This window comes from Sporosarcina luteola (assembly GCF_023715535.1).
Classification (GTDB): domain Bacteria; phylum Bacillota; class Bacilli; order Bacillales_A; family Planococcaceae; genus Sporosarcina; species Sporosarcina luteola_B.
Genome location: NZ_JAMBOI010000003.1, coordinates 173015 through 229507, shown reverse-complemented (window position 1 = coordinate 229507; position 56493 = coordinate 173015). Strand labels below are relative to the sequence as shown.

The window sequence follows — 56493 nt, the reverse complement described above, 5'->3', positions numbered from 1 at the left end:
ACACCGCGTTCAGCACTTCCCGGCCGACAGGGGGCAGCCCGAAGGAAACGTTGCTGACACCTAGCGTCGTCAAGCAACGAGGCATCTTCTCCTTAATCAGCCGGATGCCTTCGATTGTTTCAACTGCCGATCCGATGTATTGCGCATCACCTGTTCCGACAGGGAATACGAGCGGATCGAAAATGATGTCTTCAGGAGCGATTCCCCATTTGTTCACAAGCAGATCATAGGAGCGTTCCGCGACTTCGAGCTTCCGTTCGCGCGACACCGCCATTCCGATTTCATCGATCGTCCCGACGACGACAGCCGCACCAAACTTTTTCACAAGAGGGAGAACCGCATCGAAGCGTTCTTCGCCGTCCTCCAAGTTGATGGAGTTGATGATTGCTTTTCCTTGGGAGAATTTCAACGCCTCTTCAATGACATTTTCATCCGTCGAGTCGATGACGAGCGGCACTTTCACCTTCTTAACGACTTCCTGCATGAACTTCTTCATGTCTTCAAGCTCATCCCGATCCGGATTTGCAAGGCAGATATCTAGCACATGGGCTCCGCCGCGCACTTGCGCACGTGCAACCTCCGCAGCCTCTTCGAATTTTTCTTCGACGATCAACCGTTTGAACTTCCTAGACCCGATAACGTTCGTCCGCTCGCCGATCAATAGCGGGCGCATAGATGGTTCATACAATAACGGTTCGATGCCAGAAACGGCGTGCTCGTGTCCAGTCTCAGGTTTCTGGCGCGGAGCGAGGCCGTCCACCGCTTCACGAAGCGCACGGATATGTTCGGGCGTTGTTCCGCAACAGCCGCCGACCATATTCAGCCAACCCTTTTCCGCAAATCCTTTCAACTTCATTGATAAAGATTCAGGTGATTCATGGTAATGGCCTTCCTCGTCCGGCAATCCAGCGTTCGGATAGCATGTGACAAAGCTTGTCGCCAAATCGGAAAGAGATCGCAGATGATCGGTCATGAATTCCGGTCCCGTCGCACAGTTCAATCCGACTGACAGCGGCTTGATATGCTCGATTGAAATATAGAAAGCTTCGATGCTTTGACCGGCCAACGTCGTTCCCATCGGCTCGATCGTACCCGAAATCATGACAGGCAGCTCGATGCCAGTTTCGTCAAACGCCCGCTTGATCCCAATCGTTCCCGCTTTCACATTGAGCATGTCTTGGCTCGTTTCCATCAATAAAAGATCGGAGCCTCCTTCGATCAATGCTTTCGCTTGGACGTAGAAGTCGTCGGAAAGCTTATCGAAAGTAATGCCCCCTGTGACGGACAGCGTCTTCGTTGTCGGACCGATTGCACCGGCGACGAAACGCGGCCACTCTGGTGTCGAGAAATCGGCTGCACACTTTTTCGCGATTTCCACAGCCTTTTTGTTTATTTCAGAAGCCTGATGGCCGAGGCTGAATTCGTCCAATACGAGAGGGGTGCCCCCGAACGTGTTCGTGCAGATGATATCCGCTCCCGCCTCCAAGTAGGACCTGTGGATCCGGTCCAGAATATCTGGCCGTAAAATGTTCAAGTATTCGTTGCAGCCGTCATATTCCTCTCCACCGAAATCGTCTTCTGAGAGGTCTTCCGCTTGCAGCATTGTGCCCATCGCTCCGTCTATGATGAGGATTCTATTTTTCAGTTGTTGTTCGATTGGATGTTTAGGCATGGACAAACTTCCTCTCCTTCTCCGCGTCTAGCTCTTTAATATGGGTGATCAGTTCCAGTGACATGTCATAGCGCAGGAACGGTGTAATGATGTAGATGCCGTTGAAAAGCTCAGCTGCCGTGTCGATCAGTTCCTTCGCAATTTTGATGCCTTCAGCGGTCGCTTTTTCGCGGTCTTCGCCGCAGGCAGCCATCCGTTCCAGCACCTCTTCGGATAGCTTGATGCCCGGCACTTCGTGGTGCAGGAATTCAGCGTTCCGGATACCCGTAAGCGGCATGATGCCGATGAAGAGCGGCGTATCCAGGTGCTTCGTTGCCTCGTATATATCAACAATTTTCTCTTTCGTATAGACCGGCTGTGTAATAAAATAATCCGCCCCGCATTCGATTTTCTTCTCGAGCCGCTGTACAGCGCGGTCGAGGACGCGGACGTTCGGATTGAAAGCTGCGGCGACCGAGAACTTCGCTTTTTTGCGCAGTGGCTTTCCTGTGAAGGAAATCCCTTCGTTCAATTGTTTGATGAGCTGCAGCAACTCCATGCTGGAGACGTCATAGACGCTAGTCGCTCCAGGGAAATCGCCGACTTTTGTCGGGTCGCCAGTGACAGCGAGGATATCATGGATTCCGAGCGCGTCGAGCCCCATCAGATGGGATTGCAGGCCGATCAAGTTATGGTCGCGGCACGTCAAGTGGACGAGCGGGCGAACGTGATGCTCATGCTTCAACATGGACCCCATCGCCATATTGCTGATGCGCGGGGAGGCGAGGGAATTGTCCGCCAATGTGACGGCATCCACGCCGGCTGCATGTAATTCGTTCGCGCCTATGAAATACTGTTCCGTCTCCAAATGGCGTGGCGTATCAAGCTCCACGATAATTGTCCGTTCCGTTTTCGCTTTGATGTGAAGCGGTTCGTGTTTTGCGGGCTCCGCTTCACGGATGATGATCGGCTTCTGCGGCGTGACGGTTTTTTCAATCACGGGCTTCAGTCCAACCAATTGCTTTTTTGCAGCGGCGATATGCTTCGGCGTCGTTCCGCAGCACCCGCCGATCAGACGGACGCCTTCATCCCGAAGGAGCGCGGCTGCGCGGCCGAAATAATCAGCTTCGGACGCATAAACGATCCGACCATCCTCCACATCTAGCAAACTTGCATTCGGTGCGGCGGACAAAAATGCACGGTCCGGTATCGTCACTTTTTCAAATGCCTGGATTGTATGGAAGGGACCTAGTCGGCAATTGACGCCGACGATATCCGCTCCTAACGTCTCCAGCTGATGAAGCGCGTCATTCAGATGCATCCCATTTTGCAGAACTCCCGGCTCATCCATTGCGACTTGCGCAATGAGTGGTAGATCCGTCAGTTTTCGCAACTCGGTGACGACCGTCGACAACTCTTCGAAATCATAATATGTTTCCAGCAACAGTCCATCGGGATCGCCTGATAGCAAAGCGTCTGCCTGCTCACGTACCATCGTCAGCACTTCGGTAAGCGATGCATCGCTTTTCCGGATTCCGCGCAGCCCGCCGATCGTCCCAAGCACATATTGATTGCCGGGTGCCGCGGCGCGCTTCGCAATCCGGATCGCCGCCTCGTTGAGTTCCTTCACCCGGCTCTCCATTCCGTAACGGGCAAGCTTCAAGGAATTGGCTCCATATGTATTCGTCTGGATGACATCCGCTCCTGCGTCGATATATTCGCGGTGGATCTTCTCAATGATTTCAGGCTTCTCAACGTTCAATTCCTCATAACTGAAGTCGATGCCATATGAATAAAGCAGCGTCCCCATCGCACCATCCGCCACCAGTACGTTATCTTTCAACTGATCAAGCAATCTCATAAGAAATCATCCTTTCTTCATTCGATATCCTGAACGTGCACCCGCCACGCCTGTAAAAACGCATAAATCGCAAAACTGACGCATAAATCTATACAGATCCGCATAAACGCGAGCAGATGCGCATAAATCCATAAATCTACGCATAAACGTCTCCAGAAACGCATAAATCCATAATCTCATCTTTTCAAGACGAAAAATTTAGACTGCAATGAAAAATAAAAAAGCCTTCGCTAAAAAAGAAGGCTTTCAAGCGAATGCTCGCTCCTTCTCATCTGCCAAGCCGAAACCGGCCTGCTGGAATTAGCACCTGACCGAAATCGGCTGGTTGCTGAAGCTTCGACGGGCCAGTCCCTCAGCTTCTCTTGATAAGAAATAAATATGCAGTTGTTTGAATAATTTAAAACATCATATCGTTAAATGTTTGATACGTCAATAGCCGAATTATGATAGAATCGGCATATGAACTTAAAATAGAAGGTGAATACGTTGAGGATTTTCAAATTTTCCATTCCGATCGCACTTCTTGTTGCCGGGATTTCCTGGTGGATGCTCCATAAAAACTTTCAGGAAGTTCCAGGGACTTCCAGAGTGTGGATAACAGTAGGCGCAGCTATATTAAGTGGAATCATTGCCCATTTTTTATTTCCGAAAAGTGAAGACGAAGAACGATAAGTCATTATGGACTGCCACCAAAAGTAGAAATACTACTTTTGGTGGCAGTTTTTTTAAATTAAGGAAACCCCGCGTCCAAAGCAAGCCGTCTAGTTTCGTTGGTTAACTAAAAATAAAAATAGGTTGACACAATTTGAGTTAACTTTTATTCTATTTACGATAACTTAAATTGTGAGGTGGATTATGACAACAGCTACAGTGAAAACAAAAAGCGGGATGAGCGCGCTTAGTCTCGTCTATTGCGGGATGTTTGCGGCATTGATGATGATCGGGGCGAATATTACATTTTTTGTGCCGTTCCTCGTTGTTGGTGGGGTTCCGATAACACTGCAAACCTTCTTCGCCGTCTTGGCGGGTCTCCTTCTCGGAAGCCGGCTCGGTGCAATTTCCATGACGGTTTACATGGCGCTCGGCTTGGTAGGCGCGCCAGTTTTTGCAAAATTCCATGGGGGCTTCGGAGCAATTCTCCTTCCGACATTCGGCTTCATCGTCTCATTCATCCTTGTCGCGTTCGTAGTAGGAAAAATTGTCGAAAAGAACGGTAGTTTGCGAAGTTATGTCATCGCGGCTCTTGTAGGACTCGTCGTAAATTACGTCATCGGCACGAACTGGATGTACTTTGCATACAAGCTATGGGCCGCTGCGCCGGACGTATTCACGTATAAGGTGGCCTGGCTCTGGATGGTGCCACCGCTTCCAAAAGATATTCTGCTGTCCGTTCTAGCGGGTATTTTCGGTCACAGGATGTACAAGGTTCTAAGAGTAAGGCGTACACTTTAATATGGCGCAAAACTGGCTATCTGCAATGTGGGGCTTCCACAGATGCAGATAGTTTTTTTATGGAATCCCCAATAAAACGAATCGTTTGGCATTCTCATCCGTATAGTAGAGGAGGATTAATTTCAAAAGAAGAGAGTGTTCATATGATAAATTTATTGCTGTTTTCATTGGTCGTTGGCATCATTGCCGCAATGATCATCACGCCATTAACATCCACCACTAAAGAAGGGCATCCCGCCTTTAATCGGATCGGAGCGCTTTCTGCAACAGTCGCAGCCGTGACAGTGCTCACATTCATCCTTTATTACGTCACGAATCTGGACAGGAATTGGACGTCGGTGTGGGCGCTGGCTCTCATCGCTACTCTAGCGGGCGCCGTGCTTTCAACCGGGAGGGAAAGAAGTGCAAAGGTAATCCTGTTTTTAGCGGCATTGGCGGGAAGTGCGTTCATCTTAAGTGCGCCACTTTTCAATGCGAATGAAAAATACAAAGCAGTCGAAATGGATCAGCAAGTGGAAATCAAGGCGTTCGACGAAACGAAGACGCCGGCAAGCGTTCCACCAAAATTCGCCCGGAATAAAATGAAGAAGGCGTTCGGTCAAGTGCCGAATACAAGCTATTATGAGCTAGGCAATTTGCAGATCCAGAAGGTTGATGGGAAGTTCGTCTATATCGCGCCTGTCGAATTCTCGGGCTTCTTCAAATGGATAAACGGAAAGACGACTCCAGGATATTTCACGATGAGCGCGACCGATTCGGCGGACAATCCCAAGTTCGTCAAGACGGAAATGTCGTATACGCCTTCATCCTTCTTCCATAAACAAGTGGAACGCCATATGCGGATGGCGATGCCTGATCTCATCTTTTATGGGGATGTGCAGCTAGAAATCGATGACGAAGGAAAGCCGCATTATATCCGTTCCTATGGACATTTTATTACAGCAAGAAATGGATTTGATGTACAAGGGATCGTCATGGTCGATCCTGCTTCCGGCGAAGTGAGCCAATATCCGCTTTCGAAAGTCCCTGCTTTCATCGATGGAGCGGTTTCACCTGAAGCGGTCAGCCTTCAAAACAGTTACTTCGGTAAATACGTCCACGGATTCTGGAATTCGATCGTCGGGAAGAAAGATGTGAAGCTTCCTTCGGACGAAGGGACGGAATCTAATGTCAGCCCGGTCTTCGACGAGAATGGGCATATGTATTATTTCACTGACTTCACAAGCCCGAAAGAAGGAGTCGACTCGATGCTCGGCTATGCATTGACAGATGGCCGCACGGGCGAAGCGACATACTATACGGGCAATCTCGAAGAGTCGTATATGGATTCACAAGGAGCCCTTCAGATTATCGAGAAGAAGTTCATCGAGAAGAAATGGACCGGGGAAATGCCGGTGCTCTACAACTTTTACGGAGAAGCAAGCTGGTTGACGCCGGTGCTCGACTCGAACGGGTTCCTGCAAAACTACTTCATCGTCTCGGCAGCAAATCCGGAAATCTCCGTCTTTGCCAATTCGCCGAATGAAGCACTAAGACTGTATAAAACAGCGTTACAACGTGGCGGTAGCACAGTCGACGGCAGTTCGAATGCCGAAGAAGGAAAAGCGTCTGTCAACGTTGTCCGGGTCTATAAGGAACGCGCCGGCGACTTCACAATCGTGTCGATCCTTGCCGACGACGGCCGGAACTATATCGTCTCCACCGAAGCTGTTCCATTGTCAATCTACATTCAGGAAGGCGACCACCTCGCCATTACGTATTACGAAACAGGCGAGCTCTTCCTGCCAGTCAAGGAACTCAAGAACGCTACAATTGAATAAAATAAAGGCAGCCTCCGGATTTTCGGAAGCTGCCTTTTATGCGTTTTTGTGAGCGTTTATGAGTATTTTCTGCGATTTATGCGTCGTTTATAGCATTTATGCGCGTCTGCTACGCTTTATGGACTTTCCCAGCGATTTATGAGCATTTCGAACAATTTATGCGTTTTTGGAAGCTCAATATTGTCCTTACTTTACTTCATACAATAATATTGATACTTTCTCAGCTAAGTCGTATTTATCATAAGTAAATATCCCATCATGGATAAGTAAGAGTTTGTTCAAAAGGACAGACTGCTCGGGGCGAGAAAGACGACTGTTTGCCTCAATCGTTTTCATCTGCCCTTTTAAACAAAACTCCATGAAGAGGAAAAAGAGGTCAAACAAAATCCTCAACTAGTTAATTACCCTATTTTACCTATTCTAAACATCCGTACTGTAATTTGCATATCAATTGCACGCCGAATGTATTTTCATGTACAATTAAGTCAAAGATAGTCAAAGTCAATGACTTATCACCCGTAGAAAAGAGGTGACATCATGCGAAACATTTCCGACATTATTGAAGGATATTTAAAGGCCATTATCGAAAAAGAAGATAGCGGGACGATTGAAATCAAACGGAGTGAAGTGGCAGAAAAATTTCAGTGCGTGCCTTCGCAAATAAATTATGTCATCAACACTCGATTTACCGTGGAACGCGGCTATGCCGTCGAATCGAAGCGAGGCGGCGGAGGCTATATCCGGATTTACCGAGTCCAAACGAATTCGCATAAGGAATTGATCGAACATATTTTAGAAGGAATCCAACAAGGCGCGACATACTCGATGGCCGAAGGAATCATCTACAGGCTGTTGAATGAAGAGGTTGTTTCGGAGAGGGAGGCAAGGATCATCCTTGCAGCAGTGGACAGGACGACTTTGCATTACCCATTGCCGGAACGCGACATGATCCGGGGACGGATTTTGCAGGCAATGCTCCAGACGCTTATCTACCGGCAGCTTGACTAGAATTCTACGAATACGAGGTGGCAGAAAATGCTATGCGACAATTGCAAAGAACGACCGGCTTCCGTAATTTTTACCCAGGAGGGAATGGGCGGGTCGGCGGAACGCCATCTATGCGAGAAATGTGCGTTTCAAACACAAATGTTTCATTTTGATCCGAGTCAGGAACCATTGTCGATCCAGCAATTCCTATCACACTGGTTCAGCGGGAGTGAATCGATACAGCCTCTTCAGCAATCAAGGGACAGCATGCCAGAAGGTCCGACGTGCCCCGACTGCAAATTGACGTTCAGGAAATTCCTCGACATCGGAAAGTTCGGCTGTCCGACGTGCTATGACACGTTCAGGGGGCAATTGCCGCGCGTTTTCAGCAAGCTCCATAACGGGCATACGACACATGTAGGGAAAATTCCGGATTCCTTCAACGAGCGGTTCGCCTTAAAGAAAAAGGTCGAGGAAATCCGTTCGAAAATGCAGGAAGCGATCGAGATGGAACGATTTGAGGAAGCCGCCGCATTGAGGGACGAAGCGAATGCGCTGAAAGAGCGTTTGGCGGAGTGCGGCAATGGAGGTGAAGGCAGCGATGTCAATTAATAAATTCATGAAAGGCGCAGTTGCGGGCTGGATGACGTCGCATGGGGAACATTCGGATATCGTCATGTCGACGAGGATCCGCTTGGCACGGAATTTAAGGGGATTCCGTTTCCCGATCTCGTTCACTGCCGATGAGGCAAAGCAAGTCGACTCGCAAGTTTCCGCTGCCTTGCTTACTTCCGATGAAAAAGGGTATGCCTATATGAAGATGGCAGAACTTCCCGGTCTTGATAGGCAAGTGCTCGTTGAGAAGCATTTGGTCAGTCCTCAATTGACGGACGTGAAACGGCACGGCGCGGTCATCTTGTCCGAAGACGAGACGCTGAGCATCATGTTGAACGAAGAAGATCATATCCGCATCCAGTGCATCTATCCAGGCTTCCAGTTAGAAAATGCCTATGAGCAAGCAGATTCAGTCGACAACTATTTGGAGGATAAACTCCCTTACGCTTTTGACGAGGATTTCGGCTACTTGACGAGCTGTCCGTCAAACACAGGTACAGGCATGCGGGCATCAGTCATGATGCATTTGCCCGCGTTGACAATCACGAAGCAGATCGAGCGCATCATACCGGCAATAGCAAGGTTGGGAATGATTGTCCGGGGAAGCTACGGAGAGGGCAGCGAAGCGCCGGGCAACATTTATCAGGTTTCAAATCAGACGACTTTGGGCAAACCGGAGGAAGAGATCCTTTCCGATTTGAAAAATGTAGCGCTTAAGCTTATCGCACATGAGAGGCGCTCACGAGAAATCCTCCTTTCAAAATCCCGAGTCGCATTGGAAAACAAGTTATTCCGATCGCTCGGCATCATTTCGTATGCAAGACTGCTGCCTTCAGGGGAAGCGGCCCGTTGCCTATCAGATGTACGTCTAGGCATCGATCTGGGCATCATCGAAGATGTGGATATGTCCATCTTGAATGAATTGATGATCTTCATGCAGCCCGGTTTCCTTCAGCAATATGCCGAAGCGGATTTGACAGCGGAGGAAAGAGATATATTCAGAGCCGATCTGTTCAGGGAACGGTTGCGTTCAGAACAACAAATCAATGAAAATAATAAAGAAAACTGAGCAATACTTTTGCAGCGGATTTTTCTTTTTATTATACTTACGTCAAAGATGGTCAAAGTCAATTTAGTGGAATTGGATTGCTTCTTGATCCATAGGAATAGAGTAAAAGGAATTCCTATTCCGCACTTTCGGTAGTGGGGACAGGATGGACGTTACTTATAGAAGGAGTGGAATTGAATATGATGTTCAATCGTTTTACACAGCGGGCACAAAAAGTCCTGCAGCTTGCACAGGAAGAAGCAATCAGACTGAAACATGAATCCATCGGTACGGAGCATATTTTATTGGGACTCATAAGGGAAGGCGGCGGCATCGCTGCGAAAGCATTGGAAGCGATCGACATCAGTTTCGATACGATTGAAAAAGGGGTGGAAAGCCTCGTCGGTTCCGGATCGAAGGAAGTCGGACCAATCGTCCATTACACGCCAAGAGCGAAAAAGGTCATCGAGCTTTCTGTCGATGAATCAAGGAAACTTGGCCATTCTTATATCGGCACTGAGCATATTTTGCTTGCGCTCATCCGTGAAGGGGAAGGGGTGGCTGCCCGCGTACTGAATAATGCAGGCGTCAGCTTGAACCGCGCAAGGCAACAGGTGCTCCAATTGCTCGGAAGCAATGACAGCTCTGTCGGCAATCAAGGCACTTCATCATCCGCCTCCACGCCAACGCTCGACAGTCTTGCCCGCGATTTGACGGAAGTGGCACGTGAAGGGACGCTTGACCCAGTCATTGGCCGCAGCAAGGAAATCACACGTGTGATTGAAGTATTAGCGCGTCGTACGAAGAACAACCCTGTATTAATCGGGGAGCCGGGTGTCGGTAAAACTGCAATCGCGGAAGGTCTTGCGCTTCAGATCGTCAATAATGAAGTACCAGAAATCCTACGTGATAAACGTGTCATGACACTGGATATGGGGACGGTCGTTGCGGGTACGAAATACCGCGGCGAGTTCGAGGACCGCATGAAGAAAGTGATGGAGGAGATCCGTCAGGCTGGCAATATCATTCTATTCATTGATGAGTTGCATACACTGATTGGGGCTGGTGGAGCTGAAGGGGCGATCGACGCATCCAACATCCTGAAGCCATCACTTGCCCGCGGGGAATTGCAGTGCATCGGGGCGACGACGCTTGATGAATACCGTAAATATATTGAAAAAGACGCGGCGCTTGAAAGACGTTTCCAACCGATTCAAGTCGATGAACCGACTGTCGAAGAAACAATCTTAATTATCAAGGGCTTGCGTGATCGATATGAAGCGCATCACCGTGTGAAAATTACGGATGAAGCGATCGATGCAGCTGCGAAGATGTCTGACCGGTACATTTCAGACCGTTTCCTGCCTGACAAAGCGATCGACTTGATCGATGAAGCAGGATCGAAAGTGCGTCTCCGTTCGTATACGACGCCTCCGAATCTGAAGGAGCTTGAAGCGAAACTTGAAGCGATCCGCCACGAAAAGAATGCCGCGGTGCAAAGCCAAGAATTCGAAAAGGCGGCATCATTCCGCGATAAAGAGCAGAAAATGAAAGAAGAGCTTGAAAAGACGAAGACGGAATGGAAAGAGAAGCAAGGGAAAAAGGAATCAGAAGTGACAGTGAACGACATTGCGGAAGTTGTTGCAATGTGGACGGGAGTTCCGGTAGCGAAAATCGCGGAAACGGAAACTGCCAAGCTGTTGAATATGGAAGAGCTTCTGCATAAGCGTGTCATCGGGCAGAAGGAGGCCGTAACAGCAATTTCACGAGCAATCCGGAGAGCCCGCGCTGGATTGAAGGATCCGAAACGGCCGATCGGTTCATTCATCTTCCTCGGACCTACGGGTGTCGGGAAGACCGAGCTTGCAAGGGCGCTTGCCGAAGCAATGTTCGGGGATGAAGATGCGATGATCCGCATCGATATGTCCGAGTATATGGAGAAGCATGCGACGTCGCGTCTTGTCGGATCGCCTCCAGGGTACGTCGGTTATGACGAAGGCGGCCAATTGACTGAAAAAGTCCGCAGAAAGCCGTATTCGGTCGTCCTGCTTGATGAGATTGAAAAGGCGCATCCTGATGTCTTCAACATTCTACTGCAAGTACTTGAGGATGGAAGATTGACGGATTCCAAAGGCCGCACAGTCGATTTCCGCAATACCGTCGTCATCATGACGTCCAACGTCGGAGCGGAAACATTGAAATCGAACCGTTATGTCGGCTTCAATCTACAAGACGGGGAACGTGATTATGAAGGCATGAAATCGACAATGCTTGAAGCATTGAAAAAAGCGTTCCGTCCGGAGTTCCTGAACCGTGTGGATGAAATGATTGTCTTCCATTCACTCGAAAAAGAACACTTGCGTGAAATCGTGACCCTCATGTCAAACGCGTTGACGAAGCGTCTTGCGGAGCAGGATATTACGCTTGAGTTGACGGATGAAGCGAAACACAAAATCTCCGAAGTGGGATATGATCCGGATTACGGTGCGCGACCGTTGCGCCGGGCTTTGCAGAAACATGTCGAAGACCGTCTCTCGGAAGAGCTGTTGAGCGGAACAGTGCTAACAGGCGGAAAAGTCATCGTCGATGTAGAGGATGGCGAGTTCGTCGTCAAGACGGATCGCGTAGCAGTGACAGAAAAACAATAATAGGATGGCCCTCCCGTAGAGTTCGCTATCTACGGGAAAGGGCTATCCTTTTCGTATATGGAGGTACATATGGCAAAAAGGAAAACGAAATTCATGTGCAGGGACTGCGGGTATGAATCGCCGAAATGGATGGGAAGATGTCCGGGCTGCGGCGAGTGGAATACAATGGACGAGGAAGTCGAAATTGTAAGCAAAGGTCCGCGCGGCGCTTTTAAGCACACGGAAAACATTCAGCAGAAAGCGATGCCGATCAGCGCGATTGAAACAATGGAGGAACCGCGGGTCAAGACGGAGCTTGGAGAACTGAACCGGGTGCTCGGTGGCGGAATCGTCCCAGGTTCGCTCATCTTAATCGGGGGGGATCCGGGCATAGGGAAATCGACGTTGCTGCTGCAAGTTTCTTCACTTCTCGCGAATCAAAAACAGCGCGTCCTTTACATATCCGGCGAGGAATCCATCAGACAGACGAAGCTGCGTGCTGAACGTCTTGGTGTTGCATCGGATGAGCTTTATATTTATGCGGAGACGGATTTGGCGAAAATACATGAAACAATCAATGATGTGCAACCGAAATTTGTCATTGCCGATTCGATCCAGACAATCCACCATCCCGAGGTGACATCCGCTCCAGGCAGTGTTTCGCAAGTCCGTGAGTGCACGGCTGAGCTGATGCGGATCGCAAAGACGCAAAACATCGCCATTTTCATCGTCGGACATGTGACGAAAGACGGACAAATTGCAGGTCCGCGCCTTCTCGAGCATATGGTGGATACTGTCCTCTATTTTGAAGGAGAGCGGCATCATACGTACCGGATCTTGCGTAGTGTGAAGAACCGCTTCGGCTCGACGAATGAAATCGCGATCTTTGAAATGCTGCAATCAGGACTGAAGGAAGTTTTGAATCCATCTGAACTGTTCCTGCGGGAGAGGTCTCAGGGCGGCGCGGGGTCGACCGTCGTCGCCTCGATGGAAGGGACCCGGCCGATCCTCGTCGAAATCCAGGCGCTCATAACTCCGTCAAGCTTCAATTACCCGAAGCGGATGGCGACTGGGATCGATCAGAACCGTGTCTCACTGTTGATGGCTGTTCTGGAAAAACGGATGGGCATGCTATTGCAAGCACAAGATGCCTATATTAAGGTAGCTGGCGGCGTCAAGCTTGATGAGCCTGCGATTGATTTGGCGGTTCTCGTCAGCATCGTTTCGAGCTACCGGGATGCGGCAGCAGGAGCTACCGACTGCTTCATCGGCGAAGTTGGTTTGACGGGCGAAGTGCGCCGTGTTTCCCGCATAGAACAGCGGGTGACGGAGGCGGCGAAACTCGGGTTCGAAAAGGTCGTCATTCCATCATCGAATATCGGAGGATGGGATTTTCCGGAAGGGATTCAAGTCGTTGGCGTCGAAACGATAAGTGAAGCATTAAACATCGCGTTTTCGTAAAAGCTGAAGTAGGGACGGGACTTTTTTATCGGGAGTCCTATTTCCCTAATTTTGCGATGCAAGGAACTTCACGGTATTTTGTGTGTCCTATACATGTCAGGAAAACATTGAGTTTAATGGTTCAAAACGGCGAAGGGCATGGAAAACGTGTATAGTTATCAGTAATGGAATGGAGGTGTTGTACATGTTGAAAAGAGTAGTTCAAATTGGACTGCTGCTGATCGGAGGAACACTCGGCGTATTATTTTTACCGTACTTATTCACTTTATCTTCTTTTACTTCAAAGCCGATGATTGACAATCCTTACGTAGCTGCTGTCCTAGGGGCCATCGTGTTATATCTTCTGAGCCTTTTCATCGCGGATCCGATTGTGAATTTCGTTAAGTGGATGGAAGACCGTCTGTTGAAAGCGCCTATTTTCGATTTACTGTTCGGAACAATTGGTCTGATGGTCGGATTACTTGTTGCCTTTCTAGCAAGTTTCGGATTAAGTGCTTTGGAAATTCCGTTCATCACATCAATCATGCCGATTGTACTTTCTATACTTCTTGGATACCTTGGTTTTCAGGTTGGATCAAAGAAACGTGAGGAATTTTCCCACGCCATTTTTGCAGCTAAGAACAACAATCCTAAGAAGAGGGATGGCGGAGAAGGTGCGCAGGCGGATTCCAAGCATCATAAGATACTTGATACAAGCGTCATTATTGACGGAAGAATTGCGGATATCTCATCAACAGGATTCCTGGAAGGACTTCTCGTCGTGCCGCAATTCGTATTGACGGAGCTTCAGCATATTGCCGATTCTTCCGATTCATTGAAACGTACAAAAGGGCGTCGTGGGCTTGATGTCCTGAAACGTTTGCAGACGGATGACGGACCGAGCATTTTGATTACCGACGAAGATTTCGCGGACGTTGCGGAAGTAGACTTGAAGCTAGTCCGTCTCGCGAAAAGCATGAATGGCCAGGTCGTGACGAATGATTTCAACTTGAATAAAGTGGCGGATCTGCATGGTGTGGCGGTATTGAACATCAATGATCTGGCAAATGCGGTGAAGCCTGTCGTCATCCCTGGTGAGGAGATGCATGTCGTCGTCATCAAGGACGGCAAAGAGCATAATCAGGGTGTTGCCTATTTGGATGACGGTACGATGATCGTCATTGAAGATGGCAGAATGCATATCGGCAATGCGATCGATGTCGTTGTTACGAGCGTACTGCAGACCTCTGCGGGTCGAATGATTTTTGCGAAGCCTAAGAACGGTAAAACTGCAAAGGCGCATTGATGGAGAAAGCTGAGGAAAGATAATGAAGACATATACAGTGATGCTCCCGGCAGCGGGGAGCGGACGGCGTATGGGTGCCGGGTTTAACAAGCTGTTTTTGGAGATGGCAGGCAAGCCGATTCTCATACACACATTGGATGTATTCGAACAGGATCCGGATTGCGCGGGGATGATCCTCTCCGTGAAGGGTGAGGAAAAGTCCCAAATCTCAGAAATGCTCGAGCGTTTCGGTATTACGAAAGTGGTTGCACTCGTTGAAGGCGGAGCGGAGCGGCAGCAAAGCGTTGCGGCTTGCATCGATGCTCATCGAGAGGGAGGGGTCGTCCTCGTGCATGATGCGGCGAGGCCTTTCATCAACCGGGATGTCATCCGCGAGCTTGTAGACGTAGCCCAAGAGCATGGCGCCGCGATAGCCGGTGTCCAAGTGAAAGATACGATGAAGGTTGCGCCTGGCGGAATCGTCGAGGAGACAGTGGACCGCTCGAAGCTCTGGGCGATTCAGACGCCGCAAGCGTTCCGCTATGACCTTTTAAAGGAGGCGTCCGAGAAAGCCGAAGCCGAGGGGTTCCTCGGGACGGATGAATCGATGATCGTCGAACGGCTGGGGCATCCGGTGAGAGTTGTGGAAAGTACGTATGACAATATTAAAATGACGACGAAGGAGGACCTCCTATTTGGCGAGGTCCTCTTGAAACAGAGACGGCAGGAGGATTTCCAATGATTCGGATAGGACAAGGGTTTGATGTACATCAATTTGAGGAAGGCCGACCATTGATCATCGGCGGCATTACCATTCCTTACGAAAGAGGATTGACAGGGCATTCCGATGCGGACGTCCTTTTGCATACAGTGACAGACGCTGCGCTCGGCGCAATCGGGGAGGGGGATATCGGCAGGCATTTCCCCGATACGGATGAGGCATTCAAGGATTCGGATTCGGCGATCCTTCTTCAAAAAGTATGGGAAATCGTAGAGTCGAAGGGCTACCGGCTGGGCAATATCGATTGCACGATCATGGCGCAAAAGCCGAAAATGGCGCCGCATATCGAAACGATCCGCGCACGTATTGCAGAGTTGCTGAAGGCGGATGCAACACAGGTGAACGTCAAGGCGACAACAACCGAAAAACTTGGATTCGTCGGCAGGGAAGAAGGGATCGCCTCGATGGCTACCATCCTTCTCTTGAAAGATTGAGCCCTTTCAAATTGGACGAAGCAGTGATAAAATGACACTTGAATTAATCAAGAACGGAGATGCACTCAAATGACAACAGAAGTACGTGTACGTTATGCGCCGAGTCCGACCGGCCATTTACATATCGGCGGAGCCCGGACGGCATTGTTCAATTATCTATTCGCAAAGCATCATGGCGGGAAATTCATCATCCGCATTGAGGATACCGACACGGAACGGAATATCGAAGCAGGCGAACTATCCCAGCTCGATAATCTGAAATGGTTGGGGATCCATCATGACGAGTCCGTCGATATCGGCGGGGAATATGGCCCTTACCGCCAGATGGAACGTCTTGATCTCTATGCAAAATATGCGCAGGACATGCTCGACGGAGGTCACGCTTACAAATGTTTCTGTACGACGGAGGAGTTGGAGGCGGAGCGAGAAAAGCAGAAGGCTTCCGGAATCGCAGCGCCGATGTATGGCGGGACATGCCGCCATCTGACTGCCGAAGAAGTTGCCGAAAAAGAAGCTGCGGGCATGCCTTACACGATCCGCATGCGGGTGCCTGAAAATGTAACCTATACAGTGGATGATCTCGTCCGTGGCGAAGTGGCGTTCGAATCGAAAGACGTCGGCGACTGGGTGCTTGTGAAAGCGAACGGTATCCCGACATATAACTTTGCGGTGGTCATCGACGACCATCTGATGAAAATCTCACACGTCTTCCGCGGTGAGGAGCATTTGACGAATACACCTAAGCAATTGATGGTGTACGATGTATTCGGTTGGGAGTATCCGCGTTTCGGGCATATGACGTTAATTGTCAATGAAGAACGTAAAAAGCTTTCGAAGCGGGATGAATCGATTATCCAATTCATTTCCCAATACAAGGACCTCGGCTATTTGCCGGAAGCGATGTTCAACTTCTTCGCGTTGCTCGGCTGGTCGCCAGGCGGGGAAGAGGAAATCTTCACGCGTGATGAATTGATCAAGCTTTTCGATGAAAGCCGACTTTCCAAATCGCCTTCAATGTTCGATAAGACGAAGTTGACGTGGATGAACAACCAATACGTGAAGAAGCTCAGCTTGGATGAAGTGATCGAATTGACGCTGCCGCATCTTCAAGCAGCAGGACGTGTAAACGAAGAAATGACGGAAGAAGAGCGCGACTGGGTGCACGATTTAATCGCCCTTTATCAGGCGCAGTTGAGCTACGGTGCTGAAATCGTAGAATTAACCGCCCAATTCTTCAATGACCATTTGGAATATGATGAACAATCCAAGGAAGTCCTTGCCGGAGAACAAGTTCCAGAAGTGATGGCATCCTTCCAGCGCCAGTTGACCGCCCTTGAATCATTTGATCCGGCTTCAATCAAAGCAGCGATCAAAGAGGTGCAAAAGGAAACGGGCCATAAAGGGAAGAATTTATTCATGCCGATCCGTGTTGTAACGACAGGACAGACGCACGGTCCGGAATTGCCAGACTCCATCGCATTGATTGGCAAGGAAAAAGCGATTGAGCGTGTTTCAAAATTCGCTCAGGCGTAATTGATTTAGTTGACTTTAGGCATTTTCTAGGTACAATTAACGTACATTCATTTAAAAGAACGAAAGCTTTGATAAGGAGAAGTACACATCGCATGCTCTTCAGAGAGGGTCATCACCGGCTGTAAGTGACCCGTGCCTCTGCAATGTGGAAATGCCCCTTTGAGCGCCGTGCCGAACGAAGAAGTAGGCCGGACGCATCGCCAGCGTTACAGGCGTCAAGCGGGAAGGGGAGAAACTCCTTCCAAGCGGAGTGGAACCGCGCATTCGATGCGTCTCTGTCTAGTTATGGACAGGGGCGCTTTTTGCGTTCGTGAAAGATTGGAACAGGAGGTCGAAAACAGTGTTTCGTAGGATGAAGGAAGACATCCATTGCATATTTGAACAAGATCCTGCTGCGCGCAGTACGTTCGAGGTGGTACTTACGTATTCCGGCCTCCACGCAGTGTGGGCGCACCGGATTGCACATGCACTCTATAAAAAGAATTTGTTGTTTCTTGCGAGGCTCATCTCACAGATCAGCCGATTTTTCACAGGGATTGAAATCCATCCAGGCGCAACGATCGGCAGGCGTCTATTCATTGACCACGGCATGGGGATCGTCATTGGCGAGACTTGTGAAATCGGCGATGATGTAACGTTGTACCAAGGTGTGACATTGGGGGGGACGGGCAAGGAAAAAGGAAAGCGTCACCCGACTCTTGGCAATAATGTACTTGTAGCTTCGGGGGCGAAAGTTCTCGGCTCCATTACGATAGGTGAAAATAGCAAGATCGGCGCAGGGTCGGTCGTTCTGATCGATGTACCGGAAGATTCGACAGTCGTCGGCATTCCGGGCAAGGTCGTCGTGACAAACGGCGTACGGGTGAAGGATAAACATGACCACCGCAACTTGCCGGACCCAGTCGAGGATACATGCAACCGCTTGGAAGATGAAATTGCATTTCTGAAAAAACGAATTGAAGAACTTGAGAAGAAAGAAGGGAAAACCGATGAGTATTCAAATTTATAATACATTGACACGGAAGAAGGAGCCTTTCAAACCGCTGGAGGAAGGGAAAGTGAAAATGTATGTGTGCGGACCGACCGTCTACAACTACATTCATATCGGGAATGCAAGACCGGTCATCGTGTTTGATACAGTCCGCCGCTATTTGCAGTATCGGGGCTATGACGTCAATTATGTGTCCAACTTCACAGATGTCGACGACAAAATTATCAACACGGCGAATGAACTTGGCGAAGAAGTCGGGGAATTGACCGAGCGCTTCATCAATGCCTATTTCGAGGATGTCGGAGCTCTCGGCTGCGGCAAAGCAGATGCCCATCCACGTGTGACGGAGCATATCGACGACATCGTCGCTTTCATCAAAGTGCTGGTTGAAAAAGGATACGCTTATGAAGCGCAAGGCGATGTCTATTACAGGACGCGCAAGTTCGACGGCTACGGCAAGCTGTCCCATCAGTCGATCGATGAGTTGAGGGTAGGTGCACGCATCGAAGAGAGCGGCATCAAAGAGAATCCTCTCGACTTCGCTTTATGGAAAGCGGCAAAGGAAGGGGAAATCGCTTGGGAGAGCCCATGGGGCACTGGCAGACCAGGTTGGCATATCGAGTGCTCCGTCATGGCGAGGGAGCATTTGGGCGACACGATCGACATCCATGCCGGCGGGCAGGATCTGACATTCCCGCATCATGAAAATGAAATCGCGCAGTCCGAGGCGATGACCGGGAAGCAGTTCGCCCGTTACTGGATGCATAATGGCTATATTAATATCGATAATGAAAAGATGTCAAAGTCGCTCGGGAATTTCATTCTCGTCCACGATATCCGCAAGCAGATCGATCCGAAGGTGCTTCGTTTCTTCATGCTGTCCGTTCATTACCGTCATCCGGTGAACTTCTCGCAGGATCTCGTCGAAAGCGCGGCGAATGGTTTGGATCGCATCCAAACGGCTTACAACAATTTGAAGCATCGTGTTGGCACGTCCGCCGATCTTGGAGACCAACAGGACATTTGGACACATAAGGTGGATGAATCCGTGGGCTTGTTTGAAACTGCGATGGATGACGATTTCAATACGGCGAATGCCATTGCCGCCGTTTTTGAACTCGTTAAAACGGCCAATGTCTATTTATTGGAGAAAAACACGCAAACGGCCGTACTCGAATATTTCATTTCCGCATTCGACAGACTGATGGAAGTTCTAGGCTTGCCGTTCAGCAGTGAGGAACTGTTGGATGATGAAATCGAAGGGCTTATCGAGGAGCGCTTGAATGCGCGCCGTGAACGGAATTTCAGCCGTTCAGACGAAATCAGGGATTTATTGAAGGAAAAAGGTATCATCCTGGAAGATACCGCCCAAGGTACACGGTGGAAGAGAGGATGAGCGGCGTGTATACATTGCGTGACATCGATGTGAAGCAACTGAACGCACTTGCACTCGCCTATATGGGGGACGCGGTTTACGAGCAGGCGGTCCGCGAGCATTTGCTGCGCTCTGGCCGCGTGAAGCCAAACACGCTCCATAAAGAGGCGACACGGTATGTATCCGCAAAAGCGCAAGCGTCCGCTGTCAAGATGATGCAGGAAACAGGCTTCCTGACCGAAGAGGAGGAAGCAGTCCTGCGTCGCGGGAGGAACGCGAAATCCGGGTCGGTCCCGAAAAATACTGATGTCGTGACGTATAACCATAGTTCCGGATTCGAGGCGGTCCTCGGTTATTTATATCTGCTTGGCAGAACTGAACGGGTTGGGGAGATCATCGGAAGTACAATGCAATTCATCGAAAATCCGAACGAGGAGGGCGCATCATGACAAATCAGGAATCGGAATTGATTGGCGGTAAAAACCCGGTTGTAGAAGCACTACGGTCCGGCCGGGAACTGAATAAGATCTGGATTGCCGAAGGGTTGAATAAAAAAAGCATCGGGGAGATTTTGTCCCTCTCGAAACAATCGGGGATCATCGTCCAAGCGGTGCCGAAACAAAAGTTGGACGGCATGCTGGACGTGAATCATCAAGGCATAATCGCCTCGGTTGCCGCCTACTCCTACGCAGAGCTCGATGATTTGTTTGCAGTTGCGAAAAACCGCGGCGAGGATCCTTTTTTCCTCATCCTTGACGAACTGGAAGATCCGCATAATCTCGGCTCGATACTCAGGACGGCGGATGCTGCAGGTGCGCACGGCGTCATCATCCCAAAACGGCGTTCTGTCGGTTTGACAGGAGTCGTCGCGAAAGCTTCGACGGGGGCAATCGAGCATATCCCGGTCGTCCGTGTGAACAATCTCTCCCAGACGGTGGAGGAGTTGAAGAAAGCGGGAGTCTGGATTGCCGGGACGGACGCGCAAGGTTCGCAAGATTACCGTTCGATGGATGCCACACTGCCGCTTGCCGTCATCATAGGCAGTGAGGGTAAAGGGATGTCCCGCATATTGAAAGAGAAATGCGACTTCCTTTATCATCTGCCGATGGTAGGGCATGTGACGTCATTGAATGCCTCTGTCGCAGCGTCCCTGCTCATGTATGAAGTGTTACGCAAACGCAAGCCCCTAACGCCGGGGTCATGAAAAAGGATGTATTGCTCGTCGATGGATATAACATCATCGGGGCATGGCCGGAATTGAGGAAGCTGAAGCTTGTAAGCCTTGCTGAGGCCCGCGACCGGCTTATTGAAAGAATGGCCGAATACAAGGCGCATACAGGCTGGCGAGTCATCATCCTGTTCGATGCGCACTTGATGCGGGGGACCGAAAAGAAGAATTGGAAGCATAATGTCGAAGTTGTTTTCACTAGAGAAAATGAAACTGCCGATGAACGAATCGAAAAGTTGGTATCCGAGCTGAGCGGGCGCCGAGTCCAAATCCATGTGGCTACATCCGATTTGACGGAGCAATGGGTCATCTTCGCACAAGGCGCCCTGCGGAAATCGGCTCGCGAACTAGAAATTGAAATGAATGAAATCGATAAATTGATTACAAAAAAAGTAAAAGAAATCCAGGAGGAAAGGCCGTTCTCCAAGATTCAGTTGTCCGACGAGGTGGCAGAAATATTTGAAAAATGGCGCCGAGGAATGAAATGAACGGTTGACGTTAAAATTTTCCATGCGGTATACTGATTGAAAGGCAATGACGAATCGGGGTGTGGTGATTGGCGGGAAATGTTTACGTTCAAGGGGGACCATCTGATTTCACCGGGCTATCCGATGAAGAGATTTTAGTTCGTATTCATGAAGGCAGCACGGACGCGCTAGATTTCCTTATTACCAAATATCAATCTTTCGTAAAAATGAAAGCACGCTCGTACTTCATGATGGGCGGGGATCGTGAGGATATCATTCAGGAAGGAATGATCGGCCTCTACAAAGCGATCCGCGATTTCAGGACGGATCGGCTTGCTTCATTTCGGGCATTTGCAGAGCTATGTATCACCAGGCAAATCATTACAGCCATCAAGACGGCGACAAGGCAGAAGCACATTCCTCTGAATACATCGGTATCTTTGGACAAGCCCGTATTCGATGAGGAATCTGACCGCACGTTGTTGGACGTCCTAACCGGATCTGTGCTCGATGATCCAGAGGATTTAATAATCCATAAGGAAGATTTCATCCATATGGAAGGGGAAATCAATAAAGTGTTGAGCGGACTCGAAAAGCAGGTCCTATCACTCTATTTGGAAGGTCAGTCCTATCAGGAGATTTCAGACGAATTGAACCGGCAAGTCAAATCTGTGGACAATGCACTCCAGCGCATCAAGCGGAAACTGGAACGTCACATGCAAGTGGATGTCGTGCATTGAAGCATGTCCATGATGAATTGCCAACCCATTTCCATCATGTTGACATCATGAATGTTAGGTGGTACTCTTTAGCAAGGCAATGACTATATACGTAGACTGTCGACAATAGTTGCACGATGGAAGTTCAAGGTGGAAAAATGTCTAAAAAATTGATTTTATGTTGTGATCGTTGCGGATCACGAAACTACGTCATCCCTGCAGGAAATAAGCAGACAACAGTCCGTTTTACGGTGAAGAAGTTTTGCAATCAATGCAATGAACATACAGAGCATAAACAAACAATCTAGTTGCAGTACTATACTTAGTATTCGGAGGTCTACGATTGAATGGGTAAGATAACCGGTTTTTTAAAAGATGTCGTCTCTGAAATGCGGAAGGTCAGCTGGCCGAAGAGAAAAGAATTGACACGCTACACGATCGTTGTTATTACAACAGTTGTATTCATGGCAGTTTATTTCGGTCTCGTCGATTTGGGCATTTCAAAAGCAATGGAATGGTATATTGCGTTATAATAGGACAGCATGAATAATCCTTGTTGAAAAATATCCCGTCTTGTCACATGAACGGGTTTTTTCATTTCTCGGAAATAAATATAGAGTATTTGGCGAATAAATGAGTAATGCATTTTGAAAAGGAGGGACGGACACACAGTCCTACGTAATTATGGAAATGGAGAAAAATTGGTACGTTGTCCACACATATTCAGGATATGAAAATAAGGTGAAAGCCAACCTTGAAAAACGTGTCGAGACGATGGGTATGCAGGATAAAATATTCCGCGTCGTCATCCCTGAAGAGCAGGAAACGGACTTCAAAGACGGCAAGAAACGCACGGTCATGAAAAAGACATTCCCGGGATACGTCCTTGTGGAAATCATCATGACGGATGACTCTTGGTATGTCGTCCGGAACACGCCTGGAGTAACAGGTTTCATCGGGTCTTCCGGTGGTGGCGCAAAACCGACGCCGCTCTTGCCTGAAGAAGTCGATTTCATCCTCAAACAGATGGGCATGAAAGAACGGAAAGCTGAAGCCGACTTCGAAATCGGTGAAATGATCGAGGTGCTTGAAGGACCGTTCGCGCACTTCCAAGGGAAAGTCGAAGAAATCGATCAGGACAAAGGGAAGGTCCGCGTTTCCGTCGACATGTTCGGCAGGGAAACGATAATGGAACTCGACTTTGAACAAGTTGAAAAAATATAAGAGATTACCACTTGCAAGACAAGCATAATAGTGGTATCATTTCAAAGGTCAGACTGTAAACATAACAGGCTGGACGGATTAACCAAATTCTACCGGGCGACCGGCAGGCACATATTGAGTGGGAGGGGCAACCCAATTACCACATCACGGACTTAAGGAGGTGTGTCTCGTGGCTAAAAAAGTAACCAAAATCGTAAAATTGCAAATCCCTGCAGGTAAAGCTAACCCAGCTCCACCGGTTGGACCAGCACTAGGTCAAGCAGGTGTCAACATCATGGGATTCTGTAAAGATTTCAACGCACGTACAGCAGATCAAGCAGGCTTAATCATTCCTGTTGAAATAACTGTATTTGAGGACCGTTCATTCACTTTCATTACAAAAACTCCACCAGCAGCAGTGTTGCTGAAAGTTGCAGCTAATCTTCAAAAAGGTTCAGGCGAACCTAACAAAAAGAAGGTAGCTACTGTAAAACGTGATAAAGTTCGCGAAATTGCAGAACAAAAAATGGAAGACCTTAACGCAGCATCGGTTGAAGCAGCGATGGCAATGGTTGAAGGTACTGCACGCAGTATGGGAATCTCGATCGAAGACTGATCGCGATGAAACCATGTTCTGTTTCTTTGTAGTGGGGGTTGCGCTTGTTCCTCGGAACACGCAACCCTTATTCGTGGGAGGTTCAATCCGTTAAAACCACAATCGAGGAGGAAATTTTAATGGCTAAAAGAGGTAAAAAGTTCACTGAAGCGGCAAAGCTTGTCGATCGCACGCAAGTGTATGACATGAAAGAAGCGATTGAGCTTGCAAAGAAAACAAGCACAGTCAACTTTGACGCAACTGTTGAAGTCGCATTCCGTCTTGGAATCGACACTCGTAAAAATGACCAGCAAATCCGTGGGGCAGTTGTGCTTCCGAACGGTACTGGGAAAACTCAACGCGTTCTAGTTTTCGCAAAAGGCGAAAAATTGAAAGAAGCGGAAGCTGCTGGTGCAGACTATGCAGGCGATGCAGAGTTCATCACTAAAATCCAACAAGGCTGGTTCGATTTCGACGTTATCGTTGCAACTCCGGACATGATGGGCGAAGTTGGTAAAATTGGTCGCGTATTGGGACCAAAAGGCTTAATGCCGAACCCTAAAACAGGCACAGTAACATTTGATGTTGCTAAAGCTGTTGCGGAAATCAAAGCAGGTAAAGTTGAATACCGTGCGGACAAAGCTGGTATTATCCACGCTCCGATCGGAAAAGCTTCTTTCGACAACGAAAAGCTTGAAGAAAACTTCAAAACTGTTTTTGAGACAATCCAAAAGGCTAAACCAGCTGCAGCTAAAGGAACTTACATGAAGTCAGTGAACATCACGACTACTATGGGTCCTGCGGTCAAAGTTGATCCGTCAACTGTAGTTGTTAAATAAAAACATTGACAAGCTTGAAATCTTGTAGTAAGATTTCGTTTGTTGTAAACTATATCATTTGTACCGTAGACAGCAGGTGCGTTCAATCGCTTAATCATCCTGCCGAGGACAAGACGCTCATTACTATTTAATGATGACGACTTTTCAGCCCTCGTGGTCTACTTTGTGGATCGCGAGGGCTTTTCATATCGGTATAAATGACCCTAATTTTCATAGGAGGTGTCAAGATGAGCAAAGTATTAGAAGCTAAACAAGCGGTTGTTGATGAAATCTCAGGCAAGTTGAAATCATCGGTTTCAGTTGTCGTAGTCGACTATCGTGGTCTTAACGTGAGCCAAGTAACAGAACTTCGTAAACAGCTTCGTGAAGCAGGCATCGACTTCAAAGTTTATAAAAACTCAATGTCACGCCGTGCTGCTGAAGCGGCTGGACTTGAAGGGTTGAATGAGCATTTGGTAGGACCAAACGCAATCGCATTCTCGACTGAAGATGTTGTTGCTCCTGCTAAAATCCTTAACGACTTCGCTAAGAAGAACGACAAACTTGAAATCAAAGCAGGCGTGATCGAAGGAAACGTCGCTTCTGTTGAAGATGTCAAGGCGTTGGCGGAACTTCCATCACGCGAAGGACTTCTTTCCATGCTACTCAGCGTTCTACAAGCTCCAATGCGCAACTTCGCGCTTGCAACAAAAGCTGTTGCAGAGCAAAAAGAGGAACAAGGCGCTTAAGTTTACTCAAGTTGCCTGAACGACAAAAATATGCGGGGTAATTCCCGACAAAACAAAACCATTTAGGAGGAAAATATAATGACTAATCAACAAATCCTTGACGCGATTAAAGAAATGACAGTTCTTGAATTGAACGACCTTGTAAAAGCTATCGAAGAAGAATTCGGCGTAACTGCTGCAGCTCCAGTTGCAATGATGGGCGGAGCAGGTGCTGGTGAAGCAGCTGCTGAGCAAACTGAATTCGACGTAGTTCTTGCATCTGCAGGAGACCAAAAAATCAAGGTTATCAAAGTTGTTCGTGAAATCACAGGCCTAGGCTTGAAAGAAGCGAAAGAAGTAGTTGATAACGCTCCTAAAGCAATCAAAGAAGGCGTATCTAAAGAAGACGCTGAAGAAATCAAAGCGAAACTTGAAGAAGTTGGCGCTGGCGTAGAAGTTAAGTAATCATTGAATAATGAAGAAAGGCTCGTCAATCTGGACGGGCTTTTCTTCGTTTTTTTATCTACAAGGAAAAATGGGCAACCTTTCGGGAGGAAGGAGAATCAATATGGCTGAACATTACTACTCTAAAAATCCAATAGTGAAAAGTGATCCGAAGGAATGGCAAGCGATATTGCGCAATAACCGGCTGCGGTTCAAGACGGACGCGGGAGTATTCAGCAAAGGGGAAGTGGATTTCGGTTCACGACTGCTAGCGGAATCATTCGAGATGCCTGATGTTGCGGGTGCTGTGCTGGATGTTGGCTGCGGATACGGACCAATCGGATTATCGATCGCCGCATCTTTTCCGGACCGGAGCGTCCATATGGTCGATGTCAATGAAAGGGCAATGGCGCTCGCCAATGAAAACGCCAAACTGAACGACATAAGGAATGTGTCAATTTACCCGAGTGATGCATTATCGGCTGTAGAGGCAGAGGGTTTCGCTGCGATATTGACGAATCCGCCGATCCGGGCAGGAAAAGAGACGGTATTCAAAATTTACGACGGAGCTTTTTCCAAATTGGCTGCTGGAGGAGAATTGTGGGTCGTCATTCAAAAGAAGCAAGGGGCTCCTTCGACAATGGAGCATTTGACGCAGGTTTTCGGAAGTGTGGAAACCGTGGGGAAGAAAAAAGGATATTTTATACTTAAGGCCCAAAAAACCTTGACCTGAGTGTTTTCTTGTGCTAGTATTGTAAAATGCATAAATAATATAATGCGGTCGTGTGCCCTTTTGCATAAGATTTGGAAATCTAAGGCATACTGGCAATGGATAAAAGATTGTTAAACCGAAAATGAGCTCTTGCCAGAACTCGTTTTCTTTTTGTTTTTTCGATATCATACACTATTTTTATGATTTCGCAAAGGACTAATATTGTTTTGAGGGGTGAAAGAGTTGACAGGTCATTTAGTTCAGTATGGTCAACACCGTCAGCGCAGAAGTTTCGCGCGGATCAATGAAGTTCTCGAGCTGCCGAATTTGATTGAAATCCAGACGGCATCTTATGAGTGGTTCTTGGAAGAAGGATTACGGGAAATGTTCCGTGATATTTCTCCGATCCAGGATTTCACAGGTAATCTTTCGTTGGAATTCATTGATTATCAACTTGGTGAACCGAAATACCCTGTTGATGAGTCGAAAGAGCGTGACGTTACGTATGCAGCACCGCTGCGCGTAAAAGTGCGATTGCATAACAAGGAAACGGAAGAAGTGAAAGAACAGGACGTTTTCATGGGTGACTTCCCGCTTATGACGGAAAACGGAACGTTCATCATCAACGGTGCGGAAAGGGTCATCGTCTCCCAGCTTGTAAGGTCCCCGAGTGTCTACTTCAATGATAAGACGGATAAGAATGGTAAGCGCGGATTTGCTGCGACTGTCATTCCGAACCGCGGTGCTTGGCTCGAGTACGAGACTGACGCGAAAGATGTAGTCCACGTCCGAATTGACCGTACCCGTAAATTGCCGATAACAGTCCTTCTTCGAGCGCTTGGATTTTCGACGGATCAAGAAATCATTGATTTGATTGGAGATAATGAGTACTTGCGCAACACGCTTGAAAAGGATAATACGGAAACTTCGGAGAAAGCCTTGCTTGAAATCTACGAGCGTCTCCGTCCAGGTGAACCTCCGACGTTGGATAGCGCACGAAGCCTGCTGTACTCCCGCTTCTTCGACCCGAAAAGGTATGACTTGGCGAATGTCGGCCGTTATAAAATGAACAAGAAGCTCCATCTGCAAAACCGTCTGTTCAATCAAACAGTTGCAGAAACACTTGCAGACCCTGAAACAGGTGAAATTCTAGTTGAGAAAGATCAGCTGCTAGACCGTCGGACATTGGATCGTCTATTGCCTCATCTTGAAAAAGGTGTCGGCATCCAGGAAATAACGCATGTTGGCGGTGTTCTGGAAGAAGACATCACAATCCAGACAATCAAGATCTATGCTCCGAAGAGTGAAGAGAAGCAAGAGATCAATGTCATCTCGAATGCGAGTATCGATGAGTCGGTGAAGCACGTGACGCCCGCGGACATTGTGGCTTCTATCAGCTATTTCTTCAACTTGCTCCATGGAGTTGGAAATACGGATGATATCGACCATCTTGGTAACCGTCGTCTGCGTTCAGTCGGTGAGTTGCTTCAAAACCAATTCCGAATTGGATTATCCCGTATGGAACGTGTCGTTAAAGAGCGTATGTCCATCAATGACACTCAATCAATCGTGCCTCAGCAGTTGATCAATATAAGACCGGTCATCGCTTCCATTAAAGAATTCTTTGGTAGCTCACAGCTATCCCAATTCATGGACCAGACGAATCCGCTTGCCGAATTGACGCATAAGCGACGTCTGTCAGCGCTAGGACCAGGCGGATTGACAAGGGAGCGCGCGGGCATGGAAGTCCGTGACGTCCACTATTCCCACTACGGACGCATGTGTCCGATTGAAACGCCGGAGGGTCCGAACATCGGATTGATCAACTCCCTTTCAACGTTTGCGAGAGTGAATAAGTTCGGTTTCATTGAAACTCCTTATCGGAAGGTTGACCCTGAAACAGGACGCGTCACTCACCAAATCGACTATTTGACTGCGGATATCGAGGATAACTATGTCGTCGCGCAGGCAAATGCGCCGCTTAACGAAGATGGTTCCTACGTCAACGAAGAAGTTGTCGGCCGTTTCCAAGGGGATAACACAGTATTCAAACGTGAGCAGATCGACTATATGGATGTTTCTCCTAAGCAAGTCGTTTCTGCCGCTACAGCATGTATCCCGTTCCTTGAGAACGACGACTCCAACCGTGCCTTGATGGGTGCGAACATGCAACGTCAAGCTGTACCTTTGTTGAATCCTGAAGCCCCGTTTGTCGGAACTGGTATGGAACACGTATCTGCACGTGACTCTGGAGCTGCAGTAATTGCCAAATACCACGGCATCGTCGAGCACGTCGAGGCAAGGGAAATCCGGATCCGCCGCATTGAAACTGTGGATGGCAAAGAAGTGAAGGGCGACTTGACGATTTATCGACTTGATAATTTCATCCGCTCCAACCAAGGGACTTGCTATAACCAACGTCCGATCGTCAGCGTCGGAGATCGTGTGCAACCGCGCGATATCCTTGCAGACGGACCTTCGATGGATAGCGGGGAGCTCGCTTTGGGCCGAAACGTCCTTACTGCCTTCATGACATGGGACGGTTATAACTATGAAGATGCCATCATCATGAGTGAACGTCTTGTGAAAGATGATGTCTTTACATCGATCCATATCGAAGAATATGAATCGGAAGCTCGGGACACGAAACTTGGACCTGAAGAGATTACGAGGGACATTCCGAACGTCGGGGAAGAAGCCCTTCGCAACTTGGATGACCGCGGCATTATCCGTATTGGTGCAGAAGTTCGCGACGGTGACATCCTCGTCGGAAAAGTGACACCAAAAGGAGTAACTGAACTGACAGCTGAAGAAAGACTTCTTCATGCGATCTTCGGTGAAAAAGCACGAGAAGTACGTGATACTTCATTGCGTGTTCCTCATGGTGCTGGCGGAATCGTTCTTGACGTAAAAGTGTTCAATCGTGAAGATGGGGACGAATTGCCGCCGGGCGTCAACCAGCTCGTCCGTGCATATATCGTACAGAAGCGTAAGATTTCAGTTGGGGATAAGATGGCTGGACGCCATGGTAACAAAGGGGTTATTTCGCGCATCTTGCCTGAATCGGATATGCCATACCTTCCGGACGGCACGCCGATCGACGTCATGTTGAACCCACTTGGTGTACCTTCCCGTATGAATATTGGACAGGTATTGGAAATGCATCTTGGAATGGCTGCTCGAAACCTTGGCATCCATATGGCTTCGCCGGTATTTGACGGAGCGAATGAAGAAGATGTGTGGAGCACCATGGAAGAAGCCGGCATGAACCGGGACGGAAAGACGATCCTTTACGATGGCCGCTCAGGCGAGCCATTTGACAGCCGTGTATCTGTCGGTGTCATGTATTTGATCAAGCTTGCCCATATGGTCGACGACAAGCTTCATGCTCGGTCTACTGGACCTTACTCGCTCGTTACGCAACAACCGCTCGGAGGGAAAGCCCAATTCGGCGGTCAGCGTTTCGGGGAGATGGAAGTGTGGGCGCTTGAAGCTTATGGTGCCGCTTATACACTGCAAGAAATCCTTACTGTCAAGTCAGATGACGTTGTCGGCCGTGTGAAGACGTACGAAGCAATCGTCAAAGGTCAAAGCGTCCCTCAACCGGGTGTCCCTGAATCGTTCAAAGTATTGATCAAAGAACTTCAGAGCCTTGGGTTGGACGTGAAGATGCTGACAGAGGAGTTTGAAGAAATCGAAATGCGCGATCTCGATGATGACGATGATATGCAACCAACAGACGCATTGAATCTCATGGCTGAAGATCAAACGGTTTGATGGAGATATAGTTTGTGCAATTGGATAGGGGAGCTCGGAACGCTCCTCTATCTTACTAATAAAGATGTGAGTCCATCGCGGAGATAAGATAAGAGGGAGGTAGGCTCCTTGATAGATGTAAACAATTTTGAGTATATGAAAATCGGCCTTGCTTCACCGGATAAAATTCGTTCTTGGTCTTACGGTGAAGTGAAAAAGCCCGAAACGATCAACTATCGTACGTTAAAGCCCGAGAAAGACGGTCTGTTCTGTGAAAGGATCTTCGGACCTACGAAAGACTGGGAATGTCATTGCGGGAAATATAAACGCGTCCGTTACAAAGGCGTCGTCTGTGATCGATGCGGCGTTGAAGTGACTAGGCAAAAAGTGCGCCGTGAACGTATGGGGCATATCGAACTTGCAGCACCTGTCACGCACATTTGGTATTTCAAAGGCATCCCGAGCAGAATGGGTCTTATTCTTGATATGACACCGCGTGCGCTGGAAGAAATCATTTATTTCGCATCCTACGTCGTTGTCGATCCGGCGGACACGCCACTTGAACGAAAACAATTGCTTTCCGAGAAGGAATTCAGGCTCTACCGTGAAAAGTATGGTTCTAAATTCCAGGCGCTCATGGGGGCAGAGGCGATTGAGCAACTATTGAGGGCAATTGATTTGGACAAAGAAACGGAAAGTCTGAAGGAAGAGTTGAAGACAGTTCAAGGTCAACGTCGTACACGTGCGATCAGACGCTTGGAAGTCGTCGAATCTTTCCGTAACTCCGGAAACCGTCCTGAATGGATGGTTCTTGAAGTGTTGCCGGTCATCCCTCCTGAATTGCGTCCGATGGTTCAGTTGGATGGCGGCCGTTTTGCCACATCCGATTTGAACGATCTTTACCGGAGAGTCATTAACCGGAATAACCGATTGAAGCGTCTTCTTGACCTTGGCGCACCTGGCATCATCGTGCAGAACGAAAAACGTATGCTCCAGGAAGCTGTCGATGCGCTCGTTGATAATGGGCGACGCGGACGTCCGGTTACAGGACCAGGAAATCGTCCGTTGAAATCCCTCTCCCACATGTTGAAAGGGAAGCAAGGTCGCTTCCGTCAAAACCTATTGGGTAAACGGGTCGATTATTCCGGCCGTTCAGTTATCGTTGTTGGACCGAACTTGAAAATGTATCAATGCGGCCTTCCGAAAGAGATGGCCATTGAATTGTTCAAGCCTTTCGTTATGAAGGAATTGGTCGAACGCGGACTGGCACATAACATCAAGAGTGCGAAACGCAAGATTGAACGTTTGCATTCTGAAGTTTGGGATGTCCTTGAAGACGTCATCAAAGAGCATCCGGTCTTACTGAACCGTGCTCCTACCCTTCATAGACTTGGAATTCAGGCATTCGAACCGTTATTGGTCGAAGGCCGTGCCATTCAGCTTCATCCACTCGTATGTACGGCTTATAACGCCGACTTCGACGGAGACCAAATGGCTGTTCACGTTCCGCTTTCAGCAGAGGCTCAAGCTGAAGCGCGTCTGCTTATGCTTGCAGCGCAAAACATCCTGAACCCGAAAGACGGTAAGCCAGTCGTTACTCCATCACAGGATATGGTGTTGGGCAACTACTACCTTACGTTGGAAAGGGAAGGGTCCATCGGCGAAGGGTCGATTTTCAGCAATATGAACGAGGCTTTGATTGCATATCAAACAGGTCATGTCCATTTGCATACGAGGATCGCCGTCCAAGCTGGTTCTTTGAACAACCCTACATTCACGGAAGAACAGAACCGCAAGCTTTTATTAACAACAATCGGGAAGCTCATTTTCAATGAAATCCTTCCTGAGACGTTCCCATACATCAATGAACCGACGGATCATAATCTACAGATTGAAACGCCGGATAAATACTTCATCGATGGAACAGTTAATATTAGAGAACATATTCAAAACGCGGAGATCGTCCTTCCGTTCCGTAAAAAGATCCTTGGAAACATCATCGCGGAAATCTTCAAGAAGTTCCATATTACGGAAACTTCAAGAATGCTTGATCGGATGAAGAACCTAGGCTTTAAATATTCAACTCGCGCAGGCATCACGGTCGGTATTTCAGATATCGTCGTATTGCCGAACAAAGACGACATCTTGAAAGAAGCTCAAGACAAAGTGGATAAAGTGACGCAGCAATTCCGCCGTGGTCTCATTACGGAGGAAGAGCGTTATGACCGTGTCATCTCCTACTGGAGCAATGCAAAGGACGTCATACAGGATAAACTGATGGACTCTCTTGAAAATACAAACCCTATTTACATGATGAGTGACTCAGGTGCCCGTGGTAACGCGTCCAACTTTACACAGCTCGCGGGAATGCGGGGACTGATGGCCAACCCGGCAGGACGGATCATCGAGTTGCCGATCAAGTCTTCGTTCCGTGAAGGATTGACAGTACTCGAGTACTTCATTTCCACTCACGGTGCCCGTAAAGGTCTTGCGGATACAGCGTTGAAAACTGCCGACTCCGGTTACTTGACACGCCGTCTCGTAGACGTTGCGCAAGATGTCATCGTACGCGAAGACGATTGCGGAACGGACAGAGGTCTGCAAATCAGCGCGCTTACCGAAGGAACAGAAGTCATCGAAACGTTGGAAGAGCGTATTGAAGGCCGTCATACGAAGAAAACGATCCGTCATCCGGAAACGGGCGAAGTGATTGTTCCGAAAGATGGTCTTATCACTGCCGATCTTTCAAATGAAATCATCAGCGCTGGCATCGAAACAATTACAATCCGCTCTGCGTTCACTTGTAATACAAAACACGGTGTTTGTAAAAAATGTTACGGCATCAATCTTGCGACAGGGGAAACGGTTGAAGTTGGTGAAGCGGTCGGAATCATCGCTGCGCAATCAATCGGTGAGCCTGGTACACAGCTGACGATGCGTACATTCCATACAGGTGGAGTTGCCGGCGATGACATCACATCCGGTCTTCCGCGTATCCAGGAGATTTTCGAATCCCGGAATCCGAAAGGGCAAGCGGTCATCTCTGAAATCAAAGGTGAAGTCACCGAGATTGACGAAATCCGTGAAGGCCAGAAGGAAATTACGATTCAAGGGGAAGTCGAGACGCGTAAATATCTCGCTCCATACAATGCCCGCTTGAAAGTGCAAGTCGGCGATTCAATCGATCGCGGGGACAGCATTACTGAAGGTTCCATCGATCCGAAAGAATTGATCGTTGTCAAAGACGTAGCGACTGTACAAGAATACCTTCTAAAAGAAGTTCAAAAAGTATACCGTATGCAAGGTGTTGAAATCGGTGATAAGCACGTTGAAGTGATGGTACGCCAAATGCTTCGCAAAGTGCGCGTCATCGAAGCGGGCGACACGGATCTACTTCCGGGCTCGTTGCTTGACATCCACCAATTCGCCGAAGCGAACGCCAAAGTATTGAAAAGCGGGAAAGTGCCGGCTACATCACGTCCGGTCATTCTCGGTATTACGAAAGCATCGCTTGAAACCGAATCCTTCTTGTCGGCAGCATCCTTCCAAGAAACGACTCGCGTCCTAACAGATGCGGCAATCAAAGGAAAAACGGATGAATTGCTCGGCCTTAAGGAGAACGTCATCATCGGTAAGCTTGTTCCAGCCGGAACGGGCATGCAACGCTATCGCCAGATCAAGATGGAGCAAGAAGAACAGGCGACAGCTGCGGTAATTGAGTAAGTGATATTTGAATGGGGAGAGAAAATTTCCTCTCCCCATTTTTTATTAATTGTTGACATGCATCTTTGTAGATGGTAATATACAAAAGGTTGATAGTTGAATGTCTGTACTTTGGAGGATGTACGAATGTCTTATGAAAAAGTCGAGCAGGCAAAGAAGACAATCATCGGTACAAAGCAAACAGTGAAAGCGATAAAATCTGGCGTGGTGAAGGAAGTCGTCATTGCGAAAGATGTCGAAGAGAAGCTGATCGAACCGGTAATCGGTGAAGCAGCCAAACATGGCATCCAAGTGAGTTATGTCGATTCGAGGGAAAAGCTCGGTCTGGCATGCGGCATTCAAGTCGGTGCGTCCGTCGTCGCCATTACTGTATAATAGTTTTTGTGTGATGAAACACACAAAGACTTTGTTTTTACCCCAAAAATGAACCACCTGGATGTGTGGTCTTACAAAAAGCACAGTGAAAGGAGGAAATCCGATGCCTACAATTAACCAATTGGTCCGTAAACCTCGTAAATCGAAATCGGACAGTTCCAAGGCACCAGCACTCGGAAAAAGCTATAACAGCTTCAAAAAGTCGATGACTAACGTCAACTCGCCACAAAAAAGAGGTGTTTGTACTCGTGTGGGTACAATGACTCCGAAGAAACCAAACTCGGCTCTTCGTAAATATGCGCGTGTACGTTTGACAAACACTTTGGAAGTTAACGCATATATCCCTGGTGAAGGTCACAACCTTCAAGAGCACAGCGTTGTTCTTATCCGCGGAGGACGTGTAAAAGACTTACCGGGTGTTCGTTACCATATCGTTCGTGGTGCACTTGATACTGCTGGTGTAACTGGCCGTATGCAAAGCCGTTCACAATACGGTGCGAAAAAACCTAAAGCAAAGAAAAACTAATAACGGAATGATCATTTCGAAAGGAGGAAAACAATATGCCTCGTAAAGGTCCTGTTGCAAAACGCGACGTATTACCGGATCCAATTTACAATTCCAAGCTTGTCACTCGTCTTATCAACAAAATGATGGTAGACGGTAAAAAAGGTACATCACAAAAAATCCTCTATGGTGCGTTTGAACTTGTTCAAGAACGCTCAGGTAAAGACCCTATAGAAGTATTTGAAGCAGCATTGAACAATGTTATGCCAGTGCTTGAAGTACGTGCTCGCCGTGTCGGTGGTGCGAACTACCAAGTTCCGGTCGAAGTTCGCCCTGAACGCCGTACAACTCTCGGTTTGCGTTACCTTGTGAACTACTCCCGCTCACGTGGTGAGAAAACGATGGAAGAACGTCTTGCGAATGAAATCCTTGATGCTTCCAACAACACAGGTGCTTCCGTGAAACGCCGTGAAGAAATGCACAAGATGGCAGAAGCGAACAAAGCATTCGCTCACTATCGCTGGTAAGATCGGACGGTTTATCTACTATTCGCGCTTATGCGTGATTGATTGACACCTTAATCCGAAACGGAAGGAGTTATACAAAATGGCTAGAGAGTTCTCCTTAGAGAATACTCGTAACATTGGTATCATGGCTCACATCGACGCCGGTAAGACGACGACGACTGAGCGGATCCTTTTTTACACAGGTAAGATCCATAAGATTGGTGAAACGCACGAAGGGGCTTCCCAAATGGACTGGATGGAGCAGGAGCAAGAGCGTGGAATCACGATCACTTCTGCTGCGACAACAGCTGCATGGAAAGGCCACCGTGTTAACATCATCGATACACCAGGACACGTAGACTTCACTGTTGAAGTTGAACGTTCACTTCGTGTATTGGATGGTGCTGTAACGGTACTTGACGCTCAATCGGGCGTTGAACCACAAACGGAAACTGTTTGGCGTCAAGCGACAAACTACAAAGTTCCACGTCTTGTTTTCGTTAACAAGATGGATAAAACAGGTGCGGACTTCCTTTACTCTGTAGGCACTCTTCATGATCGTCTACAAGCAAATGCTGTTCCTATCCAACTTCCAATCGGTGCTGAGGATAATTTCAGCGGCATCATTGACCTTGTTGAAATGAAAGCGACTATGTACGGTAATGACCTGGGAACAGATGTTACCGTTGGTGATATTCCGGCAGAGTACCTTGAGCAAGCTGAAGAGTACCGTGAAAAATTAATCGAAGCGATCGTAGATTTCGATGAAGACCTCATGGAAAAATACCTCGGCGGCGAAGAGTTGACAATCCCTGAGATTAAAAATGCTATCCGTAAAGCGACACTTGCGGTAGAGTTCTACCCAGTTGTGTGCGGTACGGCTTTCAAAAACAAAGGTGTTCAATTAGTCCTCGACGCAGTTGTCGACTACTTGCCATCACCAATCGATATTCCTCCAATGATGGGTACTAACCCGGATACGGAAGCAGAAGAAGAGCGTCATTCAAGCGACGAAGAGCCGTTTTCTGCTCTAGCGTTCAAAGTTATGACAGACCCTTATGTCGGTAAGCTTACATTCTTCCGTGTATATTCTGGAGTTCTTCAGTCAGGTTCATATGTTATGAACTCTTCAAAAGGTAAGCGTGAGCGTGTAGGGCGTATCCTGCAAATGCACGCAAACTCCCGTGAAGAAATCGCTGAAGTACATTCTGGCGAAATTGCAGCGGCAGTCGGTTTGAAAGATACTGGAACAGGTGACACGCTTTGTGACGACAAAGCACCGATCATCCTTGAGTCCATGGATTTCCCAGAACCGGTTATCTCTGTTGCAATCGAACCGAAAACTAAAGGTGACCAAGATAAGATGGGTAACGCCCTTGCGAAATTGCAAGAGGAAGACCCGACTTTCCGTGCGCACACTGACCAAGAAACAGGCGAAGTCATCATCGCTGGTATGGGTGAACTTCACCTCGATATCATCGTTGACCGTCTACGTCGTGAGTTCAAGGTAGATGCAAACGTAGGTGCACCACAAGTTTCTTACCGTGAAACATTCCGTACTGCTGCGGAAGTTGAAGGGAAGTTCGTTCGTCAATCCGGTGGTCGTGGTCAATACGGTCACGTTTGGATCGAGTTCTCGCCAAACGAAGAAGGAAAAGGTTTCGAATTCGTCAACGCTGTCGTCGGTGGTGTTGTTCCTCGTGAATACATCGGATCCGTTGAAGCGGGAGTTCGTGATTCCTTGAACAATGGTGTTCTTGCAGGTTATCCGTTGATCGACGTAAAAGCTCGTCTATTCGATGGCTCTTACCATGACGTCGACTCCAACGAGATGGCGTTCAAGATCGCTGCTTCCATGGCACTTAAAAATGCAGCTGCAAAATGTAACCCAGTTCTTCTTGAGCCGATGATGAAAGTTGAAGTTATCATTCCTGAAGAATACATGGGCGACATCATGGGTGATATCACATCACGCCGTGGTCGCGTGGAAGGTATGGACGCTCGCGGTAACGCACAAGTTGTCCGTGCAATGGTTCCACTTGCAGAGATGTTCGGTTACGCAACTTCACTTCGTTCGAATACACAAGGTCGTGGAGTATTCTCCATGTCATTCGATCACTATGAAGATGTTCCGAAATCAGTTGCAGAAGAAGTCATCAAGAAAAATAAAGGTGAATAATTAATATTCATCCTTGTTTCCATCATTGATTACTTGTAAGATATGGATAGTTGGAGGGAATTGCTTCTCCAGCATCCATGCTTATAAAAACTAAAAAACATTCATATTTTTAAGGAGGAATTCCACAATGGGTAAAGAGAAATTCGATCGCTCCAAGGAGCATGCTAACGTTGGAACAATCGGTCACGTTGACCATGGTAAAACAACTTTGACTGCTGCAATCGCAACAGTTCTTTCGAAAAAAATGGGTGGAACAGCGAAATCATACGCTGACGTTGATAACGCGCCAGAAGAAAAAGAGCGTGGAATCACAATCAATACTTCACACATCGAGTATGAAACAGAAAAGCGCCACTACGCGCACGTTGACTGCCCAGGTCACGCTGACTACGTTAAGAACATGATCACTGGTGCAGCACAAATGGACGGCGGGATCCTAGTTGTTTCTGCAGCTGACGGCCCAATGCCACAAACTCGTGAGCACATCCTTCTTTCACGTCAAGTAGGTGTTCCTTACCTAGTTGTATTCATGAACAAATGTGACATGGTTGACGACGAAGAGCTTCTTGAGCTAGTCGAAATGGAAATCCGTGACCTTCTTTCTGAGTATGAGTTCCCTGGCGACGACATTCCTGTCATCAAAGGTTCTGCTCTTAAAGCACTTGAAGGTGAGCCTGAGTGGGAAGAGAAAATCGTTGAGCTTATGAACGCTGTTGACGAGTACATCCCAACACCACCACGTGACACTGAAAAACCATTCATGATGCCTGTTGAGGACGTATTCTCAATCACAGGCCGTGGTACAGTTGCTACTGGACGTGTTGAGCGTGGAGTAGTTAAAATCGGTGACGTTGTAGACATCATCGGTTTGACTGAAGAGCCAAAATCAACTACTGTAACAGGTGTTGAAATGTTCCGTAAGCTTCTTGACTATGCAGAAGCTGGCGACAACATCGGTGCACTTCTTCGTGGAGTTTCCCGTGAAGACATCGAGCGTGGACAAGTACTTGCTAAACCAGGTACAATCACTCCACATACTAAATTCAAATCAGAAGTATACGTTCTTTCAAAAGAAGAGGGTGGACGTCACACTCCATTCTTCTCTAACTACCGCCCACAGTTCTACTTCCGTACAACTGACGTAACTGGTATCATCCAACTTCCAGAAGGCGTGGAAATGGTTATGCCTGGCGACAACGTTGAAATGACAGTTGAACTTATCGCTCCAATCGCGATTGAAGAAGGTACTAAATTCTCAATCCGTGAAGGTGGACGTACAGTAGGCGCTGGCGTTGTAGCAACAATCGAAAAGTAATAAACGATAAAACCCCGCACTGATCATGCGGGGTTTTTCTTTTGGTGAAACTTTAAATTAGTCGAAGGCATTTGGCGCGACTTTATGTGGGACTGATCATGGAGTGCAGCCGCGGTAAAACGAGCTCAAAGTGAACACTCCTACGCACAAAGTCAGTTGCTTTGCGATCAAAGAGGACACTCCCACGCCCAAAGCGGGCTGCATCGTGCTCAAAGTAATTCGCTCCCGCGTCCAAAGTAAGGCGTTCCGCGCCTAAAGCGAGCTGTTGTACGTCCATAACGAGGTTTTGCACGTCCAAAGTAAGCTGTTCCGCGTCCAAAGAAGCCGCCTGCGCGTCCAAAGTAAGCTGTTCCGCGTCCAAAGAAGCCACCCGCACGTCCAAAGTAAGCTGTTCCGCGTCCAAAGAAGCCGCCCGCACGTCCAAAGCAAGCTGTCCCGCGTCCAAAGAAGCTGCCTGCGCGTCCAAAGCAAACCATCACGCATCCAAACAACTCATTCCTATCTGCTACCAATACAATAAACTAACCTCAACGATCCCTATATTACAAACAAAGCTACGATTCGTTCAAATCCAAGCTATTTTTCACTCAAAATCCTACAAAACAGTTGTATTATGAGTAGCATCCTATTATAATTAAAAAGCTGCGAAAAGAATTTCACCAAAAGGGTTGCGGGATTCTTTTTCATTGTGTATAATGTTGAATGTTGGTCTTTGACTGCGATGAAGCGAGAGGTTGCCGACACACCCGGCCGCTTTGCCATGGCAAGTGTGTGGGAAATTTTCGTGGAGAATGTCTAGAAAATAGGCGAGAAGGAGGGAAAATAATGGCAAAACAGAAGATTCGTATCCGTTTAAAAGCATATGATCACAGAATTCTTGATCAGTCAGCTGAAAAGATTGTAGAAACAGCAAAACGTTCAGGTGCAAGCGTGTCAGGTCCGATTCCACTTCCAACTGAAAGATCTGTTTATACAGTACTTCGTGCGGTACATAAGTACAAAGATTCGCGCGAGCAGTTCGAAATGCGTACGCATAAACGTCTTATCGATATCGTTAACCCGACACCACAAACTGTCGATGCGTTGATGAAACTCGATCTACCATCTGGCGTTGACATTGAAATCAAACTTTAATCGATAAAATAAAACTTACTAAAATCAGGAGGTGTGACAAATGACCAAAGGAATCTTAGGGAGAAAAGTCGGCATGACGCAAATTTTTGCTGAAAACGGCGATCTCATTCCAGTTACTGTGATTGAAGCTGCTCCAAACGTTGTTCTTCAAAAGAAGACGAACGAAACAGACGGCTACGAAGCAATCCAGCTTGGATTCGACGACAAACGTGAAAAGCTTGCAAACAAACCTGAAAAAGGCCACGTTGCAAAAGCTGAAACGGCACCTAAGCGCTTCATTCGCGAATTCCGCGGATTTGATGTAGCTGGGTATGAAGTTGGTCAGGAAGTCAAAGTCGATACATTCGCTGAAGGCGATATCGTCGACATTACAGGAGTATCAAAAGGTAAAGGGTTCCAAGGTGTTATTAAACGCCACGGTTACTCACGCGGACCAATGAGTCACGGTTCCCGATTCCACCGTGCACCAGGTTCACTAGGTGCGGTTGACGGACAACGTGTATTCAAAGGTAAAAAATTACCGGGACGTACTGGTGGAGACACTGTGACGATCCAAAACCTTGAAATCGTACGAGTTGACGCTGAGCGTAACTTGCTACTAATTAAAGGTAATGTTCCAGGAGCACGCAAATCACTGATCACAGTGAAAAGCGCAATCAAAGGGAACTAATTCTTAAAGGAAGGAGGAAACATAATGCCTAAAGTATCCGTACTAAGTCAGACAGGTTCTTCAGTTGGCGATATCGAATTGAACGAAGCGATTTTCGGAATCGAGCCAAATGAAGCTGTCCTATTTGAAGCATTGGTTCAACAACGCGCATCATTGCGCCAAGGGAACCATAAAGTAAAAACTCGCGCGGAAGTTGCTGGCGGTGGCCGTAAACCATGGCGCCAAAAAGGAACTGGACGTGCACGTCAAGGTTCAATCCGTTCACCACAATGGCGTGGAGGCGGTATCGTATTTGGTCCATCTCAAAGAAGCTACAGCTACAAGCTTCCTAAGAAAGTCCGTCGTTTGGCACTCCTTTCAGCACTTTCTACGAAAGTACGCGATGAGGAAATCATCGTATTGGACGCACTTACATTCGACGCACCAAAAACAAAAGAATTTACAAAGGTCCTTACAGATCTTTCTATTGATAGAAAAGCATTGTTCGTAACAGCTGATCTTGACGAAGCGGTGGCATTGTCCGCTCGAAACATCCCTGGAATCAGTGTTGTTACAGCAAACAGCATCAACGTTCTTGACCTTGTTGCTCATGACAAGCTTGTCATCACAAAAGATGCAGTCCAAAAAATTGAGGAGGTGCTTGGTTAATGGAAGCACGTGATGTCCTAAAACGTCCGGTCATTACCGAGCGTTCTTCAGAACAAATGGAATTTAAAAAGTACACTTTCGAAATCGATACTCGCGCTAACAAAACACATGTGAAGCAAGCTATCGAAGAAATCTTCGGAGTAAAAGTTGAGAAAGTCAACGTACAAAACTACAAAGGCAAGTTCAAACGTATGGGCAAGCATGCTGGCTACACAAACAAACGCCGCAAAGCGATCGTAACGTTGACTGCTGATTCAAAAGACATCGAACTATTCGAAATCTAATTGACTCGTAAATAAACAAAGGAGGGAACACCAATGGCGATTAAGAAATACAAACCTACCTCCAACGGACGTCGTAACATGACTAGCTCTGACTTCTCTGCAATCACTACAGATAAGCCTGAAAAATCATTGCTTGAACCGGTAAAACGGAAAGGCGGCCGTAACAACCAAGGTAGGACTACTGTTCGTCACCAAGGTGGAGGCCATAAGCGCCAATACCGTGTCATCGATTTCCAACGTCGGAAAGATGGCATTCCAGGACGCGTTGCTACGATCGAATACGATCCGAACCGTTCTGCTAATATCGCTCTAATCAACTACGTTGATGGAGAAAAACGTTATATCCTTGCTCCAAAAGGTTTGGAAGTGGGCATGACTGTCATGTCAGGACCTGAAGCGGACATCCGCGTAGGGAACGCTCTTCCACTTGAAAACATTCCGATGGGTTCTACAATCCACAACATCGAAATGAAACCAGGTAAAGGTGGACAGTTGGTACGTTCTGCAGGTACATCCGCTCAGCTTCTAGGACGTGAAGGCAAATACGTAATCATCCGTCTGCAATCTGGAGAAGTTCGTATGATCCTATCAACTTGCCGTGCTACAATCGGTCAAGTAGGTAACGAGCAACACGAATTGATCAACATCGGTAAAGCAGGTCGTTCACGCTGGATGGGCAAACGTCCAACTGTACGTGGATCTGTCATGAACCCTAACGATCACCCGCACGGTGGTGGTGAAGGACGTACTCCAATCGGTCGTCCAAGCCCAGTTACACCTTGGGGTAAACCAACTCTTGGTTTCAAAACTCGTAAGAAAAACAACAAATCCGACAAACTTATCGTTCGTCGCCGTAAAAAATAATGTGATGACACTGCGGTTCGATAAGAGGACCGTAGTACACTCATCACGGAGGGAGGTTTTTCCATGGGCCGCAGCTTGAAGAAAGGACCTTTTGCAGATGATCATCTACTAAAAAAGGTCGACGCTCAAAAAGATGCACAAAAGAAACAGGTCATTAAAACTTGGTCTCGCCGTTCCACAATTTTCCCATCCTTCATCGGATTGACTATTGCTGTATATGACGGACGCAAGCACGTACCTGTCTATGTGACTGAAGATATGGTTGGTCACAAACTCGGTGAATTCGTACCAACGCGCACATATAAAGGTCATGGCGCTGACGATAAGAAAACAAGACGTTAATTGAGAGGAGGTTATTCTGATGCAACAAGCAAAAGCTACTGCCCGCACAGTCCGTATTGCTCCTCGCAAAGTCCGTTTGGTCGTTGATCTTATCCGGGGCAAGAAAATCGGTGAAGCTGTCGCGATTCTACGCCTGACGCCTAAAGCGGCATCGCCGGTTGTAGAAAAAGTATTGAAATCAGCAATCGCTAACGCTGAACACAACTATGAGATGGATGTTGAGAACATGATCGTCAGCGAAGTTTTCGTTGATGAAGGTCCAACAATGAAACGTTTCCGTCCACGAGCACAAGGTCGTGCAAGTGCGATCAACAAACGTACTAGCCACATTACAGTAGTGGTATCCGAAAAGAAGGAGGGGTAATTCGTGGGTCAAAAAGTACATCCTAATGGTTTACGGGTTGGCATCATTCGTGACTGGGATTCGAAATGGTATGCAGAGAAAGACTATGCGACTCTTTTACACGAAGACTTGAAAATCCGTGAGTACATCGAAAAACGCCTTGTTGACGCAGCAGTTTCCAAAGTGGAAATCGAACGTGCAGCAAAGCGTGTCAATATTACAATCCACACTGCGAAGCCGGGTATGGTGATCGGTAAAGGCGGTTCTGAAGTCGAAGCACTTCGTAAATCGTTGAATGATATCACTGGCAAGCGTGTACACATCAATATTGTAGAAATCAAACGTGCTGATCTTGACGCGAAATTGGTTGCAGAATCAATCGCACGCCAATTGGAAAGCCGTGTTTCATTCCGTCGTGCTCAAAAACAAGCAATCCAACGTACAATCCGTTCTGGTGCAAAAGGAATTAAAACTCAAGTTTCCGGACGTCTTGGCGGTGCTGACATCGCTCGTGCGGAACACTACAGTGAAGGTACTGTTCCCCTTCATACATTACGTGCAGACATTGACTATGCACACGCAGAAGCTGACACTACATATGGTAAGCTTGGCGTAAAAGTATGGATTTACCGGGGAGAAGTCCTTCCAGTGAAGAAGAACTCTGGGGAAGGAGGCAACTAATTATGTTAATGCCTAAACGCGTTAAATATCGTCGTGTATTCCGTGGTAAAATGCGCGGAACTACAAAAGGCGGAGCATCTGTGCAATTCGGTGAGTTTGGCCTGCAAGCAACTGAGTCAGGTTGGATCACGAACCGCCAAATCGAATCCGCTCGTATCGCAATGACACGTTACATGAAACGTGGCGGTAAAGTATGGATCAACATTTTCCCACACAAGCCATATACGAAAAAGCCTCTTGAAGTCCGGATGGGTTCCGGTAAAGGTGCTGTAGAAGGCTGGGTGGCAGTAGTAAAACCAGGTCGCGTAATGTTTGAAATCGCAGGTGTGTCAGAAGAGGTTGCTCGTGAAGCACTTCGTCTCGCATCTCACAAACTGCCCGTGAAGAGCAAGTTTGTAAAACGTGAAGAAATTGGTGGTGAATCTAATGAAAGCTAAAGAAATCCGTGACTTAACAACTGCAGAAATCGAGCAAAAAGTGAAATCACTGAAAGAAGAGCTTTTCAACCTTCGCTTCCAATTAGCGACAGGACAATTAGAAAACACTGCACGCATCCGTGAAGTACGCAAATCGATTGCGCGCATGAAAACTGTAATACGTCAAAGAGAGATCAGTGCAAATAACTGATGAAGGAGGTTGCAGCCATGACTGAGCGTAACCAGCGCAAAGTATATACAGGCCGTGTAGTATCCGACAAAATGGATAAAACGGTTACCGTAATGGTAGAGACACATAAAAAACATACTTTATACGGAAAACGTGTAAAGTACTCGAAGAAATTCAAGGCCCATGACGAACTGAATGAAGCGAAAATCGGCGATGTAGTTCGCATTATGGAAACTCGTCCACTTTCAGCTACAAAACGTTTCCGCCTTATCGAGATTGTCGAAAAAGCGGTCATCATCTAATATCGTTCGGAAAGTAAATTCCGAGAGGAGGTAGCCTCAATGATTCAACAAGAAAGCCGTATGAAAGTTGCCGATAACTCAGGTGCACGTGAAGTTCTAACAATTAAAGTACTTGGTGGAACAGGTCGTAAAACTGCTAATATCGGGGACATCGTTGTTGTAACAGTGAAAAAAGCAACACCAGGTGGCGTTGTCAAGAAAGGCGACGTTGTCAAAGCTGTTATCGTCCGCACGAAAAGCGGAGTACGTCGTAAAGATGGCTCCTACATTACGTTCGACGAAAACGCATGTGTTATCATCCGTGATGACAAGAGCCCACGTGGAACACGTATTTTCGGACCGGTTGCACGCGAATTGCGCGACAGCAACTTCATGAAAATTATTTCACTAGCTCCAGAAGTTCTTTAATCACATGACAGTGCCAATCAAGGAGGTGCGATGAAATGCACGTTAAAAAAGGCGATAAAGTTATGGTCATCACCGGAAAAGACAAAGGTAAGACCGGAGTAATCTTAGCTGCTTTCCCTAAGAAGGATCGCGTGCTTGTAGAAGGCGTCAACATTGTTAAGAAACATACAAAGCCAAACCAAGCAAATCCTCAAGGCGGAATCGTCAGCCAAGAGGCAGCTATCCATGTATCCAACGTCATGCCAATCGATCCTAAAACAGGCGAGCCTACTCGCGTAGGATACAAAATTGTAGATGGCAAAAAGATTCGTATTGCTAAAAAATCCGGTGAAGCACTGGACAAATGAGTAATGGATGAAAGGAGGTCCAACTGATGAGCCGATTAAAAGAGAAATTTTCGAAAGAAGTCACACCTGCTCTTATGAGCAAGTTTGAATATACTTCAGTAATGCAAGTACCAAAAGTAGATAAAATCGTCATCAACATGGGTGTTGGTGATGCTGTTCAAAATACAAAAGCGCTTGACGCGGCAGTAGAAGATCTAACGATTATTTCCGGTCAAAAACCAGTTGTAACAAAAGCGAAAAAATCAATCGCTGGATTCCGTCTTCGTGAAGGAATGCCGATTGGAGCAAAAGTTACATTGCGCGGTGAACGTATGTATGAATTCCTGGACAAGCTGATCTCAGTTTCACTTCCACGTGTTCGTGACTTCCGAGGCGTTTCGAAAAAATCATTCGACGGTCGCGGCAACTACACACTTGGTGTGAAAGAACAGCTGATTTTCCCTGAAATCGACTACGATAAAGTATCTAAAGTACGAGGAATGGATATCGTCATCGTTACGACTGCTAACTCTGATGAAGAAGCACGCGAGTTGCTAACGCAGTTCGGCATGCCGTTCCAAAAGTAAACTAGAGGGAGGCGAAAACGTGGCTAAGAAATCAATGATCGTTAAACAGAAACGTACGCAAAAGTTCAAGGTTCAAGAATATACACGTTGCGAGCGATGTGGTCGTCCGCACTCCGTATATCGTAAATTTAAACTTTGCCGTATTTGTTTCCGAGAACTCGCATATAAGGGACAAATTCCTGGCGTTAAAAAAGCTAGTTGGTAATCCCCTAACTTGGGAAGGAGGTTAATGGAATGACAATGAGTGATCCTATCGCAGATATGCTTACACGCATCCGTAACGCGAACATGGTTCGTCACGAGAAGCTTGAGGTACCTGCTTCAAATATGAAAAAAGAAATCGCTGAAATCTTGAAACGTGAAGGTTTCGTCCGCGATGTTGAATATGTGGAAGATAGCAAACAAGGCATTATCCGCATTTTCCTTAAATATGGTCAAAACAACGAGCGTGTTATCACTGGTCTTAAACGTATCTCAAAACCTGGTCTTCGTGTTTATGCTAAAACAAATGAAGTACCTAAAGTTTTGAATGGCCTTGGTATCGCCCTTGTATCCACGTCGAACGGTGTCCTTACTGATAAGGAAGCACGCGCGAAACAAGTAGGCGGAGAAGTCGTAGCTTACGTTTGGTAATCTGTAACAATTGAATGGAGGTGCAATAGGATGTCCCGAATTGGTAAACGTCCGATCGAGGTACCTGAAAACGTGACAGTTACTATCTCTGATAACAACGAAGTCACTGTTAAAGGCCCGAAAGGCGAACTTACAAATACATTTAACACTGATATTAAAATCGAACAGGAAGGCAACGTCATCACTTTGACTCGCCCATCTGAATCGAAAGAACACCGTTCCATCCACGGAACTACTCGTTCCCTTCTGGACAATATGGTAACTGGTGTATCAAAAGGTTTTGAACGTACACTTGAACTTGTCGGGGTTGGTTACCGTGCACAGCTTCAAGGCACAAAGCTTGTATTGAACGTAGGTTACTCCCACCCGGTTGAGTTTACACCGGAAGAAGGAGTTACAGTTGAAGTACCTGCTAATACGAAAATCATCGTTCGCGGTATTAACAAAGAGCGCGTCGGTGCATTGGCTTCTAACATTCGTAAAGTACGTCCACCTGAGCCGTATAAAGGTAAAGGTATTAAGTACGAAGGCGAAATTATCCGTCGTAAAGAAGGAAAAACAGGTAAATAATGCCGCGTAAAGGCATTCGGAAGGAGTGACCACGATGATCACGAAACAAGATAAGAACGCTGTCCGCAAAAAACGTCACGCACGTGTGCGTACGAAAATCAGCGGAACTCCAGCGCGTCCACGCTTGAATGTTTATCGTTCAAACAAACATATCTATGCACAACTAATCGACGATATGAATGGCGTTACGATTGCTAGTGCTTCCACTATGGATAAAGGGTTCGATATGGACTCTAAGGCGAATGCTGAAGCAGCAGCTAAAGTCGGCGAGATGATCGCGAAGAAAGCCGTTGAAAAGGATGTCAAATCGGTTGTTTTCGACCGTGGCGGATACCTATTCCACGGCCGTGTGAAAGCTCTTGCAGACGCAGCACGCGAAAATGGACTTGAATTTTAATTAAGAAGGAGGGACATATTTCATGCGTCGTAATGATCAGAATAGAAGTGAATTCGAAGAACGCGTAGTAACGATCAACCGCGTAGCGAAAGTGGTAAAGGGTGGACGTCGTTTCCGCTTCACAGCACTTGTCGTTGTCGGCGATAAAAACGGCCGCGTCGGTTTTGGAACAGGGAAAGCGCAAGAGGTTCCTGATGCTATCCGTAAAGCAATCGAAGATGCGAAGAAGAACTTGATCGAAGTGCCAATGGTTAAAGGAACGACTCCACACGAAATTATTGGACGTTTCGGTGCAGGTCAAATCCTTATCAAACCGGCAGCACCTGGTACAGGAGTAATCGCCGGAGGACCTGTCCGTGCGGTACTTGAACTTGCAGGAATCACGGATATCCTTTCAAAATCCTTGGGGTCAAGCACGCCGATCAACATGGTCCGTGCAACAATTGAAGGATTGAAGAATTTGAAACGCGCTGAAGAGGTTGCTAAATTGCGCGGTAAATCCGTAGAAGAACTGTTAGGTTAAGGGGGGAAACACTATGGCGAACAAACTTGAAATCACCCTTACGAAAAGTGTAATCGGCTCAAAGCCAGCACAACGTAAAACAGTTGAAGCTCTCGGTCTGCGTAAGTTGAACCAGACAGTTGAACATCAAGACAATGTAGCAATCCGTGGCATGATCAGCAAGGTTAGCCACTTAGTCACTGTTAAAGAACAATAATGCACATTTTCGATATAAGGAGGTGCCGATAAGATGAAATTACACGATATGAAGCCAGCTGAAGGCGCACGTAAAGCACGTAAACGCATTGGTCGTGGAATCGGTTCCGGTACAGGTAAAACTTCCGGTAAAGGTCATAAAGGACAAAACGCTCGCTCCGGCGGCGGTGTCCGTCTTGGATTCGAGGGTGGACAAATTCCACTTTTCCAACGACTTCCGAAGCGTGGATTTACGAACATCAATCGTAAAGAATATGCAATCGTGAATTTGGACGTACTGAACCGTTTTGACGAAGGTACCGAAGTTTCGCCTGAATTGCTAATTGAAACTGGAATCGTGAGCAATGAAAAATCAGGAATTAAGATTCTTGGAAATGGGACTCTTGAAAAAAAGATTACTGTCAAAGCTCATAAATTCTCTGCTTCTGCTAAAGAAGCCATCGAGAAAGCGGGCGGGCAAGCAGAGGTGATTTAATGTTTCAGACAATCTCCAACTTTATGCGCGTTAGAGATATTCGGTCTAAAATCATTTTCACACTAGTAGTGCTCATCGTATTCAGACTCGGTGCGTTTGTGCCGGTCCCGAACGTTGATGCAACAGCTTTGCAACAATCAAATAACCAATTCATTGGTTTCCTGAACATATTCGGCGGTGGCGCGTTATCGCAGTTCTCCATTTTTGCAATGGGAATCATGCCGTACATCACCGCTTCCATCATTGTGCAATTATTGCAGATGGATGTTGTTCCGAAATTTACTGAATGGGCGAAGCAAGGGGATGTCGGAAGACGGAAACTTGCTCAATTCACAAGATATTTCACAGTCGTTCTCGCCTTTATTCAAGCGATCGCCATGTCATTCGGCTTTAACCAAATGTTTGGCGGCACGCTTATCCTTGGCGAAGGGATCTCCACATATGTGATGATCGCGATTGTTTTAACTGCCGGTACATCATTCCTGCTTTGGCTTGGTGAGCAGATCACCGCAAAAGGAGTCGGTAATGGTATTTCCATTATCATCTTCGCGGGTATCGTTGCAGCTATTCCAAATGCAGTGAACCAACTCTATGCAACACAAATTCAAGACGCGGGAGACACGTTGTTCATTCGTCTTGCTATGATGGCATTATTGTTGATCGTCATCATTGCGATCATCGTCGGAGTCGTTTATGTACAAGAAGCGCTTCGTAAAATTCCGATTCAGTACGCAAAACGTATGACAGGTCGTCAACAGACGACGGCCGGACAACAAACGCACTTACCGTTGAAATTGAATGCTGCAGGTGTTATTCCGGTAATCTTCGCTGTGGCGTTTTTCATCACTCCTCAGCAATTGAGTGCATTTTTCGGTGATAATAGTGTTACAAAGTTCATTACACGGACGTTTGACTACAATCAACCGGTCGGGATGATCATTTATGTAGCACTAATCCTTGCTTTCACATACTTCTACGCATTCATCCAGGTGAATCCGGAAAATATGGCGGATAATTTGAAAAAGCAAGGTGCGTATATCCCGGGCATCCGTCCAGGACAAAATACGCAAAACTATTTAACGAGCACTTTGTACAGACTGACATTCGTAGGCTCGCTTTTCCTTGCCACAATTGCAGTCATGCCGATTTTCTTCATCAATCTGGCGAACCTTCCACAGTCCGCACAAATTGGAGGAACGAGCTTGCTCATCGTCGTCGGGGTTGCACTCGAAACGATGAAACAGCTTGAATCACAACTCGTGAAAAGGCATTACAAAGGGTTCATGAAATAATATTCCAAATAGGTGTGACCCTTGGTGAACTCCTGTTTTGAATAATTACGGAGGGCAAGACGTATGAATATCGTATTAATGGGTCTGCCGGGTGCCGGTAAAGGTACGCAAGCAGATAAAATTGTCGAAAAGTACGAAATCCCTCATATTTCTACAGGCGATATGTTCCGTGCTGCGATTGCAGAAGGCACGGAACTTGGAGTCAAGGCAAAATCGTTCATGGATCAAGGTGCTCTTGTTCCTGATGAAGTGACAATTGGCATTGTTCGTGAACGACTAAGCAAATCGGATTGTGATAACGGATTCCTACTTGATGGTTTTCCACGTACAGTTCCTCAGGCAGAAGCATTGGATGCACTGCTTGCGGACATGGACAGGAAAATTGAGCATGTTCTCAACATCAAAGTGGAAAAAGATGAACTTATCGCAAGATTGACCGGTCGCAGAATATGTAAAGTTTGCGGCACATCCTACCATTTGCAATTCAACCCGCCAAAGGTTGAAGGCAAATGTGATAAGGATGGCGGAGAACTTTATCAGCGTGCGGACGACAATCCGGATACCGTAACAAACCGTCTGGAAGTAAATATGAATCAAACAGCACCACTATTGGCGTATTATAACGACAAAGGTGTGCTGACAAACATAGATGGACAAAAAGACATCAATGTTGTTTTCAATGATCTGGACGCTATCCTACAAGAGAGTGGCCAGTGATCCTTTCCGGACGCAATTCATGCACGCCATATTGCGGGCAGCATCACACTGTTGCACGGAAAGAGCGTATAATTAACGAGCTGCAAAAGCATATGGTGCCCGGTATAGGAACTGGTGATAATCCATTGGCGGCACAGTTTCGGGACTTTGTAAATGCAAATATCCACCGAGGTGGGTATAATGTAAAAGGTGTCCGGAACCATGTGGCAAGAATGGAACGCACCAACGGCAATCCTGTCGTTTGTGTCTTTTCCGACGCGATTTTCCACAACAAGAGTCGGGGACTGACTTACGGGAAACGAAGTGTGACAGACGTCTTTCGAACATCACTCATGCAATCCGGACATATGTTGAAGGAAGCTTTGAAGGCGACTGCTGCCGCTCGATGGTTAAGAGCTTTATTGGATATAGAAGGGAGACAGGATTGATGGCGAAGGACGACGTAATTGAAGTTGAAGGTACCGTAGTCGAAACGTTGCCGAACGCGATGTTCAAGGTGGAATTGGAAAACGGTCATACGATTCTTGCACATGTTTCAGGCAAGATCCGTATGCACTTTATCCGTATCCTGCCTGGCGACAAAGTGACGATGGAACTCTCACCTTATGATTTAACACGCGGTCGTATCACATACCGTTTTAAATAAAACTTTTGCAACTCCGGACTATTGAAGGAGGTTGGGTAAGATGAAAGTAAGGCCATCTGTAAAACCGATCTGCGAAAAATGTAAAGTTATTCGCAGACGCGGCCGAGTAATGGTAATCTGTGAAAATCCAAAACATAAACAAAGACAAGGCTAATACAAAGGGAGGTGCACAATCTATATGGCACGTATTGCTGGTGTAGACGTACCGCGCGATAAGCGCGTAGTCATTTCATTGACATACATTTTTGGAATTGGGAAAACAACTGCACAGAAGGTCCTAGCTGGGGCTGGCGTTTCTGAAGAAACACGGGTTCGTGATCTTACTGATGCAGAACTAGATAAAATCCGTGAGCAAATCGACGCTTTGAAAGTTGAAGGGGACCTTCGTCGTGAAACTTCCCTTAACATCAAACGTTTGATGGAAATCGGTAGCTTCCGTGGAATCCGTCACCGTCGTGGATTACCTGTTCGTGGACAAAACACGAAAAACAACGCACGTACACGTAAAGGTCCTAAACGGACTGTCGCTAACAAGAAGAAATAATAGGTAAAGGAGGTTTTTCGTAGACATGGCACGTAAACAACAAACTCGTAAACGTCGTGTGAAAAAGAATATTGAAACTGGTATTGCACATATCCGTTCGACGTTCAACAATACAATCGTAACGATCACTGATAGTCATGGGAATGCTCTTTCTTGGTCCAGTGCTGGTGCACTAGGATTCAGAGGATCCCGTAAATCAACTCCGTTTGCTGCACAAATGGCTGCTGAAACTGCTGCCAAAACTGCTATGGAGCATGGCTTAAAGTCTTTGGAGGTTACTGTTAAAGGACCGGGTGCTGGTCGTGAAGCTGCAATCCGTTCACTACAAGCTGCAGGTCTTGAAGTAACTGCAATCAGAGACGTAACACCGGTTCCGCATAACGGATGCCGCCCACCGAAACGTCGTCGTGTATAATGGTTTGTTCTCCAATTGATTGAAAAGCACAATTTTTGGTAAAACTGAATTGTGTGATTGCATTTTGATTTCTTTTGATAATCGATTTCAATATGGAACGGCCTATATACTAGACGTTTTGAAGGAGGGTAAATGAATGATCGAGATTGAAAAACCGAAGATTGAAACAGTTATGATCAGCGAAGATTCCAAGTTCGGTAAATTTATTATTGAACCATTGGAGCGTGGATACGGAAACACTTTAGGGAATTCCTTGCGCCGCGTGCTTCTTTCCTCATTGCCAGGAGCTGCCGTGACATCTATCCAGATCGACGGAGTTCTTCATGAATTCTCTACAATTGAAGGTGTCGTCGAAGACGTTGCAACAATTATTTTGAATGTGAAGAAACTTGCTCTCAAAATCTATTCGGATGATGAGAAAGTGATTGAAATAGATGTAAAAGGCGAAGGAACGGTCACTGCAGCGGATATTACCCATGACAGTGATGTTGAAGTGCTGAATCCAGATCTTCAAATCGCTACACTGGGCAAGAATGGTCATTTGCGTATGCGGATGTATGCTGTTCGGGGCCGAGGGTATGCACCTTCCGATCAAAACAAACGTGAGGATCTTGCGATTGGTGTTATTCCGATCGACTCTATTTACACTCCAGTTTCACGCGTCAATTTCCAAGTAGAGAATACTCGTGTAGGTCAAAGCACTAACTTTGATAAGTTGACGTTTGACATTTGGACAGATGGCAGCATCGGTCCAAAAGAAGCTGTTTCGCTCGGAGCAAAAATCCTGACGGAGCATCTGAATATTTTCGTCGGCATGACTGACGAAGCACAAACTGCTGAAATCATGGTGGAAAAAGAAGAAGACCAGAAAGAGAAAGTTCTTGAGATGACTATCGAAGAGCTTGATCTATCTGTCCGTTCATATAACTGCCTGAAACGTGCAGGCATCAATACAGTACTTGAACTTGCTAACAAGTCCGAGGACGAAATGATGAAAGTGCGCAACCTTGGCCGTAAATCACTTGAAGAAGTGAAGGCGAAATTGGACGAGTTGAACCTCGGGTTACGCTCGGAAGATTAATCAACTAGATTGAAGGAGGGAAACTTCTATGGGTTACAGAAAACTTGGACGTACAAGTTCACAACGTAAAGCAATGCTTCGCGACTTGGCGACAGACCTAATTGTGCATGAGCGCATCCAAACGACAGAAGCGCGTGCGAAAGAATTACGTTCAGTCGTTGAAAAGATGATTACTCTTGGTAAACGCGGTGACTTGCATGCACGTCGTCAAGCAGCACAATTCATTCGTCGTGAGTTGGTAACAACTGCTGATGAAGAAGGCAATGAGAAAGAAATCTATGCAATCCAAAAGCTATTCGATAACGTTGCACCACGTTACGCAGATCGCCAAGGCGGTTATACGCGTATCATGAAAATGGGACCACGTCGCGGAGACGGAGCACCTGTTGTAGTAATTGAATTAGTTTAATTAATAAATACAAACAACCGAGGGTGTGTCTGGCATACGCACAGCCACGCCCTTTTCTTATCTATATGATTTATACGACAATATTAAAAGCTGAGTGTTACGATCGACGGTTCGGCCGATCGGTCTAGCTCTACGCATCTCATCCGCTGATCCGGATTGAGCACCCGGCATCAGAATAGAATGGAGCGCATTTCTTCGGATGAGGTGCGCGCTTTTTTTATTTGTTTAAAGAAAAAATTGTAGAATTCAGTTGTTTCATACATAATCGAAAGAATGCCCGGAGGTGAAAGATGTGAAGGAAATTTTGTCGTTGGATCACGTGTCCTATTCATACGAGTCGGAAGATGGCGTAACGCGGAGGGCGGTTGATGATGTCAATTTCACTGTGAATGACGGTGAATGGATTGCTATCGTCGGTCATAACGGATCAGGCAAATCGACGTTGGCGAAGCTGATGATCGGTCTTTTATTTCCCGAGCAAGGCAAAGTGAAGGTCTTCCTGGAGGAGCTGAACGCGGACAACCTATGGGAAATCCGTTCGGACATCGGAATCGTCTTTCAAAACCCGGATAATCAGTTCGTCGGCTCAACTGTTCAGGACGATGTTGCATTCGCTTTGGAGAACAATGGCATCCCTTTCGAGGAGATGGTGCCACGTGTCCACGAATCACTTGCGCAAGTGAACATGGAAGGATTTCTGGATCATGAGCCCCATCATCTATCCGGCGGACAAAAACAGCGTGTGGCAATCGCAGGAGCGCTTGCCATGCGCCCGAAGCTGCTTATTTTGGACGAGGCGACTTCGATGCTGGATCCACAAGGGCGTGATGAAGTGATCCAAGTCGTCGATGAACTTAAGCGGACAACAGGGCTAACGGTCATTTCCATTACACATGATCTGGAAGAAGTGCTATTGGCTGATAGGGTCATAGTGATGAATGATGGCAAGTTGTTGTTGACAGGCAAGCCGGAGGAGATTTTTGCTCATGGCGATAAGCTGGAGTCGATTGGGTTGGATTTGCCTTTTGCTGCAAGATTGTCCCGCTCCTTACGCCAGGCAGGAGTTGGGATACAAGGGGAACATATGACGGAAGAAGAGTTGGTGAATGAATTATGGACATCTCACTTCAACAAGTAGGCTATTCGTATGCAAAAGGCACGCCTTTTGAAAAGCGGGCCCTTTATGAGGTGAATGCTTCAATACGGACAGGATCGTACACGGCGATCATCGGACATACGGGATCAGGCAAATCGACGTTGCTTCTCCATTTAAACGGTTTATTGAAACCTACTGAAGGTGTCGTGCGCGTCGGAGATGTAAGCATCACCGCTGACACGAAGGCGAAAGAGCTGAAAAAGATCCGTCGGCACGTCGGCATCGTTTTCCAATTTCCTGAACATCAGCTTTTTGAGGAAACAGTGGAAAAGGATATCATGTTCGGTCCGCTGAATTTCGGTATTCCTGAAGAGGAAGCTAGACAGCGTGCTCATGAATTGATCCGTCTGTTGGGCTTGCCGGAAGACGTTGCACAGAAGTCGCCGTTCGATTTATCGGGGGGACAGATGCGACGAGTGGCGATTGCCGGCGTCCTTGCATTCAAGCCGTCAGTCCTCATTTTGGACGAACCGACGGCCGGACTCGATCCGCGTGGACGGAAAGAAATTATGGAGCTGTTTACCAAATTGCATAAAGAGGAAGGCTTGACGACCATCCTCGTCACTCACAGCATGGAGGATGCCGCGAGATACGCGGATCAGGTCCTCGTCATGCATGAGGGGCGTTCTGTTATGGCTGGAGCGCCTGAGGAAGTGTTCGGGGATGCTGAGCGCCTTAAGGCTTTCAGGCTCGGCCTGCCGCGTTCTGTGGCGTTTCAGCATAAAGTGGAGAAGCTATTTGGCAAGCGATTTGGAACGCTGGCACTGACGGAAGAGCAGCTTGCTAAGACAATTGCAGAAGCTCTGAAGGAAGAAGGTGAGCGATAATGTTGGAGAAGATGATTTTCGGCCGATACGTGCCGGGGAATTCATTCGTCCATCGGCTGGATCCGAGATCGAAACTACTGTTCGTCTTCTTGTTCATCGTAGCGGTCTTTCTAGCTAACAATACGGCGACGTACGCTTTGCTATTGGCTTTCACATTGCTCGTCATTTCTATTGCGCGCATCCGGCTCTATTTCCTGTTCAACGGATTGAAGCCGATTCTCTTCCTAATCATATTCACATTGCTC

69 protein-coding genes, 1 riboswitch and 2 other annotated features (2 of these 72 only partly in view) are annotated in these 56493 nt (G+C 47.3%); of the genes, 66 read left to right on the top strand and 3 right to left on the bottom strand.

Annotation, left to right across the window (positions count from 1 at the left end; genetic code table 11):
* Together metH and M3191_RS08245 are read right to left on the bottom strand one after the other, a co-directional pair.
* Positions 1 to 1672 carry the 5' end (the start) of a methionine synthase gene (gene metH / locus M3191_RS08250; RefSeq protein ID WP_251699768.1) on the bottom strand. The gene continues 1766 nt to the left of window position 1, outside the view, so the window shows 1672 of its 3438 coding nt (coding positions 1–1672); its start codon is at positions 1670 to 1672; its stop codon lies beyond the left edge, outside the window.
* Positions 1665 to 3512 (bottom strand): bifunctional homocysteine S-methyltransferase/methylenetetrahydrofolate reductase, encoded by a 1848-nt coding sequence (locus M3191_RS08245; RefSeq protein ID WP_251699766.1) that lies wholly within the window; start codon positions 3510 to 3512, stop codon positions 1665 to 1667. The genes metH and M3191_RS08245 overlap by 8 nt, the downstream gene beginning before the upstream one ends.
* Positions 3513 to 3777: 265 nt before the next feature.
* Positions 3778 to 3884: riboswitch (SAM riboswitch) on the bottom strand.
* A gap of 114 nt (positions 3885 to 3998) precedes the next feature.
* Between M3191_RS08245 and M3191_RS08240 the strand changes: the two genes are divergently transcribed.
* The 33 genes from M3191_RS08240 to tuf all read left to right on the top strand — a co-directional run bounded on the left by M3191_RS08240 (position 3999) and on the right by tuf (position 39173).
* Complete coding sequence (locus M3191_RS08240) at positions 3999 to 4184, top strand: histidine kinase (RefSeq protein WP_251695546.1); 186 nt, start codon at positions 3999 to 4001, stop codon at positions 4182 to 4184.
* Between the two features lie 183 nt (positions 4185 to 4367).
* The gene (locus M3191_RS08235) at positions 4368 to 4964 is read left to right on the top strand and encodes a biotin transporter BioY (RefSeq protein ID WP_251699764.1); all 597 of its coding nucleotides are present in this window, start codon (positions 4368 to 4370) and stop codon (positions 4962 to 4964) included.
* A gap of 143 nt (positions 4965 to 5107) precedes the next feature.
* Positions 5108 to 6784: a hypothetical protein gene (locus tag M3191_RS08230; RefSeq protein WP_251699762.1), complete on the top strand. Its 1677-nt coding sequence runs from the start codon at positions 5108 to 5110 to the stop codon at positions 6782 to 6784.
* Between the two features lie 537 nt (positions 6785 to 7321).
* The gene (locus M3191_RS08225) at positions 7322 to 7792 is read left to right on the top strand and encodes a CtsR family transcriptional regulator (RefSeq protein ID WP_251699760.1); all 471 of its coding nucleotides are present in this window, start codon (positions 7322 to 7324) and stop codon (positions 7790 to 7792) included.
* A gap of 27 nt (positions 7793 to 7819) precedes the next feature.
* Positions 7820 to 8383, top strand: coding sequence for a UvrB/UvrC motif-containing protein (locus M3191_RS08220; protein WP_251699758.1), 564 nt, complete (start codon positions 7820 to 7822; stop codon positions 8381 to 8383).
* Positions 8373 to 9455: a protein arginine kinase gene (locus M3191_RS08215; RefSeq protein WP_251699756.1), complete on the top strand. Its 1083-nt coding sequence runs from the start codon at positions 8373 to 8375 to the stop codon at positions 9453 to 9455. The genes M3191_RS08220 and M3191_RS08215 overlap by 11 nt, the downstream gene beginning before the upstream one ends.
* 179 nt (positions 9456 to 9634) lie before the next feature.
* A complete protein-coding gene (clpC, locus tag M3191_RS08210; protein ID WP_251700115.1) occupies positions 9635 to 12082 on the top strand; it encodes an ATP-dependent protease ATP-binding subunit ClpC in 2448 nt (815 codons plus the stop codon).
* Between the two features lie 69 nt (positions 12083 to 12151).
* On the top strand, positions 12152 to 13522 hold the full coding sequence (radA, locus tag M3191_RS08205) for a DNA repair protein RadA (protein WP_251695540.1): 1371 nt from the start codon (positions 12152 to 12154) through the stop codon (positions 13520 to 13522).
* 184 nt (positions 13523 to 13706) lie between these two features.
* Positions 13707 to 14807 (top strand): PIN/TRAM domain-containing protein, encoded by a 1101-nt coding sequence (locus M3191_RS08200; RefSeq protein ID WP_251699754.1) that lies wholly within the window; start codon positions 13707 to 13709, stop codon positions 14805 to 14807.
* A 22-nt stretch (positions 14808 to 14829) separates the two neighbouring features.
* Positions 14830 to 15528, top strand: coding sequence for a 2-C-methyl-D-erythritol 4-phosphate cytidylyltransferase (gene ispD, locus M3191_RS08195; RefSeq protein ID WP_251699752.1), 699 nt, complete (start codon positions 14830 to 14832; stop codon positions 15526 to 15528).
* Positions 15525 to 16001 carry a 2-C-methyl-D-erythritol 2,4-cyclodiphosphate synthase gene (ispF, locus tag M3191_RS08190; protein ID WP_251699750.1) on the top strand — a complete coding sequence of 159 codons (477 nt, stop codon included), beginning with the start codon at positions 15525 to 15527 and terminating at the stop codon, positions 15999 to 16001. Before ispD ends, ispF begins: the two co-directional genes overlap by 4 nt.
* 69 nt (positions 16002 to 16070) lie before the next feature.
* Complete coding sequence (gltX, locus tag M3191_RS08185; RefSeq protein ID WP_251699748.1) at positions 16071 to 17534, top strand: glutamate--tRNA ligase; 1464 nt, start codon at positions 16071 to 16073, stop codon at positions 17532 to 17534.
* Positions 17535 to 17593: 59 nt separating this feature from the next.
* Positions 17594 to 17814: a binding site (T-box leader), on the top strand.
* A 30-nt stretch (positions 17815 to 17844) separates the two neighbouring features.
* Positions 17845 to 18543 (top strand): serine O-acetyltransferase, encoded by a 699-nt coding sequence (gene cysE, locus M3191_RS08180; RefSeq protein WP_435368149.1) that lies wholly within the window; start codon positions 17845 to 17847, stop codon positions 18541 to 18543.
* Positions 18524 to 19921, top strand: coding sequence for a cysteine--tRNA ligase (gene cysS, locus M3191_RS08175; protein ID WP_251699746.1), 1398 nt, complete (start codon positions 18524 to 18526; stop codon positions 19919 to 19921). Before cysE ends, cysS begins: the two co-directional genes overlap by 20 nt.
* A complete protein-coding gene (locus M3191_RS08170) occupies positions 19918 to 20349 on the top strand; it encodes a Mini-ribonuclease 3 (RefSeq protein WP_251695533.1) in 432 nt (143 codons plus the stop codon). Before cysS ends, M3191_RS08170 begins: the two co-directional genes overlap by 4 nt.
* Entirely contained in the window at positions 20346 to 21104 is a 759-nt protein-coding gene (rlmB, locus tag M3191_RS08165) for a 23S rRNA (guanosine(2251)-2'-O)-methyltransferase RlmB (RefSeq protein ID WP_251699744.1), read from the top strand. The genes M3191_RS08170 and rlmB overlap by 4 nt, the downstream gene beginning before the upstream one ends.
* Positions 21101 to 21616: an NYN domain-containing protein gene (locus tag M3191_RS08160; protein ID WP_251699742.1), complete on the top strand. Its 516-nt coding sequence runs from the start codon at positions 21101 to 21103 to the stop codon at positions 21614 to 21616. The genes rlmB and M3191_RS08160 overlap by 4 nt, the downstream gene beginning before the upstream one ends.
* 68 nt (positions 21617 to 21684) lie before the next feature.
* A complete protein-coding gene (gene sigH / locus M3191_RS08155; protein WP_251695530.1) occupies positions 21685 to 22335 on the top strand; it encodes an RNA polymerase sporulation sigma factor SigH in 651 nt (216 codons plus the stop codon).
* Positions 22336 to 22451: 116 nt separating this feature from the next.
* Positions 22452 to 22622 carry a 50S ribosomal protein L33 gene (gene rpmG, locus M3191_RS08150; RefSeq protein WP_435368148.1) on the top strand — a complete coding sequence of 57 codons (171 nt, stop codon included), beginning with the start codon at positions 22452 to 22454 and terminating at the stop codon, positions 22620 to 22622.
* 39 nt (positions 22623 to 22661) lie between these two features.
* On the top strand, positions 22662 to 22847 hold the full coding sequence (secE, locus tag M3191_RS08145; RefSeq protein WP_251695528.1) for a preprotein translocase subunit SecE: 186 nt from the start codon (positions 22662 to 22664) through the stop codon (positions 22845 to 22847).
* A 157-nt stretch (positions 22848 to 23004) separates the two neighbouring features.
* Positions 23005 to 23538 (top strand): transcription termination/antitermination protein NusG, encoded by a 534-nt coding sequence (gene nusG, locus M3191_RS08140; protein WP_251699740.1) that lies wholly within the window; start codon positions 23005 to 23007, stop codon positions 23536 to 23538.
* Between the two features lie 169 nt (positions 23539 to 23707).
* Positions 23708 to 24133, top strand: coding sequence for a 50S ribosomal protein L11 (gene rplK / locus M3191_RS08135; protein WP_251695527.1), 426 nt, complete (start codon positions 23708 to 23710; stop codon positions 24131 to 24133).
* A 119-nt stretch (positions 24134 to 24252) separates the two neighbouring features.
* Entirely contained in the window at positions 24253 to 24951 is a 699-nt protein-coding gene (gene rplA / locus M3191_RS08130; RefSeq protein ID WP_251699731.1) for a 50S ribosomal protein L1, read from the top strand.
* 45 nt (positions 24952 to 24996) lie between these two features.
* Positions 24997 to 25146: a sequence feature (ribosomal protein L10 leader region), on the top strand.
* A 32-nt stretch (positions 25147 to 25178) separates the two neighbouring features.
* Positions 25179 to 25679, top strand: coding sequence for a 50S ribosomal protein L10 (gene rplJ, locus M3191_RS08125; protein WP_251699729.1), 501 nt, complete (start codon positions 25179 to 25181; stop codon positions 25677 to 25679).
* A 78-nt stretch (positions 25680 to 25757) separates the two neighbouring features.
* Entirely contained in the window at positions 25758 to 26123 is a 366-nt protein-coding gene (gene rplL, locus M3191_RS08120; protein WP_251699727.1) for a 50S ribosomal protein L7/L12, read from the top strand.
* A gap of 103 nt (positions 26124 to 26226) precedes the next feature.
* A complete protein-coding gene (locus M3191_RS08115; protein WP_251699725.1) occupies positions 26227 to 26835 on the top strand; it encodes a class I SAM-dependent methyltransferase in 609 nt (202 codons plus the stop codon).
* 213 nt (positions 26836 to 27048) lie between these two features.
* Positions 27049 to 30591 carry a DNA-directed RNA polymerase subunit beta gene (gene rpoB / locus M3191_RS08110; protein WP_251695523.1) on the top strand — a complete coding sequence of 1181 codons (3543 nt, stop codon included), beginning with the start codon at positions 27049 to 27051 and terminating at the stop codon, positions 30589 to 30591.
* 108 nt (positions 30592 to 30699) lie between these two features.
* Positions 30700 to 34293: a DNA-directed RNA polymerase subunit beta' gene (gene rpoC, locus M3191_RS08105; RefSeq protein WP_285853265.1), complete on the top strand. Its 3594-nt coding sequence runs from the start codon at positions 30700 to 30702 to the stop codon at positions 34291 to 34293.
* A 126-nt stretch (positions 34294 to 34419) separates the two neighbouring features.
* Entirely contained in the window at positions 34420 to 34668 is a 249-nt protein-coding gene (locus M3191_RS08100; protein WP_251699723.1) for a ribosomal L7Ae/L30e/S12e/Gadd45 family protein, read from the top strand.
* 103 nt (positions 34669 to 34771) lie between these two features.
* Complete coding sequence (gene rpsL / locus M3191_RS08095; protein WP_251699721.1) at positions 34772 to 35194, top strand: 30S ribosomal protein S12; 423 nt, start codon at positions 34772 to 34774, stop codon at positions 35192 to 35194.
* A 35-nt stretch (positions 35195 to 35229) separates the two neighbouring features.
* Positions 35230 to 35700: a 30S ribosomal protein S7 gene (rpsG, locus tag M3191_RS08090; RefSeq protein WP_251627862.1), complete on the top strand. Its 471-nt coding sequence runs from the start codon at positions 35230 to 35232 to the stop codon at positions 35698 to 35700.
* Positions 35701 to 35779: 79 nt separating this feature from the next.
* Positions 35780 to 37858 carry an elongation factor G gene (fusA, locus tag M3191_RS08085; protein ID WP_251699719.1) on the top strand — a complete coding sequence of 693 codons (2079 nt, stop codon included), beginning with the start codon at positions 35780 to 35782 and terminating at the stop codon, positions 37856 to 37858.
* A 127-nt stretch (positions 37859 to 37985) separates the two neighbouring features.
* Positions 37986 to 39173: an elongation factor Tu gene (gene tuf / locus M3191_RS08080; protein ID WP_251695520.1), complete on the top strand. Its 1188-nt coding sequence runs from the start codon at positions 37986 to 37988 to the stop codon at positions 39171 to 39173.
* An 82-nt stretch (positions 39174 to 39255) separates the two neighbouring features.
* On the opposite strand, the gene M3191_RS08075 is transcribed toward tuf, so the two are convergent.
* On the bottom strand, positions 39256 to 39639 hold the full coding sequence (locus tag M3191_RS08075) for a hypothetical protein (protein ID WP_251699710.1): 384 nt from the start codon (positions 39637 to 39639) through the stop codon (positions 39256 to 39258).
* A 359-nt stretch (positions 39640 to 39998) separates the two neighbouring features.
* Between M3191_RS08075 and rpsJ the strand changes: the two genes are divergently transcribed.
* The 33 genes from rpsJ to M3191_RS07910 all read left to right on the top strand — a co-directional run.
* Complete coding sequence (gene rpsJ / locus M3191_RS08070) at positions 39999 to 40307, top strand: 30S ribosomal protein S10 (protein WP_060203412.1); 309 nt, start codon at positions 39999 to 40001, stop codon at positions 40305 to 40307.
* Between the two features lie 40 nt (positions 40308 to 40347).
* Positions 40348 to 40977, top strand: a complete 630-nt coding sequence (rplC, locus tag M3191_RS08065; protein ID WP_251699708.1) for a 50S ribosomal protein L3 — start codon at positions 40348 to 40350, stop codon at positions 40975 to 40977.
* A gap of 24 nt (positions 40978 to 41001) precedes the next feature.
* The gene (gene rplD / locus M3191_RS08060; protein ID WP_251699706.1) at positions 41002 to 41625 is read left to right on the top strand and encodes a 50S ribosomal protein L4; all 624 of its coding nucleotides are present in this window, start codon (positions 41002 to 41004) and stop codon (positions 41623 to 41625) included.
* A complete protein-coding gene (gene rplW / locus M3191_RS08055; protein ID WP_251699704.1) occupies positions 41625 to 41909 on the top strand; it encodes a 50S ribosomal protein L23 in 285 nt (94 codons plus the stop codon). The genes rplD and rplW overlap by 1 nt, the downstream gene beginning before the upstream one ends.
* 33 nt (positions 41910 to 41942) lie before the next feature.
* Complete coding sequence (gene rplB, locus M3191_RS08050) at positions 41943 to 42773, top strand: 50S ribosomal protein L2 (protein WP_251699702.1); 831 nt, start codon at positions 41943 to 41945, stop codon at positions 42771 to 42773.
* A 63-nt stretch (positions 42774 to 42836) separates the two neighbouring features.
* The gene (gene rpsS / locus M3191_RS08045) at positions 42837 to 43115 is read left to right on the top strand and encodes a 30S ribosomal protein S19 (RefSeq protein ID WP_147057454.1); all 279 of its coding nucleotides are present in this window, start codon (positions 42837 to 42839) and stop codon (positions 43113 to 43115) included.
* A 19-nt stretch (positions 43116 to 43134) separates the two neighbouring features.
* Complete coding sequence (gene rplV / locus M3191_RS08040) at positions 43135 to 43479, top strand: 50S ribosomal protein L22 (protein ID WP_060203423.1); 345 nt, start codon at positions 43135 to 43137, stop codon at positions 43477 to 43479.
* Positions 43480 to 43482: 3 nt separating this feature from the next.
* Positions 43483 to 44139, top strand: coding sequence for a 30S ribosomal protein S3 (gene rpsC, locus M3191_RS08035; protein ID WP_251695514.1), 657 nt, complete (start codon positions 43483 to 43485; stop codon positions 44137 to 44139).
* 2 nt (positions 44140 to 44141) lie between these two features.
* Positions 44142 to 44576: a 50S ribosomal protein L16 gene (gene rplP, locus M3191_RS08030; RefSeq protein ID WP_060203427.1), complete on the top strand. Its 435-nt coding sequence runs from the start codon at positions 44142 to 44144 to the stop codon at positions 44574 to 44576.
* Positions 44566 to 44766, top strand: coding sequence for a 50S ribosomal protein L29 (gene rpmC / locus M3191_RS08025; protein WP_009499049.1), 201 nt, complete (start codon positions 44566 to 44568; stop codon positions 44764 to 44766). Before rplP ends, rpmC begins: the two co-directional genes overlap by 11 nt.
* 17 nt (positions 44767 to 44783) lie before the next feature.
* The gene (gene rpsQ / locus M3191_RS08020; protein ID WP_251695512.1) at positions 44784 to 45047 is read left to right on the top strand and encodes a 30S ribosomal protein S17; all 264 of its coding nucleotides are present in this window, start codon (positions 44784 to 44786) and stop codon (positions 45045 to 45047) included.
* 39 nt (positions 45048 to 45086) lie between these two features.
* Entirely contained in the window at positions 45087 to 45455 is a 369-nt protein-coding gene (gene rplN / locus M3191_RS08015) for a 50S ribosomal protein L14 (RefSeq protein ID WP_060203431.1), read from the top strand.
* 35 nt (positions 45456 to 45490) lie between these two features.
* Complete coding sequence (gene rplX / locus M3191_RS08010) at positions 45491 to 45802, top strand: 50S ribosomal protein L24 (RefSeq protein ID WP_251627886.1); 312 nt, start codon at positions 45491 to 45493, stop codon at positions 45800 to 45802.
* Positions 45803 to 45828: 26 nt separating this feature from the next.
* Positions 45829 to 46368 carry a 50S ribosomal protein L5 gene (rplE, locus tag M3191_RS08005; protein WP_251695510.1) on the top strand — a complete coding sequence of 180 codons (540 nt, stop codon included), beginning with the start codon at positions 45829 to 45831 and terminating at the stop codon, positions 46366 to 46368.
* A 19-nt stretch (positions 46369 to 46387) separates the two neighbouring features.
* Positions 46388 to 46573, top strand: a complete 186-nt coding sequence (locus M3191_RS08000; protein ID WP_230498276.1) for a type Z 30S ribosomal protein S14 — start codon at positions 46388 to 46390, stop codon at positions 46571 to 46573.
* Positions 46574 to 46602: 29 nt separating this feature from the next.
* On the top strand, positions 46603 to 47001 hold the full coding sequence (gene rpsH, locus M3191_RS07995) for a 30S ribosomal protein S8 (RefSeq protein ID WP_251699700.1): 399 nt from the start codon (positions 46603 to 46605) through the stop codon (positions 46999 to 47001).
* A gap of 30 nt (positions 47002 to 47031) precedes the next feature.
* The gene (gene rplF, locus M3191_RS07990) at positions 47032 to 47571 is read left to right on the top strand and encodes a 50S ribosomal protein L6 (RefSeq protein WP_251695509.1); all 540 of its coding nucleotides are present in this window, start codon (positions 47032 to 47034) and stop codon (positions 47569 to 47571) included.
* A 34-nt stretch (positions 47572 to 47605) separates the two neighbouring features.
* A complete protein-coding gene (rplR, locus tag M3191_RS07985; protein WP_251627892.1) occupies positions 47606 to 47968 on the top strand; it encodes a 50S ribosomal protein L18 in 363 nt (120 codons plus the stop codon).
* Positions 47969 to 47990: 22 nt separating this feature from the next.
* The gene (rpsE, locus tag M3191_RS07980; RefSeq protein ID WP_060203444.1) at positions 47991 to 48491 is read left to right on the top strand and encodes a 30S ribosomal protein S5; all 501 of its coding nucleotides are present in this window, start codon (positions 47991 to 47993) and stop codon (positions 48489 to 48491) included.
* Between the two features lie 13 nt (positions 48492 to 48504).
* Positions 48505 to 48687, top strand: a complete 183-nt coding sequence (gene rpmD, locus M3191_RS07975; protein WP_251695508.1) for a 50S ribosomal protein L30 — start codon at positions 48505 to 48507, stop codon at positions 48685 to 48687.
* A gap of 33 nt (positions 48688 to 48720) precedes the next feature.
* Entirely contained in the window at positions 48721 to 49161 is a 441-nt protein-coding gene (rplO, locus tag M3191_RS07970) for a 50S ribosomal protein L15 (protein ID WP_251627893.1), read from the top strand.
* Positions 49161 to 50453, top strand: a complete 1293-nt coding sequence (gene secY, locus M3191_RS07965; RefSeq protein WP_251699692.1) for a preprotein translocase subunit SecY — start codon at positions 49161 to 49163, stop codon at positions 50451 to 50453. The genes rplO and secY overlap by 1 nt, the downstream gene beginning before the upstream one ends.
* 63 nt (positions 50454 to 50516) lie before the next feature.
* Complete coding sequence (locus M3191_RS07960; protein WP_251699690.1) at positions 50517 to 51170, top strand: adenylate kinase; 654 nt, start codon at positions 50517 to 50519, stop codon at positions 51168 to 51170.
* Complete coding sequence (locus tag M3191_RS07955; RefSeq protein ID WP_251699688.1) at positions 51167 to 51598, top strand: hypothetical protein; 432 nt, start codon at positions 51167 to 51169, stop codon at positions 51596 to 51598. Before M3191_RS07960 ends, M3191_RS07955 begins: the two co-directional genes overlap by 4 nt.
* Positions 51598 to 51816 (top strand): translation initiation factor IF-1, encoded by a 219-nt coding sequence (gene infA, locus M3191_RS07950; protein WP_060203457.1) that lies wholly within the window; start codon positions 51598 to 51600, stop codon positions 51814 to 51816. Before M3191_RS07955 ends, infA begins: the two co-directional genes overlap by 1 nt.
* Before the next feature lie 40 nt (positions 51817 to 51856).
* Positions 51857 to 51970 carry a 50S ribosomal protein L36 gene (gene rpmJ, locus M3191_RS07945; protein ID WP_076758849.1) on the top strand — a complete coding sequence of 38 codons (114 nt, stop codon included), beginning with the start codon at positions 51857 to 51859 and terminating at the stop codon, positions 51968 to 51970.
* A gap of 24 nt (positions 51971 to 51994) precedes the next feature.
* Complete coding sequence (gene rpsM / locus M3191_RS07940; protein WP_251627901.1) at positions 51995 to 52360, top strand: 30S ribosomal protein S13; 366 nt, start codon at positions 51995 to 51997, stop codon at positions 52358 to 52360.
* Between the two features lie 25 nt (positions 52361 to 52385).
* On the top strand, positions 52386 to 52775 hold the full coding sequence (gene rpsK / locus M3191_RS07935) for a 30S ribosomal protein S11 (protein ID WP_009499031.1): 390 nt from the start codon (positions 52386 to 52388) through the stop codon (positions 52773 to 52775).
* Positions 52776 to 52911: 136 nt separating this feature from the next.
* Complete coding sequence (locus tag M3191_RS07930; RefSeq protein WP_251627903.1) at positions 52912 to 53856, top strand: DNA-directed RNA polymerase subunit alpha; 945 nt, start codon at positions 52912 to 52914, stop codon at positions 53854 to 53856.
* Positions 53857 to 53884: 28 nt separating this feature from the next.
* The gene (gene rplQ / locus M3191_RS07925; protein WP_251627905.1) at positions 53885 to 54265 is read left to right on the top strand and encodes a 50S ribosomal protein L17; all 381 of its coding nucleotides are present in this window, start codon (positions 53885 to 53887) and stop codon (positions 54263 to 54265) included.
* 292 nt (positions 54266 to 54557) lie between these two features.
* Entirely contained in the window at positions 54558 to 55403 is an 846-nt protein-coding gene (locus M3191_RS07920; RefSeq protein ID WP_251699686.1) for an energy-coupling factor ABC transporter ATP-binding protein, read from the top strand.
* Positions 55379 to 56248, top strand: a complete 870-nt coding sequence (locus M3191_RS07915) for an energy-coupling factor ABC transporter ATP-binding protein (protein ID WP_251699684.1) — start codon at positions 55379 to 55381, stop codon at positions 56246 to 56248. Before M3191_RS07920 ends, M3191_RS07915 begins: the two co-directional genes overlap by 25 nt.
* Positions 56248 to 56493, top strand: partial view of an energy-coupling factor transporter transmembrane component T family protein gene (locus M3191_RS07910; RefSeq protein ID WP_251699682.1) — the start only. It continues 558 nt past the right edge of the window; only the first 246 of its 804 coding nucleotides appear in the window; the start codon lies at positions 56248 to 56250; the stop codon falls past the right edge of the window. Before M3191_RS07915 ends, M3191_RS07910 begins: the two co-directional genes overlap by 1 nt.

Excerpts from the sequence above, each read along its gene's own strand:
- M3191_RS08245 (WP_251699766.1), bottom strand. The coding sequence starts at position 3,512 with ATGAGATTGCTTGATCAGTTGAAAGATAACGTACTGGTGGCGGATGGT.
- M3191_RS08235 (WP_251699764.1), top strand. The coding sequence starts at position 4,368 with ATGACAACAGCTACAGTGAAAACAAAAAGCGGGATGAGCGCGCTTAGT.
- M3191_RS08230 (WP_251699762.1), top strand. The coding sequence starts at position 5,108 with ATGATAAATTTATTGCTGTTTTCATTGGTCGTTGGCATCATTGCCGCA.
- M3191_RS08225 (WP_251699760.1), top strand. The coding sequence starts at position 7,322 with ATGCGAAACATTTCCGACATTATTGAAGGATATTTAAAGGCCATTATC.
- M3191_RS08220 (WP_251699758.1), top strand. The coding sequence starts at position 7,820 with ATGCTATGCGACAATTGCAAAGAACGACCGGCTTCCGTAATTTTTACC.
- M3191_RS08215 (WP_251699756.1), top strand. The coding sequence starts at position 8,373 with ATGTCAATTAATAAATTCATGAAAGGCGCAGTTGCGGGCTGGATGACG.
- clpC (WP_251700115.1), top strand. The coding sequence starts at position 9,635 with ATGATGTTCAATCGTTTTACACAGCGGGCACAAAAAGTCCTGCAGCTT.
- radA (WP_251695540.1), top strand. The coding sequence starts at position 12,152 with ATGGCAAAAAGGAAAACGAAATTCATGTGCAGGGACTGCGGGTATGAA.
- M3191_RS08200 (WP_251699754.1), top strand. The coding sequence starts at position 13,707 with ATGTTGAAAAGAGTAGTTCAAATTGGACTGCTGCTGATCGGAGGAACA.
- ispD (WP_251699752.1), top strand. The coding sequence starts at position 14,830 with ATGAAGACATATACAGTGATGCTCCCGGCAGCGGGGAGCGGACGGCGT.
- ispF (WP_251699750.1), top strand. The coding sequence starts at position 15,525 with ATGATTCGGATAGGACAAGGGTTTGATGTACATCAATTTGAGGAAGGC.
- gltX (WP_251699748.1), top strand. The coding sequence starts at position 16,071 with ATGACAACAGAAGTACGTGTACGTTATGCGCCGAGTCCGACCGGCCAT.
- cysS (WP_251699746.1), top strand. The coding sequence starts at position 18,524 with ATGAGTATTCAAATTTATAATACATTGACACGGAAGAAGGAGCCTTTC.
- M3191_RS08170 (WP_251695533.1), top strand. The coding sequence starts at position 19,918 with ATGAGCGGCGTGTATACATTGCGTGACATCGATGTGAAGCAACTGAAC.
- rlmB (WP_251699744.1), top strand. The coding sequence starts at position 20,346 with ATGACAAATCAGGAATCGGAATTGATTGGCGGTAAAAACCCGGTTGTA.
- M3191_RS08160 (WP_251699742.1), top strand. The coding sequence starts at position 21,101 with ATGAAAAAGGATGTATTGCTCGTCGATGGATATAACATCATCGGGGCA.
- rpmG (WP_435368148.1), top strand. The coding sequence starts at position 22,452 with ATGGAAGTTCAAGGTGGAAAAATGTCTAAAAAATTGATTTTATGTTGT.
- secE (WP_251695528.1), top strand. The coding sequence starts at position 22,662 with ATGGGTAAGATAACCGGTTTTTTAAAAGATGTCGTCTCTGAAATGCGG.
- nusG (WP_251699740.1), top strand. The coding sequence starts at position 23,005 with ATGGAGAAAAATTGGTACGTTGTCCACACATATTCAGGATATGAAAAT.
- rplA (WP_251699731.1), top strand. The coding sequence starts at position 24,253 with ATGGCTAAAAGAGGTAAAAAGTTCACTGAAGCGGCAAAGCTTGTCGAT.
- rplJ (WP_251699729.1), top strand. The coding sequence starts at position 25,179 with ATGAGCAAAGTATTAGAAGCTAAACAAGCGGTTGTTGATGAAATCTCA.
- rplL (WP_251699727.1), top strand. The coding sequence starts at position 25,758 with ATGACTAATCAACAAATCCTTGACGCGATTAAAGAAATGACAGTTCTT.
- M3191_RS08115 (WP_251699725.1), top strand. The coding sequence starts at position 26,227 with ATGGCTGAACATTACTACTCTAAAAATCCAATAGTGAAAAGTGATCCG.
- M3191_RS08100 (WP_251699723.1), top strand. The coding sequence starts at position 34,420 with ATGTCTTATGAAAAAGTCGAGCAGGCAAAGAAGACAATCATCGGTACA.
- rpsL (WP_251699721.1), top strand. The coding sequence starts at position 34,772 with ATGCCTACAATTAACCAATTGGTCCGTAAACCTCGTAAATCGAAATCG.
- rpsG (WP_251627862.1), top strand. The coding sequence starts at position 35,230 with ATGCCTCGTAAAGGTCCTGTTGCAAAACGCGACGTATTACCGGATCCA.
- fusA (WP_251699719.1), top strand. The coding sequence starts at position 35,780 with ATGGCTAGAGAGTTCTCCTTAGAGAATACTCGTAACATTGGTATCATG.
- tuf (WP_251695520.1), top strand. The coding sequence starts at position 37,986 with ATGGGTAAAGAGAAATTCGATCGCTCCAAGGAGCATGCTAACGTTGGA.
- rpsJ (WP_060203412.1), top strand. The coding sequence starts at position 39,999 with ATGGCAAAACAGAAGATTCGTATCCGTTTAAAAGCATATGATCACAGA.
- rplC (WP_251699708.1), top strand. The coding sequence starts at position 40,348 with ATGACCAAAGGAATCTTAGGGAGAAAAGTCGGCATGACGCAAATTTTT.
- rplD (WP_251699706.1), top strand. The coding sequence starts at position 41,002 with ATGCCTAAAGTATCCGTACTAAGTCAGACAGGTTCTTCAGTTGGCGAT.
- rplW (WP_251699704.1), top strand. The coding sequence starts at position 41,625 with ATGGAAGCACGTGATGTCCTAAAACGTCCGGTCATTACCGAGCGTTCT.
- rplB (WP_251699702.1), top strand. The coding sequence starts at position 41,943 with ATGGCGATTAAGAAATACAAACCTACCTCCAACGGACGTCGTAACATG.
- rpsS (WP_147057454.1), top strand. The coding sequence starts at position 42,837 with ATGGGCCGCAGCTTGAAGAAAGGACCTTTTGCAGATGATCATCTACTA.
- rplV (WP_060203423.1), top strand. The coding sequence starts at position 43,135 with ATGCAACAAGCAAAAGCTACTGCCCGCACAGTCCGTATTGCTCCTCGC.
- rplP (WP_060203427.1), top strand. The coding sequence starts at position 44,142 with ATGTTAATGCCTAAACGCGTTAAATATCGTCGTGTATTCCGTGGTAAA.
- rpmC (WP_009499049.1), top strand. The coding sequence starts at position 44,566 with ATGAAAGCTAAAGAAATCCGTGACTTAACAACTGCAGAAATCGAGCAA.
- rpsQ (WP_251695512.1), top strand. The coding sequence starts at position 44,784 with ATGACTGAGCGTAACCAGCGCAAAGTATATACAGGCCGTGTAGTATCC.
- rplN (WP_060203431.1), top strand. The coding sequence starts at position 45,087 with ATGATTCAACAAGAAAGCCGTATGAAAGTTGCCGATAACTCAGGTGCA.
- rplX (WP_251627886.1), top strand. The coding sequence starts at position 45,491 with ATGCACGTTAAAAAAGGCGATAAAGTTATGGTCATCACCGGAAAAGAC.
- rplE (WP_251695510.1), top strand. The coding sequence starts at position 45,829 with ATGAGCCGATTAAAAGAGAAATTTTCGAAAGAAGTCACACCTGCTCTT.
- rpsH (WP_251699700.1), top strand. The coding sequence starts at position 46,603 with ATGACAATGAGTGATCCTATCGCAGATATGCTTACACGCATCCGTAAC.
- rplF (WP_251695509.1), top strand. The coding sequence starts at position 47,032 with ATGTCCCGAATTGGTAAACGTCCGATCGAGGTACCTGAAAACGTGACA.
- rplR (WP_251627892.1), top strand. The coding sequence starts at position 47,606 with ATGATCACGAAACAAGATAAGAACGCTGTCCGCAAAAAACGTCACGCA.
- rpsE (WP_060203444.1), top strand. The coding sequence starts at position 47,991 with ATGCGTCGTAATGATCAGAATAGAAGTGAATTCGAAGAACGCGTAGTA.
- rpmD (WP_251695508.1), top strand. The coding sequence starts at position 48,505 with ATGGCGAACAAACTTGAAATCACCCTTACGAAAAGTGTAATCGGCTCA.
- rplO (WP_251627893.1), top strand. The coding sequence starts at position 48,721 with ATGAAATTACACGATATGAAGCCAGCTGAAGGCGCACGTAAAGCACGT.
- secY (WP_251699692.1), top strand. The coding sequence starts at position 49,161 with ATGTTTCAGACAATCTCCAACTTTATGCGCGTTAGAGATATTCGGTCT.
- M3191_RS07960 (WP_251699690.1), top strand. The coding sequence starts at position 50,517 with ATGAATATCGTATTAATGGGTCTGCCGGGTGCCGGTAAAGGTACGCAA.
- infA (WP_060203457.1), top strand. The coding sequence starts at position 51,598 with ATGGCGAAGGACGACGTAATTGAAGTTGAAGGTACCGTAGTCGAAACG.
- rpmJ (WP_076758849.1), top strand. The coding sequence starts at position 51,857 with ATGAAAGTAAGGCCATCTGTAAAACCGATCTGCGAAAAATGTAAAGTT.
- rpsM (WP_251627901.1), top strand. The coding sequence starts at position 51,995 with ATGGCACGTATTGCTGGTGTAGACGTACCGCGCGATAAGCGCGTAGTC.
- rpsK (WP_009499031.1), top strand. The coding sequence starts at position 52,386 with ATGGCACGTAAACAACAAACTCGTAAACGTCGTGTGAAAAAGAATATT.
- M3191_RS07930 (WP_251627903.1), top strand. The coding sequence starts at position 52,912 with ATGATCGAGATTGAAAAACCGAAGATTGAAACAGTTATGATCAGCGAA.
- rplQ (WP_251627905.1), top strand. The coding sequence starts at position 53,885 with ATGGGTTACAGAAAACTTGGACGTACAAGTTCACAACGTAAAGCAATG.
- M3191_RS07915 (WP_251699684.1), top strand. The coding sequence starts at position 55,379 with ATGGACATCTCACTTCAACAAGTAGGCTATTCGTATGCAAAAGGCACG.